This window comes from Microbacterium sp. PRF11 (assembly GCF_031844085.1).
GTDB lineage: Bacteria > Actinomycetota > Actinomycetes > Actinomycetales > Microbacteriaceae > Microbacterium.
The window spans coordinates 394,171-450,414 of sequence record NZ_JAUZUP010000004.1; the positions used below are offsets into that span (position 1 = coordinate 394,171).

The 56,244-nt window shown below is 70.4% G+C and carries 56 protein-coding genes, 2 tRNA genes and 1 pseudogene (2 of these 59 cut by a window edge); 38 read left to right on the plus strand and 21 right to left on the minus strand.

Going from position 1 to position 56,244, the window contains the following annotated elements:
- The 3 genes from Q9R20_RS13360 to Q9R20_RS13370 all read right to left on the minus strand — a co-directional run.
- Positions 1-201 carry the start of an SOS response-associated peptidase gene (locus tag Q9R20_RS13360; protein ID WP_311249783.1) on the minus strand. It extends 510 nt beyond the left edge of the window, so the window shows 201 of its 711 coding nt (coding positions 1-201); it begins with the start codon at positions 199-201; the stop codon falls past the left edge of the window.
- A gap of 90 nt (positions 202-291) precedes the next feature.
- On the minus strand, positions 292-1,323 hold the full coding sequence (locus tag Q9R20_RS13365; RefSeq protein WP_311249784.1) for a phosphatase domain-containing protein: 1,032 nt from the start codon (positions 1,321-1,323) through the stop codon (positions 292-294).
- Between the two features lie 5 nt (positions 1,324-1,328).
- Positions 1,329-2,009 (minus strand): DedA family protein, encoded by a 681-nt coding sequence (locus Q9R20_RS13370; protein WP_311249785.1) that lies wholly within the window; start codon positions 2,007-2,009, stop codon positions 1,329-1,331.
- A gap of 42 nt (positions 2,010-2,051) precedes the next feature.
- On the opposite strand from Q9R20_RS13370, the gene Q9R20_RS13375 reads away from it, so the two are divergent.
- From Q9R20_RS13375 to holA, 5 genes and pseudogenes are all read left to right on the plus strand, one after another.
- A complete protein-coding gene (locus tag Q9R20_RS13375) occupies positions 2,052-3,290 on the plus strand; it encodes an anthranilate synthase component I family protein (RefSeq protein ID WP_311249786.1) in 1,239 nt (412 codons plus the stop codon).
- A 65-nt stretch (positions 3,291-3,355) separates the two neighbouring features.
- The gene (gene leuS / locus Q9R20_RS13380; RefSeq protein ID WP_311249787.1) at positions 3,356-5,929 is read left to right on the plus strand and encodes a leucine--tRNA ligase; all 2,574 of its coding nucleotides are present in this window, start codon (positions 3,356-3,358) and stop codon (positions 5,927-5,929) included.
- 181 nt (positions 5,930-6,110) lie between these two features.
- Positions 6,111-6,746 carry a ComEA family DNA-binding protein gene (locus Q9R20_RS13385; RefSeq protein ID WP_311249788.1) on the plus strand — a complete coding sequence of 212 codons (636 nt, stop codon included), beginning with the start codon at positions 6,111-6,113 and terminating at the stop codon, positions 6,744-6,746.
- Positions 6,747-7,450: 704 nt separating this feature from the next.
- Positions 7,451-8,476 (plus strand): annotated as a pseudogene (locus Q9R20_RS15985) (ComEC/Rec2 family competence protein); the annotation flags it as partial.
- Positions 8,477-9,143: 667 nt separating this feature from the next.
- Positions 9,144-10,181 (plus strand): DNA polymerase III subunit delta, encoded by a 1,038-nt coding sequence (gene holA / locus Q9R20_RS13400; protein ID WP_311249791.1) that lies wholly within the window; start codon positions 9,144-9,146, stop codon positions 10,179-10,181.
- A 15-nt stretch (positions 10,182-10,196) separates the two neighbouring features.
- On the opposite strand, the gene Q9R20_RS13405 is transcribed toward holA, so the two are convergent.
- The 5 genes from Q9R20_RS13405 to Q9R20_RS13425 form a co-directional block, all read right to left on the minus strand.
- Positions 10,197-10,379, minus strand: coding sequence for a hypothetical protein (locus Q9R20_RS13405; RefSeq protein ID WP_311249792.1), 183 nt, complete (start codon positions 10,377-10,379; stop codon positions 10,197-10,199).
- Between the two features lie 9 nt (positions 10,380-10,388).
- Positions 10,389-11,027, minus strand: a complete 639-nt coding sequence (locus tag Q9R20_RS13410) for an alpha/beta fold hydrolase (protein ID WP_311249793.1) — start codon at positions 11,025-11,027, stop codon at positions 10,389-10,391.
- Between the two features lie 82 nt (positions 11,028-11,109).
- Positions 11,110-11,355: a hypothetical protein gene (locus Q9R20_RS13415; RefSeq protein WP_311249794.1), complete on the minus strand. Its 246-nt coding sequence runs from the start codon at positions 11,353-11,355 to the stop codon at positions 11,110-11,112.
- Positions 11,356-11,482: 127 nt separating this feature from the next.
- Complete coding sequence (gene rpsT / locus Q9R20_RS13420; protein ID WP_295840695.1) at positions 11,483-11,743, minus strand: 30S ribosomal protein S20; 261 nt, start codon at positions 11,741-11,743, stop codon at positions 11,483-11,485.
- Positions 11,744-11,861: 118 nt separating this feature from the next.
- The gene (locus Q9R20_RS13425) at positions 11,862-12,584 is read right to left on the minus strand and encodes an alpha/beta hydrolase (protein ID WP_311249795.1); all 723 of its coding nucleotides are present in this window, start codon (positions 12,582-12,584) and stop codon (positions 11,862-11,864) included.
- Positions 12,585-12,796: 212 nt separating this feature from the next.
- On the opposite strand from Q9R20_RS13425, the gene lepA reads away from it, so the two are divergent.
- The 15 genes from lepA to Q9R20_RS13500 all read left to right on the plus strand — a co-directional run bounded on the left by lepA (position 12,797) and on the right by Q9R20_RS13500 (position 28,259).
- Positions 12,797-14,641 carry a translation elongation factor 4 gene (lepA, locus tag Q9R20_RS13430; RefSeq protein ID WP_311249796.1) on the plus strand — a complete coding sequence of 615 codons (1,845 nt, stop codon included), beginning with the start codon at positions 12,797-12,799 and terminating at the stop codon, positions 14,639-14,641.
- A 25-nt stretch (positions 14,642-14,666) separates the two neighbouring features.
- Positions 14,667-15,311 (plus strand): DUF1990 family protein, encoded by a 645-nt coding sequence (locus tag Q9R20_RS13435; protein ID WP_311249797.1) that lies wholly within the window; start codon positions 14,667-14,669, stop codon positions 15,309-15,311.
- A complete protein-coding gene (hemW, locus tag Q9R20_RS13440) occupies positions 15,311-16,528 on the plus strand; it encodes a radical SAM family heme chaperone HemW (protein ID WP_311249798.1) in 1,218 nt (405 codons plus the stop codon). Before Q9R20_RS13435 ends, hemW begins: the two co-directional genes overlap by 1 nt.
- 158 nt (positions 16,529-16,686) lie before the next feature.
- Entirely contained in the window at positions 16,687-17,727 is a 1,041-nt protein-coding gene (hrcA, locus tag Q9R20_RS13445; RefSeq protein WP_311249799.1) for a heat-inducible transcriptional repressor HrcA, read from the plus strand.
- 50 nt (positions 17,728-17,777) lie between these two features.
- Entirely contained in the window at positions 17,778-18,902 is a 1,125-nt protein-coding gene (gene dnaJ / locus Q9R20_RS13450; RefSeq protein WP_295840707.1) for a molecular chaperone DnaJ, read from the plus strand.
- 2 nt (positions 18,903-18,904) lie between these two features.
- Complete coding sequence (locus tag Q9R20_RS13455) at positions 18,905-19,639, plus strand: 16S rRNA (uracil(1498)-N(3))-methyltransferase (protein WP_311249800.1); 735 nt, start codon at positions 18,905-18,907, stop codon at positions 19,637-19,639.
- A gap of 172 nt (positions 19,640-19,811) precedes the next feature.
- The gene (locus Q9R20_RS13460; RefSeq protein WP_311249801.1) at positions 19,812-20,159 is read left to right on the plus strand and encodes an HIT domain-containing protein; all 348 of its coding nucleotides are present in this window, start codon (positions 19,812-19,814) and stop codon (positions 20,157-20,159) included.
- A gap of 49 nt (positions 20,160-20,208) precedes the next feature.
- Positions 20,209-21,234, plus strand: coding sequence for a PhoH family protein (locus Q9R20_RS13465; protein ID WP_311249853.1), 1,026 nt, complete (start codon positions 20,209-20,211; stop codon positions 21,232-21,234).
- Complete coding sequence (gene ybeY, locus Q9R20_RS13470; RefSeq protein WP_058231539.1) at positions 21,231-21,698, plus strand: rRNA maturation RNase YbeY; 468 nt, start codon at positions 21,231-21,233, stop codon at positions 21,696-21,698. The genes Q9R20_RS13465 and ybeY overlap by 4 nt, the downstream gene beginning before the upstream one ends.
- Positions 21,695-23,005 carry a hemolysin family protein gene (locus Q9R20_RS13475; protein ID WP_311249802.1) on the plus strand — a complete coding sequence of 437 codons (1,311 nt, stop codon included), beginning with the start codon at positions 21,695-21,697 and terminating at the stop codon, positions 23,003-23,005. Before ybeY ends, Q9R20_RS13475 begins: the two co-directional genes overlap by 4 nt.
- Complete coding sequence (gene era, locus Q9R20_RS13480; protein WP_311249803.1) at positions 23,002-23,895, plus strand: GTPase Era; 894 nt, start codon at positions 23,002-23,004, stop codon at positions 23,893-23,895. Before Q9R20_RS13475 ends, era begins: the two co-directional genes overlap by 4 nt.
- A gap of 70 nt (positions 23,896-23,965) precedes the next feature.
- The gene (locus Q9R20_RS13485; RefSeq protein ID WP_311249804.1) at positions 23,966-24,913 is read left to right on the plus strand and encodes an NADP-dependent oxidoreductase; all 948 of its coding nucleotides are present in this window, start codon (positions 23,966-23,968) and stop codon (positions 24,911-24,913) included.
- On the plus strand, positions 24,910-25,503 hold the full coding sequence (locus tag Q9R20_RS13490) for a GNAT family protein (protein WP_311249805.1): 594 nt from the start codon (positions 24,910-24,912) through the stop codon (positions 25,501-25,503). The genes Q9R20_RS13485 and Q9R20_RS13490 overlap by 4 nt, the downstream gene beginning before the upstream one ends.
- A 138-nt stretch (positions 25,504-25,641) precedes the next feature.
- Positions 25,642-27,402 carry a 2-isopropylmalate synthase gene (gene leuA, locus Q9R20_RS13495; protein ID WP_311249806.1) on the plus strand — a complete coding sequence of 587 codons (1,761 nt, stop codon included), beginning with the start codon at positions 25,642-25,644 and terminating at the stop codon, positions 27,400-27,402.
- A 74-nt stretch (positions 27,403-27,476) separates the two neighbouring features.
- Entirely contained in the window at positions 27,477-28,259 is a 783-nt protein-coding gene (locus Q9R20_RS13500) for an MOSC domain-containing protein (protein ID WP_311249807.1), read from the plus strand.
- A 72-nt stretch (positions 28,260-28,331) separates the two neighbouring features.
- On the opposite strand, the gene Q9R20_RS13505 is transcribed toward Q9R20_RS13500, so the two are convergent.
- Positions 28,332-29,030 carry a TRIC cation channel family protein gene (locus Q9R20_RS13505; RefSeq protein WP_311249808.1) on the minus strand — a complete coding sequence of 233 codons (699 nt, stop codon included), beginning with the start codon at positions 29,028-29,030 and terminating at the stop codon, positions 28,332-28,334.
- An 82-nt stretch (positions 29,031-29,112) separates the two neighbouring features.
- Here Q9R20_RS13505 and recO point away from each other — a divergent pair, with 82 nt between their 5' ends.
- From recO to Q9R20_RS13545, 8 genes are all read left to right on the plus strand, one after another.
- Positions 29,113-29,841 (plus strand): DNA repair protein RecO, encoded by a 729-nt coding sequence (gene recO / locus Q9R20_RS13510; protein ID WP_311249809.1) that lies wholly within the window; start codon positions 29,113-29,115, stop codon positions 29,839-29,841.
- The gene (locus tag Q9R20_RS13515) at positions 29,838-30,641 is read left to right on the plus strand and encodes an isoprenyl transferase (protein WP_311249810.1); all 804 of its coding nucleotides are present in this window, start codon (positions 29,838-29,840) and stop codon (positions 30,639-30,641) included. The genes recO and Q9R20_RS13515 overlap by 4 nt, the downstream gene beginning before the upstream one ends.
- 49 nt (positions 30,642-30,690) lie before the next feature.
- Complete coding sequence (locus tag Q9R20_RS13520) at positions 30,691-31,374, plus strand: DsbA family oxidoreductase (protein WP_311249811.1); 684 nt, start codon at positions 30,691-30,693, stop codon at positions 31,372-31,374.
- A gap of 80 nt (positions 31,375-31,454) precedes the next feature.
- A complete protein-coding gene (dusB, locus tag Q9R20_RS13525) occupies positions 31,455-32,621 on the plus strand; it encodes a tRNA dihydrouridine synthase DusB (protein ID WP_311249812.1) in 1,167 nt (388 codons plus the stop codon).
- The gene (locus tag Q9R20_RS13530; protein ID WP_311249813.1) at positions 32,611-33,945 is read left to right on the plus strand and encodes a deoxyguanosinetriphosphate triphosphohydrolase; all 1,335 of its coding nucleotides are present in this window, start codon (positions 32,611-32,613) and stop codon (positions 33,943-33,945) included. Before dusB ends, Q9R20_RS13530 begins: the two co-directional genes overlap by 11 nt.
- Entirely contained in the window at positions 33,945-35,786 is a 1,842-nt protein-coding gene (gene dnaG, locus Q9R20_RS13535; protein ID WP_311249814.1) for a DNA primase, read from the plus strand. Before Q9R20_RS13530 ends, dnaG begins: the two co-directional genes overlap by 1 nt.
- Positions 35,787-35,889: 103 nt before the next feature.
- Entirely contained in the window at positions 35,890-36,657 is a 768-nt protein-coding gene (locus Q9R20_RS13540) for an ATP-binding cassette domain-containing protein (RefSeq protein WP_311249815.1), read from the plus strand.
- Positions 36,658-36,719: 62 nt separating this feature from the next.
- A tRNA-Asn gene (locus Q9R20_RS13545) sits at positions 36,720-36,795 on the plus strand.
- 261 nt (positions 36,796-37,056) lie between these two features.
- On the opposite strand, the gene Q9R20_RS13550 is transcribed toward Q9R20_RS13545, so the two are convergent.
- A complete protein-coding gene (locus tag Q9R20_RS13550) occupies positions 37,057-38,667 on the minus strand; it encodes a protein kinase domain-containing protein (protein WP_311249816.1) in 1,611 nt (536 codons plus the stop codon).
- Positions 38,668-38,942: 275 nt separating this feature from the next.
- Here Q9R20_RS13550 and Q9R20_RS13555 point away from each other — a divergent pair, with 275 nt between their 5' ends.
- Positions 38,943-39,317, plus strand: a complete 375-nt coding sequence (locus Q9R20_RS13555) for a tRNA-dihydrouridine synthase (RefSeq protein ID WP_311249817.1) — start codon at positions 38,943-38,945, stop codon at positions 39,315-39,317.
- Positions 39,317-40,621, plus strand: coding sequence for a glutathionylspermidine synthase family protein (locus tag Q9R20_RS13560; protein WP_311249818.1), 1,305 nt, complete (start codon positions 39,317-39,319; stop codon positions 40,619-40,621). The genes Q9R20_RS13555 and Q9R20_RS13560 overlap by 1 nt, the downstream gene beginning before the upstream one ends.
- 55 nt (positions 40,622-40,676) lie before the next feature.
- Here the strand turns inward: Q9R20_RS13560 and def are convergent, their stop codons facing one another.
- Positions 40,677-41,243 (minus strand): peptide deformylase, encoded by a 567-nt coding sequence (gene def, locus Q9R20_RS13565; RefSeq protein ID WP_311249820.1) that lies wholly within the window; start codon positions 41,241-41,243, stop codon positions 40,677-40,679.
- Positions 41,244-41,284: 41 nt separating this feature from the next.
- On the opposite strand from def, the gene Q9R20_RS13570 reads away from it, so the two are divergent.
- A complete protein-coding gene (locus Q9R20_RS13570) occupies positions 41,285-42,247 on the plus strand; it encodes a DMT family transporter (RefSeq protein ID WP_311249821.1) in 963 nt (320 codons plus the stop codon).
- A gap of 11 nt (positions 42,248-42,258) precedes the next feature.
- A complete protein-coding gene (locus Q9R20_RS13575; protein ID WP_311249822.1) occupies positions 42,259-43,188 on the plus strand; it encodes an isoprenylcysteine carboxylmethyltransferase family protein in 930 nt (309 codons plus the stop codon).
- A 64-nt stretch (positions 43,189-43,252) separates the two neighbouring features.
- On the opposite strand, the gene Q9R20_RS13580 is transcribed toward Q9R20_RS13575, so the two are convergent.
- Genes Q9R20_RS13580 through Q9R20_RS13600 form a run of 6 tightly spaced genes read right to left on the minus strand, consistent with a single transcriptional unit; the run spans position 43,253 to position 46,667 of the window.
- A complete protein-coding gene (locus Q9R20_RS13580) occupies positions 43,253-43,603 on the minus strand; it encodes a hypothetical protein (RefSeq protein WP_311249823.1) in 351 nt (116 codons plus the stop codon).
- Between the two features lie 44 nt (positions 43,604-43,647).
- Complete coding sequence (locus Q9R20_RS13585; RefSeq protein WP_311249824.1) at positions 43,648-44,106, minus strand: hypothetical protein; 459 nt, start codon at positions 44,104-44,106, stop codon at positions 43,648-43,650.
- Positions 44,103-44,402, minus strand: a complete 300-nt coding sequence (locus Q9R20_RS13590) for a hypothetical protein (RefSeq protein ID WP_311249825.1) — start codon at positions 44,400-44,402, stop codon at positions 44,103-44,105. The genes Q9R20_RS13585 and Q9R20_RS13590 overlap by 4 nt, the downstream gene beginning before the upstream one ends.
- Entirely contained in the window at positions 44,402-44,767 is a 366-nt protein-coding gene (locus Q9R20_RS15990; protein ID WP_396653693.1) for a YbaB/EbfC family nucleoid-associated protein, read from the minus strand. The genes Q9R20_RS13590 and Q9R20_RS15990 overlap by 1 nt, the downstream gene beginning before the upstream one ends.
- The gene (locus tag Q9R20_RS13595; RefSeq protein WP_311249826.1) at positions 44,764-46,356 is read right to left on the minus strand and encodes a hypothetical protein; all 1,593 of its coding nucleotides are present in this window, start codon (positions 46,354-46,356) and stop codon (positions 44,764-44,766) included. The genes Q9R20_RS15990 and Q9R20_RS13595 overlap by 4 nt, the downstream gene beginning before the upstream one ends.
- Positions 46,353-46,667 (minus strand): hypothetical protein, encoded by a 315-nt coding sequence (locus tag Q9R20_RS13600; RefSeq protein WP_311249827.1) that lies wholly within the window; start codon positions 46,665-46,667, stop codon positions 46,353-46,355. The genes Q9R20_RS13595 and Q9R20_RS13600 overlap by 4 nt, the downstream gene beginning before the upstream one ends.
- Before the next feature lie 112 nt (positions 46,668-46,779).
- On the opposite strand from Q9R20_RS13600, the gene Q9R20_RS13605 reads away from it, so the two are divergent.
- A tRNA-Ile gene (locus Q9R20_RS13605) sits at positions 46,780-46,853 on the plus strand.
- A gap of 10 nt (positions 46,854-46,863) precedes the next feature.
- Here the strand turns inward: Q9R20_RS13605 and Q9R20_RS13610 are convergent.
- Positions 46,864-48,072, minus strand: a complete 1,209-nt coding sequence (locus Q9R20_RS13610) for a glycosyltransferase (protein WP_311249828.1) — start codon at positions 48,070-48,072, stop codon at positions 46,864-46,866.
- A 40-nt stretch (positions 48,073-48,112) separates the two neighbouring features.
- Between Q9R20_RS13610 and Q9R20_RS13615 the strand changes: the two genes are divergently transcribed.
- The 4 genes from Q9R20_RS13615 (at position 48,113) to Q9R20_RS13630 (ending at position 51,843) form a co-directional block, all read left to right on the plus strand.
- A complete protein-coding gene (locus Q9R20_RS13615) occupies positions 48,113-49,123 on the plus strand; it encodes an NAD(P)-dependent oxidoreductase (protein WP_311249829.1) in 1,011 nt (336 codons plus the stop codon).
- A complete protein-coding gene (locus Q9R20_RS13620) occupies positions 49,116-49,877 on the plus strand; it encodes an MBL fold metallo-hydrolase (RefSeq protein WP_311249830.1) in 762 nt (253 codons plus the stop codon). The genes Q9R20_RS13615 and Q9R20_RS13620 overlap by 8 nt, the downstream gene beginning before the upstream one ends.
- A gap of 17 nt (positions 49,878-49,894) precedes the next feature.
- Entirely contained in the window at positions 49,895-50,878 is a 984-nt protein-coding gene (locus Q9R20_RS13625; protein ID WP_311249831.1) for a 3-oxoacyl-[acyl-carrier-protein] synthase III C-terminal domain-containing protein, read from the plus strand.
- Between the two features lie 98 nt (positions 50,879-50,976).
- Entirely contained in the window at positions 50,977-51,843 is an 867-nt protein-coding gene (locus Q9R20_RS13630) for a zinc-ribbon domain-containing protein (protein WP_311249832.1), read from the plus strand.
- Positions 51,844-51,933: 90 nt separating this feature from the next.
- Here the strand turns inward: Q9R20_RS13630 and Q9R20_RS13635 are convergent, their stop codons facing one another.
- Positions 51,934-52,956: a CNNM domain-containing protein gene (locus Q9R20_RS13635; protein WP_311249833.1), complete on the minus strand. Its 1,023-nt coding sequence runs from the start codon at positions 52,954-52,956 to the stop codon at positions 51,934-51,936.
- A complete protein-coding gene (locus Q9R20_RS13640) occupies positions 52,953-54,347 on the minus strand; it encodes a hemolysin family protein (RefSeq protein ID WP_311249834.1) in 1,395 nt (464 codons plus the stop codon). The genes Q9R20_RS13635 and Q9R20_RS13640 overlap by 4 nt, the downstream gene beginning before the upstream one ends.
- Positions 54,348-54,674: 327 nt before the next feature.
- Here Q9R20_RS13640 and Q9R20_RS13645 point away from each other — a divergent pair, with 327 nt between their 5' ends.
- Positions 54,675-55,016, plus strand: coding sequence for an ATP-dependent DNA ligase (locus Q9R20_RS13645; protein WP_311249835.1), 342 nt, complete (start codon positions 54,675-54,677; stop codon positions 55,014-55,016).
- A 39-nt stretch (positions 55,017-55,055) separates the two neighbouring features.
- On the opposite strand, the gene Q9R20_RS13650 is transcribed toward Q9R20_RS13645, so the two are convergent.
- On the minus strand, positions 55,056-56,244 hold the 3' portion of the coding sequence (locus tag Q9R20_RS13650; protein WP_311249836.1) for a HAMP domain-containing sensor histidine kinase. Its footprint extends 233 nt past the window's final position; only the last 1,189 of its 1,422 coding nucleotides appear in the window; its start codon lies beyond the right edge, outside the window; its stop codon occupies positions 55,056-55,058.

Below are 56,244 nucleotides of genomic sequence, written 5' to 3' on the forward strand. Positions count from 1 at the left end.
CCACCCCGGGACAAGGCCCCAGCGTGCGACCTCGAGCCGGCGGACAGGGGGCTCGCTCTTGATGGAGTCGAGCACGATCCCCACCTGCGACGTGGGCGCGATGTTGTACGAGGGCTTCGGCAGCTCATCGGCTTCGACGTCGACGCGCAGCACCCCCACGAGTTCCGAGGCCACATTGGCTACGACGAATCGACCGCACATGCCTCCACCGTACGCGCCGCCTCCGACATCGGGACGCGCTGCCCGAACCGCGGAACGTGCGCGCGGCGTCGGCCGGCGCGGCATCCGGGGTCAGGTGTCGTCGGAGATGACCCCGACCGCCTGCAGGCGCTCGAGCAAGCCGGCGCCGTCGGACGCCGTCACCCACGGGACCTCGGCGGCCGAGTGGTCGTCGACCACCGTGCGACCACCGGCCAGCACGGCCTCGGCGGGAAGCAGCTTGCGGATCGCCACGGCGGCGACGTTCTGCGGGTGCTCGATCGCGAAGCCGGTGTAGATGGCGTCGTCGTGCTGTCCGTCGTCTCCGACCAGCAACCACTTCACCTGCGGCAGCTCCGCGGCGATGCGGCGGAGGTTGGTCTCTTTGTGGTCGCGTCCGCTGCGGAACCACCGGTCGTGCGTGGGGCCCCAGTCGGTGAGAAGGAACGAGCCCGAGGGGAACAGGTGTCGACGCATGAAGCGCGTGAGCGTGGGGGCGACGTTCCACGCTCCCGTGGAGAGGTAGATGACGGGGGTGCCGGGGTGCTCGCGGGTGAGTCGCTCGAGCATCACTGCCATGCCGGGCACGGGCTGACGAGCGTGCTCGTCGACGACGAACGAGTTCCACGCCGCCAGCAGGGGGCGGGGGAGCGCGGTGACCATGACCGTGTCGTCGATGTCGCTGACCACACCGAACCGCACGTCGGAGCCGACGATGAAGACGCGCACCTCGGTCGGGTCGCTGCCCTCGACGACCATCGTGACGGTCTGCCAGCCGGGAGCGAGGGATGCCGGCAGCTTCGCATCGATCACGCCGCCGCGGTCGGCGGTGACCTCGTGCGGCACGCCGTCGATCATCACCGTGACACGCGCGGACCCCACCGGGACCGCCGCGAAACTGCGCCAGCCGCGCAGGCTCGCGAATTCACCGGTGGAGGTGCGCTTGATCGGCGGGGCGATGAGGACGCGTCCGAGGACGCGCACCCACTCCTCGGTGCCGTATCCGGGGAAACCGGTGACCACCGGCCGCAGACCGCGCGCGCGGGCGCGCCGCTCGCGCCAACGGTGGAACCGGCGCTCGAGTCGGGCGAACCAGAGCGCTTTTACGCGAGGAGAGCGAGACATCGCCCTCAGTCTTTCACGTCGCCGTCCACCGGTTCGAGAGTCTGCGCCTCCTCGGCGAGGTGACGTCGTTCGAGGCGCTCGAGGAGCTTCTTCCCGACGAAGACCAGCACGATGAAGGCGGCGAGGATGCCGACGAAGATGTAGCCCGCGCCGTGGATGCGGTCGGACAGCTCGCGGTACGTGCCCGCCGCCGACGCGGCCACCGTCACGTACAGGCTCGCCCATACGATGCAGGCCGGCGTCGTCCAGGCGAGGAAGCGCCGGTAGCGGTAGCCGCTCATGCCCACCGTGAGCGGCACGAGCGAATGGAGGACGGGGAGGAAGCGCGACAGGAAGATGGCCGGCCCGCCGCGACGGCGGAGGTAGCGGTCCGCGCGGTCCCAGTTGCGCTCGCCGAGCTTTCGGCCGAGGCGCGACGCGCGGATGCGGGGTCCGAAGTACCGCCCGAGCCAGAAGCCGAAACTCTCGCCGAGAAGCGCGCCCACGACGATCGCCGCGGCCAGCACGACGCCCTCGACGGGGGAGGCGACCGCGGTCCCGGCGACGATCACCATCGTGTCGCCCGGGACGATCAGTCCCACGAGCACGCTGGTCTCGAGCATGACCGCGATTCCGGCGATCACGGTGCGCAGCACGGGGTCGACGTTCTGGACGACGTCGAGCAGCCACGTGAGGATCTCGTTCACCTCCGTCAGCCTATTGCCGCCCCGCGGCCCTAGCCTGGGAGCGTGCCGCACTGCGCCTCACCGTTCCCTTTGACCGGGTGGGTCGATCCCGAGGCGGTGTTCCTCCACCTCTTCGCGGACGCTCCCTACGCGTTCTGGCTCGACGCAGGGATCGACGCCGCGACCGGCTGGAGCTGGATGGGCGTCGCACGCCCTGACGACCCGTCCCGGCCGCTCGGGCGGGTCTCGACCGCGTCCCCGGCGGCGAATGAGACGTCCGGTCCCTTCCGCGGCGGCTGGGTCGGGTGGCGCACCTACGAAGGCGCCGACCTGTGGCTGCGCACCGACGCCTTCCTCGCGTTCGACCACTCCGCACGGCGGATCTTCGCGTTCGGCGACCCGGCACTCGCCGCGGGCGCGGCCGGCGCGCCGTCCGCTCGGGCGGTCGCGGGGGTGCAGCCGCATGTGACGGCATCCGCTCGGGTCACCCCCGAACGCTACGCGGAGCAGATCGAGGGGTGCCGCGAGCGGATCCGCGAGGGCGACGCCTACCAGCTGTGCCTCACGACCCGCTTCCGCGTCGAGGGCGCGGTCGACCCGGTCGCGGTGTTCCGGCGTCTGCGCCGCAGCTCGAGCTCGCACCACGGCGGTCTCGTGCGCGCCGGAGACATCGCGCTCGTGAGCGCCTCGCCCGAGCGGTTCCTCGAGGTGCGCGCGGGGAGCGTGCACACGCACCCGATCAAGGGCACCCGCCCGCGTGCGGCGGATCCGGCCGCCGACCGGGCGCTCGCCGAGGAGCTGCGGACGGATGCCAAGGAGCGCGCCGAGAACGTCATGATCGTCGACCTGATGCGCAACGACCTCACCCGGGTGTGCGCCCCGTCGTCGGTCGGCGTCGACCGGCTTCTCGAGGTGGAGGCCTACCCGCACGTCCATCAACTGGTCAGCGAGATCTCCGGCCGTCTCCTGCCCGGGACATCGCTCGGCGAGCTGCTGGAGGCGACCTTTCCCGCGGGGAGCATGACGGGCGCGCCGAAGCAGTCCGCGAGAGCGATCCTGGCCGATCTCGAGGGCGCCCCGCGCGGGGTGTACTCCGGTGCCTTCGGCTGGATCGGCGATGACGGGGACGCCGATCTCGCCATGGTCATCCGCAGCGTCGTCGTCGAACCGGATGCCGCCTGGGTCGGCGCCGGCGGAGGCATCACGTGGCGCTCGGTCGCGGCATCCGAGGTGGCCGAGGTGGGCATCAAGGCGCGCGCGCCGCTCGCCGCCCTCGGCGCCCGGGTACCGCCCGGGTGGTGACGACGGGTCCGATAGCCTGGGAGTTGGTCCTCGTGGCCTCCCGACCTTCACGATTGGCTTCACCCGTGTCTCAGAACTCCGCAGCAGACCCCCGCGAGGGGGGCTTCGACACCCACGCCATCCAGGCGAAGTGGCAGCAGGCTTGGGCCGAGAAAGACCCGTTCCGCGCCGGTGGCGACGACGACACGCGTCCGCGCAAGTACGTGCTCGCGATGTTCCCGTACCCCTCGGGCGACCTGCACATGGGGCACGCCGAGAACTACCTCTACTCCGACATCGTGGCGCGGTTCTGGCGCCACCGCGGCTACAACGTGCTCAACCCCATCGGGTGGGACTCGTTCGGTCTGCCCGCCGAGAACGCCGCGATCAAGCGCGGCGCCGACCCCGTCGAGTGGACCTACGCGAACATCGCCCAGCAGAAGGCGAGCCTGAAGGACTACGGCGTCTCGTTCGACTGGAGCCGGGTGCTGCACACGAGCGACCCCGAGTACTACCGCTGGAACCAGTGGCTGTTCCAGAAGCTGTACGAGAAGGGTCTGGCGTACCGCAAGGATGCGCTCGTCAACTGGGACCCGGTCGATCAGACCGTGCTCGCCAACGAGCAGGTGCTGCCCGACGGCACGAGCGAGCGCAGCGGCGCCGTCGTGGTGAAGAAGAAGCTCACGCAGTGGTTCCTGCGCATCACCGATTACGCCGACCGCCTGCTCGACGACCTGAACCAGCTCGAGGGCTTCTGGCCCTCGAAGGTCATCCAGATGCAGCGCAACTGGATCGGCCGGTCCGTCGGCGCCGACATCACGTTCGAGATCGAGGGCCGCGACGAAACGATCACGGTCTTCTCCACCCGCCCCGACACGCTGCACGGAGCGACGTTCTTCGTCGTGGCGCCGGAGTCCGACCTGGCGGCCGAGCTCGCGGCATCCGCAGACCAGGGCGTGCGCGAGACGTTCGAGGCCTACCTCGCCCAGGTGCAGCGCGCGACCGACATCGAGCGTCAGGCGACCGACCGGCCGAAGACCGGCGTGTTCCTCGGCCACTACGCGATCAACCCGATCAACGGCGAGAAGCTGCCGATCTGGGCCGCCGACTACGTGCTGGCCGACTACGGTCACGGTGCGGTCATGGCCGTGCCCGCGCACGACCAGCGCGACCTCGACTTCGCCCGTGCGTTCGACCTGCCCGTCAAGGTCGTCGTCGACACGAACGCCCCCATCACCGGTGCGATCCCCGTCATCGAGCTCGACGACGAGGGCGTGCCGATCGACCCGCTCGGCGAGATCGACGACCTCGACCCGGTCAAGACCGGCATCGCGCTGACCGGTGACGGTCGCATGATGAACTCCGGCTCGCTCAACGGGCTGTCCAAGCGCCACGCGATCGCCCGCATGATCGAGGAGCTCGAGGCCAAGGGCGTCGGCCGTGCCGCGAAGACCTATCGCCTGCGCGACTGGCTCATCTCACGCCAGCGCTACTGGGGCACCCCCATCCCCATGCTGCACGGCGAGGACGGCTCGATCACCCCCGTGCCCGCCGAGCAGCTGCCGGTGACGCTGCCCTCCGTCGAGGGGCTCGACCTCAAGCCGAAGGGCACCTCGCCCCTGGGCGCAGCGACCGAGTGGGTGCAGGTCACCGATCCCGAGACGGGCCAGACGCTGCTGCGCGACCCCGACACGATGGACACCTTCGTCGACAGCTCTTGGTACTACCTGCGGTTCCTGTCGCCGAACAGCGACACCGAGGCGTTCTCGGCGCGTGAGGCGAACAAGTGGGGCCCGGTCGACTTCTACATCGGCGGCGTCGAGCACGCCATCCTGCACCTGCTGTACGCGCGCTTCATCACCAAGGCGCTGTTCGACATGGGCCTGGTGGAGTTCACCGAGCCGTTCTCGAGCCTCATCAACCAGGGCATGGTCATCCTCGACGGCGCGAAGATGTCGAAGAGCAAGGGCAACCTGGTGCTGTTCCAGGAGGAGCTCGACGCCCACGGCGCCGACGCGCTGCGCGTCGCGCTCGCCTTCGCGGGTCCCGTGGAGGACGATAAGGACTGGAACGACGTCTCGACCACGGGGGCGGCGAAGTTCCTCGCCCGCGCTCTGCGCATCGCGCACGACGTCGACAGCGAGACCGACGTCGTCTGGGCCGAGGGCGATCAGGCGCTGCGCCGCGTGACGCACCGTCTGCTGGCCGAGGCGCCCAACCTCATCGAGCAGACGAAGTTCAACGTCGTCGTCGCCCGTCTGATGGAGCTCGTCAACGCCACGCGCAAGGCGATCGACGGAAAGGCCGGCGCGAGCGATCCCGCCGTCCGCGAGGCGGCCGAGGTCATCGCGATGACCCTCGACCTGTTCGCCCCGCACACGGCCGAAGAGATGTGGCAGACGCTCGGGTACACCGGCTTCGTCGGTCTCGTCACCTGGCGCCAGGCCGACCCGATGCTGCTCGTCGAGGACTCCGTGACCGCGGTCGTACAGATCGACGGCAAGGTGCGCGGCACGCTCGAGGTGTCGGCCAAGATCGGCGCCGACCAGCTCGAGGCGCTCGCCCGCGACGACGAGAAGGTCCGCCGCGCCCTCGGCGACCGCGAGATCGTCCGCGCGGTGGTCCGTCCGCCGAAGGTGGTCAGCTTCTCGACGAAGTAGTCCGTCGTCCCGGATGCCACGTCCTCGCCGCTCTTTCGAGCGATGGGGCGTGGGATCCGGCGTTCTGCCGTCTGCGATAGAGCTAAGCACCTCTCCTCCCCATCGGGCCGACCTCGTGGAGTGTCCACGGAACGGACGATGGCCCCCGCGCGCGGGGTGACCGCCGCCCTACGGTGAGCCGATGACCGCCCCGCCCGTCGACCCCGAGGAGCCCGAGCGGCCCGCCACGCCGGACGCGCGACGACGGATCGGCGTCGGCGCGATCCTGGTGATCGTCCTGCTCGCGTTCGCCGCCGTGGTCGTCATCGGCATGCTTCGCGGCGCGACCGGGACGCAGATCGTCACCGCGTCTACGACGCCGTCCGGCACCGTCCTCGCGCCCGCGACGGCCGGGGTGTACGTCCACGTCGCCGGCGCCGTTCGCGAGGTGGGCTTGTACCGCCTCGACGTGGGCGACCGCGTCGCCGACGCCATCGCGCTCGCCGGCGGCTTCGCCGACGACGCGGACCGCGCCGGGGTCAACCTCGCCCGGGCCGTCACCGACGGTGAGCAGATCGTCGTACCCGTTCTCGGCGCGACCCCGGATGCCGTCGCCCCTGGCGCCGCCGCGAACGGTGCGGCCGGCGGGCTCATCGACCTCAACTCCGCCACGGCGGATCAGCTCGACACCCTGCCACGGGTGGGCCCTGCGATGGCCGAGCGCATCATCTCGTGGCGCGAGCAGAACGGACGGTTCACGAGCGTCGACGACCTGCTGTCGGTTCCCGGTATCGGCGACAAGATGCTGGCCGCCATCCGAGAGCTGGTCCGGGTATGACCGGCAGGCGGGCCCTCCAGCGTCGCGCCCTGCGCGCTGTGGCGGTGGCGCTCTCGACCTGGTTGACCGCGGGGGTGGCGACGGGCCTCCCCGACGCGAAACCCCTCGCCGTCGCGATGGGCGTCGCGACGCTCGTGGGTGTGGTCGTCTCCTGGCGCCGCCTCGCGCCCGTCCTCGCCGTGCTCGTAGTCGCCTGCGCGTGCGCGGCGGCCACCGCGGCATCGGTGGCATCGGTGGCTCCCGTGCGTGACGAACTCGCCGGTCTGCAGGTCGAGGGCGGACGCCACCTCGAGATCGAAGCCATCGTCACCGGCCGCGTCGACGCGCAGTCGGACGGCGGCGCCCGATTCGACGCGCTCGTCTCCACCGTGCGGGCGGGGTCCGTCCACCTCGGCGGCACCGTGCCGGCGCGCATCATGGTCCCCGCCGATCTGACGGCCGCTCTGGCCTCCGTGGGCCCGGGCAGCGAGCTGCGTCTAGCAGCGCGCGCGATCCCCGCCGATCCCGCGGAACGCGCCGCGCTCGTCGCCCGAGTGAGCGACGTCGTCGAGGCGCGTGCGCCCGGAGGGATCTGGGGCTGGTTCGAACACCTGAGACGCGGCCTCGTCGCCTCGACGCACGGCCTCCCTCAACCGGGTGCAGGGCTCGTCCCCGGGCTCGCCGTCGGCGACACCTCGATGCTCGACACCGCGACCGAGGAGGCCATGAACGCCTCGTCACTGTCCCACCTCACGGCCGTCTCGGGCGCCAACTGCGCGATCGTCGTGGCCGCGGCCTTCGCCCTCCTCGCCGCGTGCGGGGCACCGCGCGGCGTCCGCATCGTCGGCGCCGTGATCGTCCTGGCGGCGTTCGTGATCCTCGTCACCCCCGAACCGAGCGTCATCCGCGCGGCGGTGATGGCGACGATCGCCCTCCTCGCCCTGGCACTCGGCCGTCCCGCCGTGGGTGTGGCGGTGCTCGCGCTCGCCGCGACCGTCCTGCTCGTCATCGATCCGTGGCTCGCCCGCTCGATCGGTTTCGCCCTCTCGGCCGCGGCGACGGGCGCTCTACTGCTCCTGGCGCGGCCCCTGGCCGCCGGTCTCGAGCGATGGATGCCGCGTTCCCTCGCCCTGGCGATCGCCGTGCCCACGTCGGCCCAGCTCGCCTGCGGCCCGCTCATCGTGCTCATCGACCCGCACGTCCCGCTCCTCGGCGTGGCCGCGAACATGCTCGCCGACCCGGCGGCCGCGCCCGCGACGATCGCGGGCGCGCTCGCCTGCATCGCGCCGGTCCCGTGGCTGCGCGACGGCCTCACCGGGCTCGCTTGGGTCCCCGCGGCGTGGATCGCCGCCGTCGCCCACGCCGCCTCCGGCATCGCGCAGCAGAACCTCCCGTGGCCCGACGGCATCCTCGGCGCGGGCCTGCTCGCCCTCGTCGGGGCGGCGATCGCCGTCCATGTGATCGCACCTCGCCGGCTGCCCCGACTCACGGCCGGCTCGACCCTTGTCGTCGCCCTGGTCACCGGGCTCGTCTTCGGGCAGACGACGGTGCGCACGGTGGCCGGTCCCCTCACCGTGCCGGCGGACTGGCAGGTGGCGATGTGCGACGTGGGGCAGGGCGACGCGACGCTGTGGCGCTCGGGGACGGCCACCGCGCTCGTCGACACGGGGGAGGACCCGGAACCGATCACGGCCTGTCTGCAGACCTTCGGTGTCGACCGCATCGATCTGCTTCTGCTCACCCACTTCGACCGCGACCACGTCGGTGGGGCACCCGCACTGATCGGGCGGGTCTCCACGGTCCTGCACGGACCGGTGGGCGAATCCTCCGATCAGAGACTCCTCGACGCGTTCGCCTCCGCGGGTGCTTCCGTGACGGCCGCCACCCTCGGCATGACCGGCGAAATCGGGACCACGCACTGGCAGGCGCTCGGTCCCGCACCGAAGGCGCAGCCCGGCAACGACGCGAGCATCGCCCTCGACGTCGCCGGCCCCGGCTTTCCTCGGACCGTGCTGCTCGGCGACCTGGGCGAGGACGCCCAGCAGGCGCTCCTCCGACGCGTCGACGTCCCGACCGTCGACGTGGTCAAGGTCTCGCATCATGGCAGCGCCGACCAGGACCCCGAGCTCTACCGTCGCCTGCGCCCGAGCGTGGCGCTCATCGGCGTCGGTGCCGAAAACCGGTACGGGCATCCGAAGCCGTCCCTGATGGCGTTGCTGACGTCGCTCGGCACCACCATCGGCCGCACCGACCAGGAGGGCGCACTCGCCGTGTGGTCGACCGACGACGCGCTGTCGTTGTGGCGCGAGCGCGGAGCGGCGTCGTCGTCCCCGGATGCCACCCTCCCGCCGTCACCGACAGCCTCGGCCCCGTCCCACCGGCGCCGGCCGTGTCGGAGGCGGTCGGTAGGCTGGGGGAGTGACCCCCGCTCCGCGACGCTCGGCCCCGGCGAAGGCCAAAACGGCCATCCCGCAGGTGTCGTGGCGCACCCCGCAACCGGCCCCGATCGTGCTCGTGTCGGGTCCCGAAGAGGTGTGCGCCGAGCGCGCCATCGCCGGCATCCGGGCGATGCTGAAGAGCGAAGACCCAAGTCTCGAGGTCACCGACATCCGTGCCGACGACTACGCCGCGGGCACGCTCCTGGCGGTCACCTCGCCGTCACTGTTCGGCGAGCCCCGCCTCGTACGCGTGAGCGGCGTCGAGAAATGCAGCGACACGTTCCTCACCGAGGCCGTCTCCTACCTCTCCCAGACGCAGGACGGCGCGACCGTCGTCCTGCGCCACACGGGCGCGAGCGTGCGCGGCAAGAAGCTGCTCGACGGAATCCGTGCGGGGCAGGGCGGGGGGATCGAGATCGCGTGTCCCGCCGTGAAGCGAGACTCCGACCGTTTCGACTTCGCCGCGGGCGAGTTCAAAGCGGCGCAGAAGCGCATCGCTCCCGTCGCTCTCCGGTCTCTCGTCTCGGCTTTCGCCGACGACCTCACCGAGCTCGCCGCCGCCTGCCAGCAGCTCATCGCCGACGTCCCGGGCGACATCGACGAGCGCACCGTCGAGCGGTACTACGGGGGGCGCGTCGAAACCTCCGCCTTCACGGTCGCCGACACCGCGATCGCCGGACAGTACGGCCCCGCGCTGCTCGCTCTGCGTCACGCCCTGGCATCCGGAGCCGACCCCGTACCGCTGGTGGCCGCCGTGGCCATGAAGCTGCGCACCATGGCGCGGGTCGCGGGCACCCGCGAATCCTCCTCGGCGCTCGCCCAGCGGCTGGGGATGAAGGACTGGCAGGTCGACCGAGCCCGCCGCGACCTCGTCGGGTGGACCGGACACACGCTCGGCATGGCGATCCACGCGACGGCGCGCGCCGACGCCGAGGTCAAGGGCGCCTCCCGCGACGCGGTGTTCGCTCTGGAGCGCATGATCACCGTCATCGCGACGCGCGCGCCCTACGGCGGCTGACCCGCGCCCGCAGCGTCAGCTCTCGGCGCTCAGTCGCGCGGCGAGGACGTCGAAGAGCCGACGACGCCAGGCCAGGCTCGACCACCCGTGGTCGGCGCCGTCGACGACGGTGAGGGAGCCGCCGGGAAGGAGCTCGGCGTACCGCCGTCCGTACGAGAGCGGGACGACCTCGTCGGCGGAACCGTGCACCACATCCACCGGACCCGGCTAGGCGCGAGCGGGCTCGTAGACGTCGAGACCGTCGCGTACGTCGTCGACGATCGCCGGGCCCACGGCCATCCCCTGGAGGTCGACGAAGCCGTTCTCGCGGAGCTCGGACAGCGGCGAGCCCACCACGCGGTCGTGCACAGTCATGTCGTCGACCACGACCCCCGCGGGCGACCACAGCGACAGCGACGCGACGCTTTGGGACTCGAGCGCGGCCGCGAGAGCGGACTCCACCGCCCCGAGGCTGTGCCCGACGACATGCACGCGGCCGCCCTCGGCCGAGTCGCGGATCATCGCCCGCACCTGCTCGACCTCGTCGCGCACCGTGATGTCGAAGAAGTCGCCGTCGCTGACGCCCTGGCCGAGCCGGTCATACGAGCGCACCACGACGCCGCGCTCCACGAGATGGCGCGCCGCCTGCACGAACAACTGGCGCGACCCGGTCGACGTGCTGCTGAACCCGTGGACGAGGAGCACCCGCGTCGCGTCGCGGCGAGGGGAGCCATCGTCCCACTGCCACCCGCGCAGCGTCAGACCGCGATGCACAAGCGTCACGGCCGAGACGCGCGCATCGACGGCGGGGCGGACGGCGTCGAGATCACGGGACGAGGGGGACGGGACACTGATCGGATCCGGCATCCTCCGATTGTCGTCCGAGCACGGCTGCCGCCGCGCAGAGCCGACCGGGGCGCCGGATGACTCTACAATCCGTCCTCGCGCGTCAAGCGCGCGCGAGGTGACGGGCCAGGAACGTCGCCGCCCTCAGCGTGAGCCGCGGTTCGGCGCGGCGCAGGTCACGCACCACGACCACCTCGTCGTGCTCGGGCGAGGCCACCGCGGCCGCCCACCTCATCGCCGTCTCGGGCGGCTGGCCTCCCTCGGGGACCTCCCCGCCGAACAGCTCCACGAGCCGGTGCCGGGGATCCTCCCGGTCGCCGAAGATCTTAGCCGCGCGTTCGCTCTGCATGCTGCACCTCCGGCATCCACGCTAGAAAGGACCTGCACCGCCGCGCATCCGCCGGAGGGATGAGATCGCCCGGGAACGACGAAGCCCGCCCCGCGATGCGGGACGGGCTGTCGAGAGGTGTTGCGGCTCAGAGAGCGGCGACCGACTTCGCGATGGCCGACTTGCGGTTCGCGGCCTGGTTCGCGTGGATGACGCCCTTGCTCACGGCCTTGTCGAGCTTCTTGGTCGCGGTGAGGAGGGCCTTCTCGGCGGCCTCCTTGTCACCGGCCAGGATGGCCTCGCGGGTGCGACGCACGTGCGTGCGGAGCTCGCTCTTGACGGCCTTGTTGCGCTCGCGCGCCTTCTCGTTGGTCTTGTTGCGCTTGATCTGCGACTTGATGTTCGCCACGTCGACGGTCTTTCGTTTGAGTGAGTGTTGGAAGTGCCGGTCAAGCGGTAGAGGGACGCTGCACCGGCGATCGTGGAGGTCGGGAAAAACCCCACACGCAAGCCAAGGGTTGAGTCTATCAGGTCGGCGTCTCGATCGTGGTGAGCGCCACCTCCAGCAGCGCGTTGAAGACGCGCGGCCGCATCGCCGTGACGAGGTGCGTCGTCCGCGGCACCACGACGAGCTCCGCGTGCGGGGCGAGCGCGAGGAAGAGCCTTTCGTTCATCCGGAGCTGGTCCCACTGCCCGTTCACGAACCACAGCGGCACCTTTATCCGGCGCAGCGACGTCAGCAGGTCGAGCGTCGACAGCGACGCCAACGCCGTGTCCTGGGCGTCGAAGGCGTAGCCACCGGCTCCGAAGTCATGTCGCGTCTCGGGTGGGAGCGTGCGATCGAGCACGCGATTGGTCAGGCCGAGACCGCGATCGGGCAGGCCGTCGAAGCGCCGCGTGAGGAAGCGGTACGCCGCCAACCCGACCCCGCGGGGGATCGACGTGCAGGATGCCGCCACGAACGCCGCGACCGGCGGCGGTTCCTCCCGCCCGACGTACTCGAGCGAGAGCAGTCCGCCCATCGAATGTCCGACGAGGAGCACGGGGCCGCGGTCCGCGGCATCCTGGACCGCCCGGTCGATCGTGGCGAACGCCTCGTCGAGCGTGAACTCCTCGCCCCGGCGCGTGCCGTGACCGGGAAGGTCCACCGCCGTCGCCGGGTTCCCGCGCGCCCGCAGGTACTCGACCTGCGCACGCCACATGCTCGCCGACGTGCGGATGCCGTGCACGAGCACGACCTGGACCGCCATGGCATCCATGTTAGAAGCGCCGATCACCGGGGGTCCGGCGGTCTGCTCTCCGTCCAGGTCACGTGACCTCGTCGAGGCCGCACGACGTGGCGTGTGACCTCGCCGAGGCCACGTGATCTCGCGCCGCTCCGGCTGCGATCGAGCCCCGGATGCCGGAACCCCGAGCATCCGCGGACGGCGATGTCGGCGCACCCCCGTAGAATCGACGGAACATGTCACCGCGCGCCCTGAAGCCCCTCGAGCCGTCTGCCACCCCGCCGGAGCAGATCCGCAACTTCTGCATCATCGCCCACATCGACCACGGTAAGTCGACGCTGGCCGATCGCATGCTGCAGATCACCGGCGTCGTCAGCGACCGCGACATGCGGGCGCAGTACCTCGACCGCATGGACATCGAGCGAGAGCGCGGCATCACGATCAAGTCGCAGGCCGTGCGGATGCCGTGGTCCACCGCCGACGGCACATTCGCGCTCAACATGATCGACACCCCCGGCCACGTCGACTTCACGTACGAGGTCAGCCGCTCGCTCGCCGCGTGCGAGGGCGCGATCCTCCTGGTCGACGCCGCTCAGGGCATCGAGGCCCAGACGCTCGCCAACCTCTACCTGGCGCTCGAGAACGATCTGACGATCATCCCGGTGCTCAACAAGATCGACCTGCCCGCGGCCGACCCCGACAAGTACGCGGCCGAGCTCGCCGGCCTCATCGGCGGCGACCCCGCCGACGTGCTGCGCGTCAGCGGAAAGACGGGCATGGGGGTCGAAGACCTGCTCGACCTCATCGTCGAGAAGATCCCCGCCCCGGTCGGCAAGGCCGACGCCCCGGCGCGCGCGATGATCTTCGACTCCGTCTACGACGCCTACCGCGGGGTCGTCACCTACGTGCGCATGATCGACGGCTCGCTGCAGCCGCGCGAGCGTCTGCAGATGATGTCGACGGGCGCGACGCACGAAGCCCTCGAGATCGGTGTGTCGAGCCCCGAGCCCGTGCCCACCAAGGGTCTCGGCGTCGGCGAGGTCGGCTACCTCATCACGGGCGTGAAAGACGTGCGTCAGTCCAAGGTCGGCGACACGATCACGACGCACCGCAAGCCCGCCACCGACGCCCTTCCCGGCTACACCGACCCGAAGCCCATGGTTTTCTCGGGCATCTACCCGATCGACGGCAGCGACTACGCCGAGCTCCGAGAAGCGCTCGACAAGCTCAAGCTCTCCGACGCCTCGCTGCAGTACGAGCCCGAGACCTCGGTCGCCCTCGGCTTCGGCTTCCGATGCGGCTTCCTCGGGCTCCTGCACCTCGAGATCATCACCGAGCGCCTCTCGCGCGAGTTCGGTCTCGACCTCATCACCACGGCGCCGTCGGTCACCTACGAGGTCACCACCGACACGGGCGACACCGTCTCGGTCACCAACCCCAGCGAGTACCCGGACGGGCGCGTCGCCTCGGTGTCGGAGCCGATCGTCAAGGTCGGCATCCTGCTGCCGAAGGATTACGTGGGCACGGTCATGGAGCTCTGCCAGTCGCGCCGCGGCACCCTGCTCGGCATGGAGTACCTCAGCGAAGACCGCGTCGAGCTGCGCTACCACATGCCGCTCGGTGAGATCGTGTTCGACTTCTTCGACCACCTCAAGTCCCGCACGCAGGGCTACGCGAGCCTCGACTACGAACCCGCCGGCTCGCAGACCGCTGACCTGGTCAAGGTCGACATCCTGCTGCAGGGCGACAAGGTCGACGCGTTCAGCTCGATCGTGCACCGCGAGAAGGCGTACGCCTATGGCACGCTGATGGCCGAGCGCCTGCGCAAACTCATCCCGCGCCAGCAGTTCGAGGTGCCCATCCAGGCCGCGATCGGCGCCCGCATCATCGCGCGCGAGACCATCCGCGCCATCCGCAAAGACGTGCTGGCCAAGTGCTACGGCGGTGACATCACCCGCAAGCGCAAGCTCCTCGAGAAGCAGAAGGAGGGCAAGAAGCGCATGAAGATGGTGGGCCGCGTCGAGGTCCCGCAGGAGGCGTTCATCGCCGCCCTGTCCGGAGACGTCGAGACCAAGAAGTAACGCACCACACCGAGAGGGGTGAACCATGCGCCGGCAGAACTTCACCGACGACACGGTCGACTACGCGGCGGTCGGCGCAACCCAGGCGCCCGACCTGATGCAGTACCCGCCGCAGAACTCCCTCCCCGCCGAAGATGCCTGGCGCATCGGCAGCGGCGAGGACCGCTTCGCCGCGGCCGGGGAGCTCCTGCTGTCGTGGGCGCCCCTGCGCGCGGGCGAGCTGAGCATCACCGACGTCCGCCCGGCCTCGAACGCGGGCTACTCGGGCGTCGGGTTCGACGCCGAGGGCACCCCGGTCGCCCCCAGTCGCCTCGAGGCCGATCAGCGCTTCGCCGCCGACGGCACCCCGTTCGTCAGCCCGGGCGCGAGCGTGCACCTGCACGGCAAGGTCCACGGCCACCGCGCCGACGCCGAGCTCCGCGTGATCTCGGTCTTCGAGGAGCCCCGCCGGGTCGGCTTCATCCTCGGCACCGTCGGGCACTCCATCGTCAGCGGTGAGGAGCTGTTCTCCCTCGAGTGGCGCGAGAACGACGAGGTCTGGTTCGTCGTCCGCGCGTTCGACCGCCCCACGGCTCCGACGTACCGCCTGTTCCCGGGCCGCGTGCGCCGTCGCCGCCGCGCGCTTTTCACGCGGTACCTGCGCGCGATCTCGCCGCTGTACTCGTCCTGATGGGCGGACCGCTTCCGCTCGGAGACCCCGCCCCGGCCGACGGCCGTCTCCCCGACGACCTCGACATCGATCCCGCCGCCGACTTCGGCGTGTATCTGCACGTGCCGTTCTGCCGCGTGCGGTGCGGGTACTGCGACTTCAACACCTACACCGCGAGCGAGCTGCGCGGCGCCCGGCAGGACGACTTCGCCGACACGCTCGCCGGCGAGGTGCGTCTGGCCGCAGAGGTGATGGATGCCGCCGGCGCCCGGCGGGCGGCATCCACCGTCTTCTTCGGGGGAGGGACGCCCACGCTCCTGCCGCCCGGAGATCTGGCGCGCATGCTGAATGCGGTGCGTGAGCAGTTCGGGATCGCGGACGGAGCCGAGGTCACCGTCGAGGCGAACCCCGACACCGTTGACGCCACCGTCACCCGAACGCTCGCCGAGGCCGGCGTCACCCGCCTGTCGATCGGCATGCAATCCGCGCGTCCGCACGTGCTCGCGGCCCTCGACCGCACGCACGATCCGCGCAACGTCGCCACGGCGGTGGCGGCGGCGCGCGAGGCGGGTCTCGACGTGTCGGTCGATCTCATCTACGGGGCACCGGGAGAGTCTCTCGACGATTGGCGTGCGTCGCTCGAGACGGCGATCGCCCTGCACCCCGACCACGTCTCGGCGTACGCGCTCATCGTGGAAGACGGCACGAAGCTCGCGCGGCAGATCCGCTCCGGCGCGGTCGCCGAGCCGTCCGACGACCTGCAGGCCGACATGTACGAGCTGGCCGACGAGCTGCTCGGCGCGGCCGGCTACGACTGGTACGAGGTGTCGAACTGGTCGCGGGGGGTCTCGCACCGCTCGCGCCACAACCTGGCGTACTGGCGGGGCACGGACTGGTGGGGCTTCGGTCCCGGCGCCCACAGCCACGTCGCGGGTCTGCGCTGGTGGAACGTGAAGCACCCGGCCGCGTACGCGCAGCGTCTGGTGGCGGGGGAGTCGCCCGCCGCCGCGCGCGAACGTCCGGACGAGACGGCGCGACGCCTCGAATCCGTGCTGCTGCGCAGTCGCATCCGCGAGGGGCTCGCGGTGTCGGAGATCCTCGGCGAGGGGCGCAGGGCCGTGGCATCCCTCATCGCCGACGGGCTCATCGAGGGCGCGGATGCCGTGCGGGGGCGCATCGTGCTGACGTTGCGCGGTCGCCTGCTGGCGGATGCCGTGGTGCGGGCGCTCACGGTCTGACCGCTGTCGTCGGCCCGCGCCGTGGATCCCCGGGCGCCATGACGGCCGCGGAGGCAGTTCAGGCGTGACACCCGTCCGCGTGCCCCCGGCGCAGTATCGGAGCGATCCCGTAGAATTGGCACTCAACTGAGTCGAGTGCCAGGCGGAAGGAGCAGATCATGGTGTCGGAACGCGGACTCCAGGTGCTCCGCGCGATCGTGCAGGACTACGTCGACACGCGCGAGCCGGTCGGGAGCAAGGCCATCGTCGAGCGTCACGCGTTCGGGGTGTCGGCCGCGACGATCCGCAACGACATGGCACTGCTCGAAGACGAAGACCTCATCGTCGCGCCTCACACCTCGTCGGGGCGCGTCCCAACCGACAAGGGCTACCGCGTCTTCGTCGACCACCTGGCCGAACTGCGACCGCTCTCCGGTGCGCAGCGCAGCGCCATCACCTCCTTCCTCGACGAAGCGGGCGACCTCGACGACCTGCTCGCGCGCACGGTGCGCGCGCTCACGCAGCTCACCGGCCAGGTCGCGATCGTGCAGTACCCCTCGTTCGCGCGCGCCAACCTGTCCCACGTCGAGCTCGTCGCCCTCGGCGGTCCGCGGGTGCTCGTGGTCCTCGTCACCGACACCGGCCGCGTCTCGCAGCGCATCGCGCTCGTCGTGGCCGAGCCCACCGAGAACGACATCGCGCACCTGCGCGCGCGGGTCGGTTCCCTTCTCGTCGGACGCCGCGTCGCCGACTGCGTGCAGCAGGTGACCACGACGCTCGCCGACGGCCCCCGCCCCGGCAACACCCTCGACGCCATCGCCGACGCCGTCCTCCGCGTCGTCGGAGAGGAGCTCGAGGAGTTCCGGCAGGACCGTCTGGTCATGGCCGGCGCGGCGACGCTCGCGAAGCGCGAGTCGGACTTCCGCGGCAGCATCTACCCGCTCCTCGAGGCCATCGAAGAGCAGGTGACGCTGCTGCGGCTGATGAGCGAGATGGTCGCCGATGAGCAGGGACTGTCGGCGAGCATCGGTCGCGAGAACGAACCGTTCGGCCTCGTCGAGGCATCCGTCCTGGCGAGCCGGTACGACGGCTCGGCCGGCGGCGCCCGGGTGGGCCTGCTCGGCCCGACCCGCATGGACTACTCCTCCAACCTCGCGGCGGTCCGCGCCGTCGCGCACTATCTGACCCGGATGCTCGAAGACGACGACAGCGCGCGCTGACGAGCTCCCTCCCCGAGAACGACCCCGCGACAGCGGGCAGGAAGGCGATTGTGGCTGACCACTACGAGGTCCTGGGCGTCGAGCGCGACGCCAGCCCCGAAGACATCAAGAAGGCGTACCGCCGCCTTGCGCGTCAACTGCACCCGGATGTCAACCCGGGTGAGGACGCCTCCGAGCGCTTCAAGCTGGTGACCCACGCCTACGACGTGCTGAGCGACCCCGAGCAGCGTCGTCGCTACGACATGGGCGGCGACCAGAGCCCGTTCGGCGGCGGGGGAGCGGGCGGCTTCGGCGGCTTCAGCGACATCTTCGAGACGTTCTTCGGGGGCGCGCAGGGCGGCGGCGGCGGACGCGGGCCCCGGCCCCGCTCACGTCGCGAGCGGGGGCAGGACGCCCTCGTGCGCGTCACTCTGCAGCTCGGTGACGTCGTCTTCGGCACCCACCGCGACCTCGAGGTCGACACCGCCGTGCTGTGCGAGACGTGTCAGGGCGCCTGCACGCAGCCGGGCACCAGCGAGGTCACGTGCGACATCTGCCACGGCTCCGGTCACGTGCAGCGCACGGTCCGCAGCCTTCTCGGCAACGTCGTGACGAGCGCGCCGTGCACGGTGTGCCAGGGGCACGGCACGACCATCCCCTATCCCTGCGGCACCTGCCAGGGCCAGGGTCGCGTGCGCGCCCGCCGCACCGTGTCGGTCGACATCCCCGCCGGCGTCGAGTCGGGTCTGCGCCTGCAGCTGCCCGGATCGGGCGAGGTCGGACCCGCGGGCGGTCCCAACGGCGACCTGTACCTCGAGATCACCGTCGAGGCGCACGACGCCTTCAGCCGCGAGGGTGACGACCTCGTCGCGACCCTCGAGGTCTCGATGCCGGATGCCATCCTGGGTGCCAACACCACGATCGAGTCCCTCGACGGCAGCGTCGACCTCGAGGTGCGCCCGGGCGTGCAGTCCGGAGACGTGCTCACGATCAAGGGCCGCGGGATCACGCCCCTGCGCGGCAGCCAGCGCGGCGACCTGAAGGTCGGCGTTCACGTCGTCACGCCGACGCGGCTCGATCACAAGGAGCGCGCGCTCATCGAGGAGTTCGCCAAGCGCACGAAGGCCCCCAAGCCGCGCCTGGCCGAACATCAGCAGGGCATGTTCAGCAAGTTCCGCGACCGCTTCCGGCACTGATCGTGGCGCTGCACTTCGTCGCCGACGAGGCGGCATCCGCTCGACCCGGCGACGTCGTGACACTGACCGGGGCCGAGGCGCACCACGCCTCGGCTGTCCGACGGGTGCGCGTCGATGAGGCCGTGACGCTCGGCGACGGTCGCGGGGTGTGGCTCTCCGGTGTGGTGACCGACGCCACCCCCAAGCACGTCGACGTCCGGATCACCGAGCGTGACGAGCGCCCCGCGCCCTCGCCGCGTTTCGTGCTGGTGCAGGCTCTCGCCAAGGGGGACCGCGACGAGCTCGCCGTGCAGGCCGCGACCGAGCTGGGCGTCGACGCGATCGTCCCCTGGCAGGCGGCGCGCAGCGTCTCGCGCTGGGATGCCAAGGCCGAGAAGGGGCTCGCGCGCTGGCGCACGATCGTCCGCGAGGCGGCGAAGCAGGCCCACCGTCCGTGGATCCCCGAGGTGGAGGGGGTCGCCCGCACGAGCGACCTCGTGACCCTCGCGGGCAGCGCGCTGGTGCTGGTGCTGGAGCCGTCGGCATCCACTCGTCTCACCGAGGTGGCCGCGGAGGCGTCCGACGGACGCGACGTCGTGCTGATCGTCGGACCCGAGGGCGGGATCGCGCCCGAGGAGCTCTCGGCACTGCAGGACGCCGGCGCGCGTCTCGTCCGACTCGGCGACACGGTGCTGCGCACCTCGACCGCGGGGGCGGCCGCGCTCTCGGTGCTGTCGGCGGCGCACGGTCGGTGGTGACCCCGGCCTCGACGTCGGTCTTCTCCGGTTCGGGGCGGATTCCGCAGATTCGGGGCGTGATCTCTGCGCCCCGAAAACGGAATCCGCCCCGAACGGTTGAGAGCCCGTCGCGCGCGTGCGTCGGCGGAACCGCCGAGCCCCGGTGTCGGAGGCCGTCACTAGACTGGATGCCATGAGCGAACCGTCGATCTTCACGCGCATCCTGCAGGGCGATATCCCCGCCGAGATCGTCGCCGAGACCGAGAACGCCTTCGCGATCCGCGACATCGCTCCGCAGGCACCGGTGCACCTGCTCGTCATCCCCAAGACGCAGCAGTACCGCAACGTGGTCGAGCTGGCCGCGGGCGACCCCGACCTGCTCACCGAGGTCATCGGTCTCGCCAACTCGGTCGCGGCCGAGCATGCCGACGGCGACTTCCGCCTCATCTTCAACACCGGCGAAGGCGCCGGTCAAACCGTCTTCCACGTGCACGCCCACGTCCTCGCGGGTGGCCTGAACGAAAAGAGCCTGGGTGGCTGATTCCCCCGAAGAAACCGTCTCCGACCGCATCGAGGTCGACGGCGTCGCCATGGTGCAGCTCCTCGGTCCGCAGGATCGCCTCCTGCGCGTGGTCGAGAAGGAGCACCCCGACGTCGACGTGCACGTGCGCGGCAACGAGATCACCCTCTCGGGTGCGCCCGGCGCCGTGCGCGCGGCCCGCGGCCTGGTCGATGAACTGCTGTCGATGACGCGCTCGGGTCAGGGACTCGACCCGTCCGACGTGTCGAGCTCCAACCGCATGCTGCGCTCAGACGGCGGTCCCCGGCCCTCCGAGGTCATGGGCGAGGCAATCCTGTCGTCGCGCGGCAAGACCATCCGCCCCAAGACCGCGGGCCAGAAGGAGTACGTCGACGCGATCGACGAGAACACGATCGTGTTCGGCATCGGTCCCGCCGGTACCGGCAAGACGTACCTCGCCATGGCCAAAGCCGTGCAGGCGCTGCAGCGCAAGGAGGTCAACCGCATCATCCTCACGCGCCCGGCCGTCGAGGCGGGGGAGCGGCTCGGATTCCTCCCCGGCACGCTCACCGACAAGATCGACCCGTACCTGCGCCCGCTCTACGACGCGCTCAACGAGATGATGGACCCCGACATCGTCCCCAAGCTCATGGCGACGGGCACCATCGAGGTCGCGCCGCTGGCGTACATGCGCGGCCGCACGCTCAACGACTCCTTCGTCGTGCTCGACGAGGCGCAGAACACCACGCCGGAGCAGATGAAGATGTTCCTCACGCGCTTGGGCTTCGGCACGCGCATGGTGGTCACCGGCGACATCACGCAGGTCGACCTCCCGCAGGGCGCCTCGGGACTTCGGCTCGTCACCCGGGTGCTCGACGACATCGACGACATCCACTTCGCGCGTCTCACCAGCGACGACGTCGTGCGTCACAACCTCGTGGGCCGCATCGTCGACGCGTACAGCGAGTACGACGAGAAGCGCCTGGCTGCTCGCCGCGAACGCGACGAGGCGTCCGAATTCGCCAACCGTGCGGAGCGACGCGGCCCCGGTGCCGCCGGTCCCCGTGATCACCTCCCGAGACGAAACCGCTCATGACGATCGAGATCAACAACGAGTCCGACCACCAGATCGACGAGCAGGTCCTGCTGCGTCTGATGGAGTACAACCTCGCGGAGCTGCACGTCAGCGCCGACGCCGACGTGGCCATCGTGCTGGTCGACGAGGGCGCCATGGAGTCCCTGCACGTGCAGTGGATGGACGAGCCCGGTCCCACCGACGTGCTCAGCTTCCCGATGGACGAGCTGCGTCCCGGTTCCGAAGACGCCCCGACGCCGGCAGGACTGCTCGGCGACATCGTGCTGTGCCCGGCGGTCGCCGAGACCCAGGCCGTCGCCGCGAAGCACTCCACGCAAGACGAACTGATCCTCCTCACGACCCACGGTCTGCTCCACCTGCTCGGCTTCGACCACGCCGAGCCCGATGAGGAGCGCGAGATGTTCGGTCTGCAGCGCGAGCTCATCGCCGGCTTCCAGGCCGTCGAGCGCCAGCGCCGCGCATGACCGAGGCCCTCCTCCTCGTCGCCGCCTTCCTCCTCGTCGCCTTTGGCGGCCTGATGGCGGCGTTCGAGGCGGCCCTAGGCGTCACCTCGCGTGCCGACCTGATCGAGCTCGGCGCGAGCGGGCGCAACGGGCGCGCCCTGAGTCGCATCGGCGACGATACGAACGCCCACGTCACCGCGGTGTCGTTCATCCGGGTGCTGGCCGAGACGACCGCGGCGGTCCTCGTCGCCGCGGCGTTCATGCTCATCTTCGACAACATCCTGCTGGCGGTGCTCGCCGCGGCCGTCCTCATGACGGGCATCTCGTTCGTCGCCGTCGGGGCCAGCCCCCGCTCCGTGGGCCGTCAGCACGCCCGCGGGCTCCTGCGGGGCGGCGCGCCGATCATCCGCGGCATGCGCGTCCTGCTCGGCCCCCTCGCGCACGGCCTGGTGGCGGTCGGCAACCGGGTCACGCCGGGGGTGACGCACTCGACGTCGTTCGCGTCCGAGGAGCAGCTGCTCAGCATCATCGACGAGGCCGCCGAGAACGAGCTCATCGAAGAAGACGACCGCGAGCTCATCCACTCGGTCTTCGATTTCACCGACCGGTACGTCCGCGAGGTCATGGTCCCGCGCACCGACATGGTGACGGTGGATGCCGCGGCCACCTCCCGTGAAGCCCTCGCCCTCTTCTTGGAGAAGGGCGTCTCCCGTATCCCGCTCGCCGACGACGAGGCCGACGACGTCGTGGGTGTGCTGTACCTGAAGGACCTCGTACAGTTCGGCTTCCGCGACGAGGCCGGGTGGCGCGACGCGCCCATCCGCCGGATCGCGCGCCCGGCCGTGTTCGTCCCCGAGTCGATGAAGGCCGAGACGCTGCTGCAGCAGATGAAGACAGACGCCGTGCATGTCTGCCTCGTCGTCGACGAGTACGGCGGGGTCGCGGGCCTCGTGACCCTGGAAGACCTGATCGAGGAGCTCGTTGGCGATATCGCCGACGAGTACGACGCCCCCTCCACCGAGATCGTGGAGCTTCCCGACGGCCGCTACCGCGTCAACGCGCGCCTCGGCCTCGACGAGGTGGGCGACCTGTTCGGTCTCGAGCTCGACGACGAGGATGTGGATTCGATCGGCGGCCTCCTGGGCAAGGCTCTGGGGCGCATCCCTCAGCCCGGTGCCACGGCCGAGCACTCCGGTCTCGTGATGACGGGCGGGGCCTCGCGCGGGCGTAATCGCGGCATCGCGACGGTGATCGTGGAGCGGGCTGAGACCATGGACGATCAAGACGCCGAGGCCGACGCCTCGCCGCGTGAGAGGAACGACAGATGACCGACACCCGATCCGGCTTCGTGACCTTCGTGGGCCGGCCGAACGTCGGCAAGTCCACGCTGACCAACGCCCTCGTGGGCGAGAAGGTCGCCATCACGAGCGACAAGCCGCAGACCACGCGCCGCGCGATCCGCGGCATCGTCAACCGTCCCGGCGGTCAGCTCGTGGTCGTCGACACCCCCGGCATCCATCGCCCGCGCACTCTGCTCGGCCAGCGGCTCAACGACCTCGTCGAGCAGGTACTCGGCGACGTCGACGTGATCGCGTTCTGCGCACCGGCCACCGAGAAGGTCGGCCCCGGCGACCGCCGCATCGCCGAATCGCTGTCGGGCTACCCGCGTGCCAAGAAGGTGGCTCTGGTCACCAAGACCGACGCCGCGACGCGCGATCAGATCACGGAGCGTCTCGTCGAGGTCGACTCCCTGCGCGAGGACTGGGCCGCCGTCATCCCCCTCTCGGCCGTCACGAACGACCAGCTCGATGTGCTGAGCGACGAGCTCCTCGCCCTCATGCCCGTCGGGCCGGCCCTCTACGAAGACGACGTCGTGACCGACGAGGCCCTCGAGGACCGCATCGCCGAGATCATCCGCGAGGCCGCCCTCCACGGTGTCCGCGATGAGCTGCCCCACTCCATCGCCGTGACGGTCGACGACGTCGCCCCTCGCGAAGACAGCGACCTGACCGACGTCTGGGCGAACATCGTCGTCGAGCGCGACAGCCAGAAGGCGATCATCATCGGCAAGAAGGGCTCGCGTCTCGCCGAGGTGGGCGCCCGCGCCCGCGCCGGCATCGAGCCGCTCGTCGGCGGCCGCGTGTTCCTGTCGCTGCACGTGCGGGTGGCCAAGGAATGGCAGCGCGACCCGAAGCAGCTCGGTCGCCTCGGCTTCTGACCAGCCCCCTCCGAACCTCCCGCGGCGGGGCTACGCTCGACGCCGACGACCCGTGATGAAAGGCGTGACCATGGCGATGAGGTGGACGGCTCCGGCCCCGGGCCCGATCGACACGTGGAGCTTCGACGAGGTCGACGTCGTCCCTCCCGGCCCGGGCGAGGTGACCGTCCGCATCCACGCGGCCGGCATCAACCCCGCCGACGCCAAGCACGTCGCCGCCGCCCGTCCCGGCGCCGAGTTCCCGGTGCCGATCGGATACGAGCTCTCCGGTGAGGTCACCGCCGTCGGCCCCGACGCCCTCGGCGGCTCGGGCGAACTGCACGTCGGCGACGAGGTCGTGGCGTTCCGGGTGCAGGGTGCCTACGCGACCGAGCTCACGGTGCCCGCTCGCGATGTCTTCGCCAAGCCCGCGAACCTGACGCACCCCGAGGCGGCGAACCTCCTGCTCGCCGGCACCACCGCCGCCGAGATGATCCAGGTCACCCGCGTCGCCGAGGGCGACACCGTCCTGCTGCACGCCGCGTCCGGCGCGGTGGGCGTCAGCCTGCTGCAGCAGGCACGCGAGCTCGGCGTCCGCGTGATCGGGACGGTGGGCCCGGATGCCGCGGACTCGGCCGAGCGCGTCCGTCGCTACGGCGGCATCCCCGTGGCGTACGGCGAGGGCTTGCGCGAGCGCGTCGAGGAGGCCGCCGAGGGCGCGCCCGTGGCTGCCGCGTGGGATGCCGTCGGCACCGACGAGGCGTTCGACGTCTCCCTCGCGCTGGTCGCGGACCGCCACCGCATCGTCACGATCGTGGACCCCGAGCGCGCGAAGAAGGACGGCGTGCTGTGGATCGCGGGGTCGCGCCCGGAGAGCGCCCGTTTCCGGGACATCGCGCGTGCCCGCGTGCTCGAGCTGGCGGCATCCGGTGCCCTGGAGGTGCCCGTCACGCGCACGTACCCGCTCGCCGACGCGATCGAGGCGGTGCGCTTCGTCATGAACGGCCACCCCGGCGGCAAGGTCGCGCTGCTGCCGTGAGCGCATCGCCGTTCTCGCTGCCCCCGGCTCCGGAGTCGCTCGAGGTGATCGGCGAGCGGGTGCGTCTCCGCCCGTTCGAGGAGCGCGATCTCGAGGCCATGGCCGCGTACCGGGGAGACGCGGAGGTGTGCCGGTTCCTCCCGTTCGAGCCGCAGACGCCCGAGGACATCCGCGGTCGCATCGGCTACCTGTTCGGCCGGACGACGCTGCAGGGGGAGCGCGGGGGGATCATCCTCGTGATCGAGCACGAGGGCGACGTGATCGGCGACCTCGTCCTGTTCCATCTCGATCCCGAGGCCGGATCCGCGGAGATCGGGTGGGTCCTGAGTCCCGCGGCATCCGGTCGAGGACTCGCCACCGAGGCGGTGCGCGCCCTCATCGACACCGCATTCGAGGTCTACGGCCTGCGCCGACTCGTCGCGCAGATCGACGCCGCGAACACCCGATCAGCGGCGCTCGCGGAGCGGCTCGGCCTGCGTCGCGAGGCGTACTTCGTCGAGAACGCGTGGTTCAAGGGGCGGTGGAGCGATCTGCTCGTCTACGCCGTCCTCGACCGCGAGTGGACCGCGGCCGGACGGACCGCTTCGTGAGGGACTGCTACCATCGCAGAATGCGCTTCGGTGGCCTGCTTCTTCTTAGCTGCCGCGACGAGTCCTCGATCTAAGGGCCTTCCTCGTCGCGGAGATCGTCGTCGGCCCCACCGAACGAATCTAAAGAAGCGACACATCATGAAGAACACCCAGAAGCCCACCTCCGCTCCGGTGCACAAGTACCGTCCCTTCCACGAACAGATCCGGGTCGACCTGCCCGATCGCACGTGGCCGTCGAAGCGCATCGAGGTCGCGCCGCGCTGGTGCGCCGTCGACCTGCGCGACGGCAACCAGGCCCTCATCGACCCGATGAGCCCCGAGCGCAAGCGCGTCATGTTCGACCTGCTCGTGAAGATGGGTTACAAGGAGATCGAGGTCGGCTTCCCCAGCGCCAGCCAGACCGACTTCGACTTCGTCCGTCAGCTGATCGACGAGAACCTCATCCCCGACGACGTCACGATCCAGGTGCTGACCCAGGCGCGAGAGCACCTGATCGCCCGCACGTACGAGGCCATCGCCGGAGCGAAGCAGGCGATCGTGCACCTGTACAACTCGACGAGCGTGCTGCAGCGCGAGGTCGTGTTCCGGACCGACGAGCAGGGCATCGTCGACATCGCCCTCGAGGGCGCCCGCCTGTGCAAGAAGTACGAGGCGACCATTCCGCAGACCGAGGTCTACTACGAGTACTCGCCCGAGAGCTACACCGGCACCGAGCTCGAGTTCGCCCTGCGCATCTGCAACGAGGTGCTGGAGGTCTTCCAGCCGACGCCCGAGCGCAAGGTCATCCTGAACCTCCCCGCGACCGTCGAGATGGCGACGCCGAACGTCTACGCCGACTCGATCGAGTGGATGTCGCGTCACCTCAACCACCGCGAGAACGTCATCCTGTCGCTGCACCCGCACAACGACCGCGGCACGGCCGTCGCCGCCGCGGAGCTGGGCTACATGGCCGGAGCCGATCGCATCGAGGGCTGCCTGTTCGGTAACGGCGAGCGCACCGGCAACGTCGACCTCGTCGCCCTGGGCATCAACCTGCTGACGCAGGGCATCGACCCGCAAATCGACTTCAGCGACATCGACCAGGTCAAGCGCACGGTCGAGTACTGCAATCAGCTGCCCGTCCCCGAGCGCAGTCCCTGGGCCGGCGACCTGGTCTTCACCGCCTTCAGCGGATCGCACCAGGATGCCATCAAGAAGGGCTTCGAGGCGATGGAGGCCCGCGCTCAGGCCGAGGGCAAGAGCGTCGACGATATCGAGTGGGCGGTCCCGTACCTGCCCATCGACCCGAAGGACCTGGGCCGCTCGTACGAGGCCGTCATCCGCGTCAACTCGCAGTCGGGCAAGGGCGGGGTCGCCTACCTGTTGAAGGCGGACCACGCGATCGACCTGCCGCGCAAGCTCCAGATCGAGTTCTCGGGTGTCGTGCAGGCCCGCACCGACGCCGAGGGCGGAGAGGTCTCGAGCGCCCAGATCTGGGACATCTTCACCGACGAGTACCTGCCGTCGAAGGACGACGACCAGCGCTGGGGACGGTTCGAGCTGCTGTCGACCCGCTCGTCGAGCGACATGTCGGGCGACGTGCACCTCGACGTGTCGTTGCGCGACGGTGAGCAGACGCACCCGGCGTCGGCTGTCGGCAACGGCCCGGTGGCGGCGTTCCTCGAGATCGTGCGTTCGCAGGGCTTCGAGGTCACGCTGTACGACTACGTCGAGCACGCCCTCAGCTCGGGCGGCGACGCGCAGGCCGCGGCTTACGTCGAGCTGCAGGTCGACGACCAGCGGCTATGGGGCGTCGGCATCGACGGCGACATCTCGACGGCGTCGCTCAAGGCGATCGTCTCGGGCGTGAACCGCGCGATCCGCACCCGCCAGACCAGCGGCGAGCTCGCCGGCGTCTGATTCCGCCCGAAGCGCCGTCGACTCCGCATCGACGGCGCTTCGGCGTTCCATCGGGCGGATGCCAGGATGAGACCGTGATCCGCGTCGACGCCCTCTACCGCTACCCCGTCAAGGGCTTCACGCCCGAGAAACGCGACAGCCTCGTCATCCAGGCCGACGGCCGGGTGCAGGGCGACCGCTCGCTCGTGTTCCGCTTCGCCGACGCGCTCGAGCCCGAGGACGCCACCTACCCGAAGAGCCGCGGACTGGCGCTGATGACGTTCCCGTCGCTCGCGCGGGTCGTCCTGACCTTCGACGATGAGGCGCAGACCCTCCGACTGCGAGTCGACGACATCGACATCGAGGCCGATCTCAGCGAGAGCGGTCGCGCCCGGCTGTCCGAGGCGGTCACCGCATACCTGCGTACGACGAGCGATGCGAAGCTGCTCGAGGCCGACGGCATCCTGCCCCTCGGCCTTCTCGGAGATGGCCGCACGGCGCGCTTCCAGGACCGCCCCCGCGGTTTCGTCTCTCTGCACGGTGCCGCCTCGGTCGGGGCCCTGGATGCCACGGTCCCCGCGCCCGTGGACGATCGGCGCTTCCGCTCGAACATCGTCGTCGACGGCGCGGCGCCCTGGGCCGAGCTCGACTGGCGCGATCGCGTTCGCATCGGCGAGGTTGTGTTCGAGGTGCAGAAGCCGATCGAGCGGTGCGCCGCGATCACCGCGAACCCCGACACGGGTGTCCGCGACGCGCGCCTGCTCCGCGCGCTCACGACGGAGTTCGGTCAGGACGAACCGACCCTCGGCATCCTGTTGCTCCCCGTCGCCGGCGGCGGCACGATCCGCATCGGCGACGAGGTCGTTCTCCCCGCGTGAGTCGCCACATTTTGTCGCTTCGGGCGCGCAGGAAGCGACAAAACCTGGCGACTCACGCGGGGGGACGCCAGGTCACTCGGGCGCGTCGGTGCGGATGATCGGGATGCCGGTGGTCTCGACCGCGACCTTGCGGCGGTAGAGCTTGCGCTGCTCGGGGAGCGAGAGGTCGAAGACGACCGCCAGCACCCGGATGATCGTCGTCACGACGATGCCGATGACGGCCGCGATGGGCAGCGGGACGCCAAAGGCGGCGGTCGTCGCGAGCACGACGCAGCCACCGCCCGCAGCGACGGCGTAGAGCGAGCCGACGTGCATGATGGCGACGGGCAGACCCATGAGCACGTCGCGCAGCACGCTGCCACCCGCCGCCGCGAGCACCCCAACGAAGACCGCCGGCACCGCCGGCATGCCGAGCGCGAGCGCCTTCGACGTGCCGAAGGCGCCGAACATGCCGATGACCACCGCGTCGAGCATGACGATCGCGCGGTTCAGGCGCTGGAAGATCCCCGACAGCAGCATGCCGACGATCGAGGCGAGCGTCGCGGTGATCAGGTACCAGTTGCTCTGCAGCGTCGCGGGGGTGAGCCCCAGCAACAGATCGCGGATGAGACCGCCGCCCATGCCGAGCAGGATGCCGATGATCGCCACGCCGAGCAGGTCGAGCCGCCGCTGCCCCTGGAAGCCGGAGGCGAACAGAGCTCCCTGCACGCCGCCGAGGGCGACGGCGGTGAGATCCGCCCACAGCGGGATGACGAAGACCGGCGCGTTCACGGCATCCATTCTCCCGCGACGCGGGGCCCGGGCCAGGCGCGCCGCGCAGGCTCCTCCCGGGATCCCGGCCCGATAATGGACTGTGCCCACCTACCGCGACGAAGTCGTGGTCCTGCGTACCCACAAGCTCGGGGAGGCGGACCGCATCGTCACCCTCCTCAGCCGCCGCAACGGGAAGATCCGCGCGGTGGCGAAGGGCGTGCGCCGCACCTCCTCGCGCTTCGGGTCTCGGCTCGAGCCGTTCATGGTGGCTGACGTGCAGCTGTACAAAGGCCGTAACCTCGACATCGTTCAGCAGGCCGAGTCGCTCGGGTCCTACGGCGCCGACATCGCCGTGCACTACGACCGCTACACCACCGCCAGCGCGATGGTCGAGACGGCCGATCGGCTGAACGAGGCCGAGGCGACGCCGCAGCAGTACCTCTTGCTGGTCGGCGGCCTGCGCTCGCTCGCGCGCGGCGACCACGCCGCGCGGAGCGTGCTCGACTCGTATCTGCTGCGCGCGATGGCGCTGTCGGGCTGGGCGCCGGGCCTGGGGGAGTGCGCCCGGTGCGGCACCGTCGGCGATCACGACTACTTCCTCGCGCAACTCGGCGGCGTGGTGTGCTCCGCGTGCGCGCCGGCCGGTTCGCCGCGCGTCGCGCGCGACACCGTCGACCTGCTCCGGGCGCTGATCGCCGGAGAGTGGGAGGTCGTGGATGCCGCCCCCGAGCGCACCACCGCCGCCGCGTCGGGACTGGTCGCCACCTACGCGCAGTTCCATCTGGAGCGCGGCATCCGTTCTCTCTCGCACCTGGAGTCGCGTCGATGACACCGAAGCCGTTCACCCACCGCGATGCGGTGCCGTACCGTCCGCTCGACTGGACCGGGGAGTACCCCCCGGCCTACCCGAGAGGTGCGGTCCCCGAGCACGTCGCGATCGTGATGGACGGCAACGGCCGCTGGGCGAACCGCCAGGGCCTCACTCGCGTCGAGGGGCACCGGGCGGGCGAGGCCGCGCTGCTGGACGTGGTCGCGGGGGCCATCCAGGCCGGGGTGAAGCACCTGTCGGTGTACGCCTTCTCGACCGAGAACTGGTCGCGCTCGCCCGACGAGGTGCGCTTCCTCATGGGCTTCAACCGCGAGGTGCTGCACCGCCGCCGCGACCAGCTGAACGAGTGGGGCGTGCGCATCCGCTGGTCGGGACGCAAGCCGCGCCTCTGGGGCTCGGTCATCAAGGAGCTCCAGCACGCCGAGCGGCTGACCGAGGGAAATTCGACCCTGACCCTCACCATGTGCGTGAATTACGGCGGTCGCGTCGAGATCGTGGATGCCATGCGCCGCATCGGCGACGATATCGCCGCCGGGAGACTCAAGCCGTCGGCGGTCACCGAGAAGCTCATCCGGAAGAACCTGTACCAGCCCGATATGCCCGACGTCGACCTGTTCGTGCGCTCGAGCGGCGAGCAGCGCACCTCGAACTTCCTCCTGTGGGAGTCCGCCTACGCCGAGATGGTGTTCCTCGACACGCTGTGGCCGGACTTCCGCCGGACGCACCTGTGGGACGCCATCGGCCTCTACCTGTCCCGCGATCGACGGTTCGGCGGAGCCGTGGACGCACCGACGGCGTGACGGATGCCGCTCGGGGAATAGATCCGCGCCACGAAGGGTTTCAGGCGACATGACGGATGCCATCAAGATCGACGTGTGGAGCGACATCGCCTGCCCCTGGTGCTACATCGGCAAGCGGAACCTCGAGAACGGCCTGGCCGCGACGGCTGACGACGACGACGCCCCGGTCGTCGAGATCGAGTACCACTCGTTCGAGCTCTCGCCCGACACCCCCGAGGATTTCGACGGGGGAGAGGTCGACTACCTCTCGCAGCACAAGGGCATCTCGCCCGAGTCGGCGCGAGAGATGCTCGACCGGGTCACGGGCGTCGCCGCGGAGGCCGGTTTGGCCTACCGCTTCGACATCCTCAAGCACACCAACACCGTCAAGGCGCACGAGCTGCTGCACTTCGCCAAGGAGAACGGCCGGCAGCTGGAGCTGGCCGAGTTGCTCATGTCCGCGTACTTCCTCGAGGGGCGGCATGTCGGACGCGACGACGACCTGGTGCAGCTCGCGATCGAGGCCGGTCTCGACGGGGATGCCGCGCGCGAGGCGCTCGCCTCGCAGCGATACCGGCCCGCCGTGCGTGCCGACCAGGCACAGGCGCAGGAGTACGGCATCCAGGGTGTGCCCTTCTTCGTCATCGACGGCAAGTACGGCGTGAGCGGAGCACAGCCCGTCGAGGCGTTCTCGCAGATCGCCCGCCAGGTCTGGGGCGAGCGTCGCGAGGCATCCGCGACCGCCGACGCCTGACCCTCCTCCACAGCGGTGCCCGTTCCCGGTCTCGTCCGGGGCGGGCACCGCTGTCGTGAACCGTCTGGGAGAATGAGACAGTGAATACGGCAACGGCTCCGACGCGGACGCTCCGCATCGGCAACATCGAACTCGACGCCCCCGTCGTGCTCGCTCCCATGGCCGGCATCACGAACACGGCGTTCCGGCGTCTGTGTCGCGAATACGGTGCCGGTCTCTACGTGAGCGAGATGATCACGACCCGCGCCCTGGTGGAGCGCAACGACACCACGATGCGCCTCATCCGCCATCACGAGTCCGAGACGCCGCGCTCGATCCAGCTCTACGGCGTCGACCCGGCGACGGTCGAAGCAGCCGTGCGCATCATCGTCGACGAAGACCACGCCGACCACATCGACCTCAACTTCGGTTGCCCCGTACCCAAGGTCACGCGACGGGGCGGGGGAGCAGCACTGCCGTGGAAGACGTCGCTGTTCCGCGAGATCGTCGAACGCGCCGTCGTCGCGGCCGGCGACAAGCCGCTGACGGTCAAGATGCGCAAGGGCATCGACGCCGATCACCTCACCTACCTCGAGGCCGGTCGTATCGCGGAGGGCGCCGGAGTGGCATCCATCGCCCTGCACGCCCGGACGGCGTCCGAGTTCTACTCCGGCCACGCCGACTGGGCCGCGATCACGAAACTGAAAGAGACCGTCACGGGCGTCCCCGTGCTCGGCAACGGTGACATCTGGTCCGCCGACGACGCGGTGCGCATGATGGACGAGACCGGCTGCGACGGAGTGGTGGTAGGACGAGGGTGCCTCGGCCGTCCCTGGCTGTTCGGCGATCTCGCGCGCGCCCTCGGCGGTCCCGGCGCCGCTCACGGCGAGCCGGTCGACGCCACCCTCGGCTTCGTCGCGAAAGCCTTCCGACGTCACGCCGAGCTGCTCGTCGAGTTCTTCGAAGACGAAGGACGCGGCTGCCGCGACATCCGCAAGCACGTCGCCTGGTACTTCAAGGGCTACCCCGTCGGCGGCGAGCTCCGGGCGAGCCTGGCGACCGCCTCGACGCTCGACGAGATCGACGAACTGCTGGCCACGATGGAGCTCGACGCGCCCTACCCTGGCGCCGCTGCCGAAGGACAGCGCGGGCGAGCGGGGACCCCGAAGCGCCCCGCCCTCCCCGACGGGTGGCTGACCTCGCGCGAGATCGGCGTCGACGCCGGTCGCGCACTCGCCGACGCGGAGCTGCACCACAGTGGCGGCTGAGGTGGCGGTCACCGCCGCCCGTCCGCTCGGCTATGCCGATGACGACGCCGCCCGGTTCCACGTCGAGAAGCACCGGTCGCAGCGCGACGACTTCGCGCGCGATCGCGCACGGGTCCTGCACTCCGCGGCCCTGCGTCGCCTCGCCGCCAAGACCCAGGTGCTGAGCCCCGCCAGCCCCGCGGACTTCGCACGCAATCGCCTCACGCACTCGCTCGAGGTCGCGCAGGTGGGTCGCGAGCTCGCCACCGCCCTTCAGCTCTCGCCCGACGTCGTCGACACCGCCTGCCTCAGCCACGACCTCGGTCACCCGCCGTTCGGGCACAACGGCGAGCGGGCGCTCAACGAGTGGGCGGAAGACATCGGGGGGTTCGAAGGCAACGCGCAGACGCTGCGCATCCTCACCCGCCTGGAGCCGAAGGTGTTCGGGGCCGACGGTGAGCCCTACGGCCTGAACCTCACCCGGGCGAGCCTCGACGCCACGTGCAAATACCCGTGGACCGTCGATGAGCCCGTTCCCGATCCGGGCGGCCGGCTCAAATTCGGCGTCTACCCCGACGACGAGCCGGTGTTCCACTGGATGCGCGGGGGTGCCCCCGCCCGGCAGCGCTGCATCGAGGCCGAGGTCATGGACCTCTCCGACGACATCGCCTACTCGGTGCACGACTTCGAGGACGCGGTGGTCAACCGCTACGTCGACCCGGCGCGCCTCGCGTTGCGGGTCGGTCGCGAAGGACTGCTCGACGCGATCCAACGGTGGGTCGGCTACGACTTCGTCCGCGACGACCTCGACGCCGGACTCGAGCGGCTCATGGCCATGCCCGAGTGGATCCCCTCCTTCGACGGCACCCGTCCCGCTCTCGCCCGGCTGAAGAACCTCACGTCCGACCTGATCGGACGCTTCGCCCGCGCCGCCACCTCCGCCACCCGCGAGGCGTATCCCGCCGACGAGCTCACCCGCTACCGCGCGCACGTCGTGGTCCCCGCCGAGGTCGAGGTCGAGATGGCGGTGCTCAAGGGCATCATCGGCGCGACCGTGGTCTCGATCGACGGGCGGAAGGTGCTCTACCGCGAGCAGCGCCACGTGCTCAAGCGCCTGGCATCCGCCCTGTGGGAGAACCCCGGCGCGCTCGACGCGCTGCACGCCCCCGACTTCGCCGACGCCGTCGACGACACCGCGCGTCGTCGGGTCGTGGTCGACCAGGTCGCGAGCCTGACCGATCAGCTCGCGATCGCCTGGCACGGCAGATTGGTCGGAGAGGTGGATGCCGCCGAGCTCGGCGTCTGGGCTCCTGGGGCCCGTGCGGCCCGCGGAGCGGATGCCTGATGGCGGGACGCATCCGTCAGGCCGACGTCGACGAGGTGAAAGCCCGCGTCAACATCGCCGACATAATCGGCGAACGCGTCGCCCTCAAGCCCGCCGGCGTCGGTTCGATGAAGGGGCTGTGCCCGTTCCACGATGAGCGCAGCCCGAGCTTCAACGTGCGCCCGCAGGTGGGCTACTACCACTGCTTCGGCTGCGGCGAGTCGGGCGACGTCTATTCGTTCCTGCGGGCGATGGACCACGTGTCGTTCACCGAAGCTGTCGAACGCATGGCAGCGCGCGTCGGCTACACGCTGCACTACGAAGACGGCGGCGCCGCCCCCGAGACGACGGGCCGCTCGCGCCTGTACGCCGCCAACGCCGCGGCCGCCGAGTTCTTCCGCGCACAGCTGATGACCCCCGAGGCCGAGACCGGTCGCCGCTTCCTCGGCGACCGCGGCTTCGACGCGGGGGCGGCGGCGCACTTCGGCGTCGGGTACGCCCCGAAGGGGTGGTCGAACCTGCTCGACCATCTGCAGGCGCAGAAGTTCTCGCGCGACGAGCTCGTGCAGGCCGGGCTGGTGTCGCAGGGACAGCGGGGTGTGTACGACCGCTTCCGGGGCCGGCTCGTGTGGCCCATCCGCGACGTCACCGGCCAGGTGATCGGCTTCGGCGCGCGCAAGCTCTTCGACGACGACCAGGGCCCCAAGTACTTGAACACCCCCGAGACGCCGCTGTACAAGAAGACGCAGGTGCTCTACGGACTCGATCTCGCCAAGCGTGACATCTCGCGGTCCCATCGCGTGGTCGTGGTCGAGGGATACACCGATGTGATGGCGTGCCACCTCGCCGGGGTGACCACCGCCATCGCCTCATGCGGCACCGCCTTCGGCAGCGAGCACATCACCGTTCTGCGGCGGGTCATGGGCGATGACAGCGCCTCGGGCGAGGTCGTGTTCACCTTCGACCCCGACGCCGCGGGACAGAAGGCGGCGCTGCGCGCCTTCGCCGACGAGAAGCGCTTCGCGGCGCAGACCTACGTCGCCGTCGCGCCCGAGGGGCTCGACCCCTGCGACCTCCGCCTGCAACGCGGCGACGGCGCGGTGCGGGCGCTCATGGATTCCAAAGCGCCCATGTTCGAGTTCGTCATCGATCAGCGGCTGACGGACTTCGACCTCGCCACCGTCGAGGGCCGCGCCGGTGCCCTTCGCGCGGCGGCACCGATCGTCGCCGACATCCGTGACCCCGCCCTCCGTCCCGGATACGTACGCGTGCTCGCCCGCCGACTCGGTCTCGACATCCCCGAGGTGCAGTCCGCCGTGGAGCGGGCCGCGCGCGGGGCCGATCGAGCCGACAAGCGCGAAGCGGAGCGCCAGCCCGACGCGGCGCCCGTCGCGGTGTCGGTCACGCTGTCCTCCCTGCCGAACACGCGCGACGTGGCGTTGGAGCGGGGGGCGATGATGGCCTTCCTGCAGTACGGCCACCGCATCGAGCCCGATCTGTTCCTTCGCGCACTGCAGACGCCGTTCGGCCACCCGGCTCTCGAGGCCGTGCGGTCGGCGCTGGCATCCACCGACCTGTCCCAGGCGGGCTGGGCCGTGACCGCGGTGGAGTCCGTGCGCGAGCCGTTCCGCTCGCTCGCCGCCGAACTGTTGACGGCCGAGTTCCCCGCCCGCACCGAGGAGGGGGCCGTCGCGTCGGCGAACGACCTCGCGCGAGGACTGCTCGTGCGCGAGCTCGAGCGAGAGAAGAGCGAGCTGCTGCGCGGCATCCAGCGCGTCCCCGCCGATTCCGAGGAGGGGCGGCGCCTCCGCCTGCGCCTTCGCGAACTCGATGCCGACCGCCAGCGCCTGATCGCGTCCTGACGAACCATCGCGCCTGCGCGAAGTGGATGCCGACCGGTTCTTCCACGGGACGTTGCGGGCGCCGTGCTGGCATCGCGGCCCTTGGTTGGGGGAGGATGAGGGAATGCCCTCCGACACCGACGTCGCCATCCGCGCGGACGATCTGTCCCTGGCCCGCCACGGGGTGCGCGTCATCGACGGCATCACCTTCACCCTCGACGCCGCCCGCACGCTCGTCGTCCGCGGCGCGACGGGGGCGGGGAAGACGTCCCTGGCCTCCCTGCTGGCGGGGCACCCCGACGACGGCCTGACGGTCGTCGGGGGAGAGGCGCGCATCCACGGCATCTCCGCGCGCCGGCCGGGTCGAGCGCGGCGCGAGTGGGTGTTCCACACCGGGTACCTGCCGCAGGGGGCGGGCGCGTCCCTGCCGTCGCGCTTCACCGTGCAGGACGTCATCGCGGAACCGATCACGAGTCGCGACCGCAAGGTCAACACGCGCGCCCTCGCCGTGCGGGTGGCGACGCTCCTCGACGAGATGGAGCTGCCGCTGGGCACCGCACCGAAGTACCCGTACGAGCTCAGCGCCGGCATGCGCCAGCGCGTGGCGCTCGCGCGCGCGCTGGTGCTCGAGCCGCGGCTCTTCGTCGCCGACGACCTCTACGCCAACCTCGACGTCGAGGTGCGCGCGGCCGCTCGGGCGGCGATCACCCGTCGCCGCGACGATCGCGCGATGGCCTCGCTCATCGTGACGAACGACGCCGATGCGCCGCGGGACCTGGATGCCGATGTGCTGGTGCTGCACGCCGGCCACGCCGTGGGGCTCGGGCACGGCGATCAAGCGGTGCAGTGGACCCCGGACGGCACGCCCGAGCGACGTCTTTCGGCGGGCTGATTTTTCCGGCGGGCTCGCGTGCTGTTAGTATCGTGGGGTTGCCCGCCGCAAGGTGAGCATGATCCTCGGTAGCTCAATTGGCAGAGCAATCGGCTGTTAACCGATAGGTTCTTGGTTCGAGTCCAAGCCGGGGAGCCACAGAAGGCCCGACGCATCGCGTCGGGCCTTCGTCGTGTCATAGGTGCGCGTCCGGCGCGTCGATCACGCGGGATCGTCGAGCCCCTCGGTGCGGTGCTCCTCCTGCTCCGCGGGGTTGTGCTCCATGTCAGGAACGATCGACGTATCGTCGCGGTCGGTCTTCTGGGCGGCGGGGTCGGGCACGGGGAGTCGGTCGGGATCGCTTATGCGCTCGAGTCGATCACTGCCGGGTTCCGACGTCACGCCCGTTGACAGCGCATCTCAGCCCGCAGGGGCATCGACGAGACGACCGTTGCCTTTGCCGTTGCCCGGTCCTTTCGTGCCGCTGTTGCCCGGTCCTGGAGAGCCTGGGCCAGGAGGGCCGGCGGTCACAGTCCCCTGCGGGGTGGGCGTGGGGTCCGCAGTGGGGGCGGGGGAGCCCGCGGGTGCCGTGGTCTGTGGCGCGGGCACATCGACGCTCGGGGCGCCGGAGTCGGTCGCCCCCGACCCGGTTCCTCCCGGTGCATCCACCACCGGCTGGACCGGAGCGGGCTGCGTGGGAGAGGGAGAACTCGGGGCGGACGAGCGCGGCGGGGAGCCGGCATCCGTCTTCACGACGGGAGCGACCGCGACGGATCGGTCCTCGGCCACCACGGACCCGGGGGTCGACGACGGCAGCGGCGTCGCGGTCGGCGCGGGCGTCGCGACGCGATCGGTGGTGGTCCCGGACGGGTCGCCGAGCGAGAAGGCCATCAGGTGGCCCCCCACGATGAGGGCGGCGCTGGCCGCGGCTCCCGCCCACAGCAGCGCCCGCCGCCGCGCGCGCCGCGGACGCGAGGTCGGGACCATCGTCTCGGCGGTGCCGACGGCGGCGGAGACGGGAGGAGCCGTGACGGAGCGGTCGCCGTCCAGCTCGCCGGGTACTCGCGTCGAGCCGGAAGCGGGAAAACCCGGAGCTGCGGACGCGGCGACGGGGGCGGTCAGCAGGGCCGTGGGCATCGCCCACGAGGGAGCAGCCGAAGGCACTGCGGCGACGTCCGCGTCGGAATCCTGCGCCAAGACCTCCGCCCGTTCGACGACGCTGGCGGCGCTGGGTCGCTCCGCCGGGTCGAAGGCGGTCATCGAGGTCAGCAACGTGCGCCACTTCGGGCTGAGGGCTCGAGGGATGTCGGGATGGCGAGCGAGCCGCGCGAGGAGCGTCTCCTGCAGGGTGCCGCCGCCGAACGGGTGCAGACGCGTCAGCGCCTCGATGGCGAGGAGGCCGAGCGCATAGACGTCGGATGCCGCCTGCGGAACCTCACCGCGAACCTGCTCCGGCGCGAGGTACGCAGCCGTTCCGATGATCGTGCCGGGGGTGGTCAGGCGCGTCGCGCCGATCAGCCGTGCGACCCCGAAGTCGGCAAGCACCGCCTCCACGTCACGGCCGCCGCCTCGCACCGGCCGCAGCAGCACGTTGGACGGCTTGACGTCGCGGTGGACGATTCCCGCGTCGTGGACGACGGAGAGGGCACTCGCGAGGTCGGAGACGATGCCCGCCACCTCGGACGACGTCAGAGGGCCGCTCTCGATCCGGCGCTGGAGCGAAGGCCCGTCGATGAGTTCCATGACGAGGTAGACGTGGTCCGCCCCCGTGAGGCGCGCGTCGTACAGGGTGACCAGAGAGGGGTGGTCGAGGGCTGCGAGGGCCTGCGCCTCCGAGGCGCGACGGAGGGGCTCCGGTTCGTCGCTGGCGTCGGCGAAGAAGATCTTGATGGCGACGTCGCGCGCGAGAACCTCGTCGCGCGCACGGAACACCCGCCCCATCCCGCCGGCGCCGATCCTCTCCCGGAGGACGTAGCGTCCGCCGAGGATGTCGCCCGCATGGGGCATCGAGAGGTCGGGCGAGTGACTCATCGGTTCCTTCGGGCAGGACCGCCTGTCGGCGAGGGAGAGGATGCCGGGACGCATCCGTCGTGACGGACACTAAGCCCGGCGATTCCGACACGGCCGGGGGTGGCGGTGCCTCTCGCGGACGCGCATAATGGTCGCCCTCCCGCACGGCAGCGCTCTCGCTGCTCCGTCCACGGGTCGACCTTCCGCGCGGGACCGGCTCGGTCGCATTCTCCGATCCCCGGCATATGAGAGCATCGGCGAGGACCCCCCGAGCCGTATCCCGTCAGGAGTTCCCCATGCAGCCCGTCGTGCGCCGCCGCGCCTCGCGTTCCGTGACCGTCGGCGTGGTCGCCGCCCTCGCCGCGACCCTGACCGGCTGCGGGCAGGGCACGAACGTGTCGGAGGACTACGCGCAGATCTGCCGTGACAACGCGACCGAGAAACGCCTGCCGGACGACGATTGCAACAACCACGGCGGGGGAGCGCACTGGTACTTCCTGCCGATCGGTACGGGAGGACGCACGGTCCCGGCCGTCGGACAGCCGACCAGCGGCGGCGTCGACACCCTCCCCTCGGGTAAGACGGCCGCCAAGGGCATCTCCGCCGACGGCGCGAGCGTCTCGCGCGGTGGCTTCGGCGGTTCCGGGTCCGACGGGAGCCACGGCAGCTGATGCGTCGTGTCGAGCTCGCTCCGCGTCCGGACTGGGAGCGCACCATCAAGCAGTCCGGCCTGATCTACTCGCGCTCCGTGCGCGACGACGGCACCGCGGTCGACTACTGGAACGACGGCGCCGCATACGTCTTCACCCTCCCCGAGGTCGAGGAGCTCGAGAGGCAGACCGAAGAACTGCACCGCATGAGCCTCGAGGCGGCGAAGTATCTGGCATCCGGCGAACTCGGCCACCTGGGCCTCACCCCGAAAGCCTTCGACCTCGCCCGATGGTCGTTGGAGAAGAACGAACCCGACGTCTACGCACGATTCGACCTCGCCTACGCCGGCGACGGTACTCCCGCGAAGATGCTGGAGTACAACGGCGACACCCCGACCGGCCTCATCGAGGCCTCGGTCACGCAGTGGTTCTGGTTGCAGGACCGCATCGCGAGCGGAACGCTCCCCGCCGGCACCGACCAGTGGAACGGCCTGCACGAGGCACTGGTGGAGCGCTGGCGCGTCCTCCTGCACCGCTCGCTCTCCGAGGGGGAGGGCGGGCGCCTCTTCGTCGCCCATTCGGATGCCGACATCCACGGCGAGGACTGGGACACGGTGGCCTACATGCGCGACCTCGCCGGCGAGGCGGGCTGGGAGCACACGGGCATCGAGATGAAAGACATCGGCTGGCATCACGGCGCGCGGCAGTTCGTGGGCGTCCCCGAGCCGTGGGGGTCGGCGCGCAGTATCGCGGCGCTGCCCGGCGACACCCCGGGCACGCAGTACCCGGTGATCCGCAACCTCTTCAAGCTCTACCCGTGGGAGGACCTCGTCTCGGGCGAGGACCGCGTCGTCGGCGACCAGGAATTCGGGGCGCTGCTCATCGCCGGACGCGGCCTGTTCGGCCACTGGTACGAGCCCGCGTGGAAGATGTTCCTCTCGAACAAGCTCCTGCTCGTGGCGCTGTGGCGCCTGTTCCCGGGTCACCCGAACCTGCTGCCCGCCTACGCCGACGGACCGAACGGCATGACCGACTACGTCGTCAAACCGGTCTTCGGCCGCGAGGGCGACGGCATCCGCGTCCATCGCGCTGACGGGACCGTGACCTCGAACGGGAACGAGTACCGCCGCGAGGGTCTCGGACGCGAGCGCGTGTGGCAGCAGTACCACGAGCTGCCCGACTTCCCGGGGGCGAATGGGAGCAACCATCCGGTTCTCGGCTCCTGGGTGATCGACGGCGAGGCGTACGGGGTCGGCATCCGCGAATCGGACGGTCCGATCACCGACTACTACTGCCGCTTCGCGTCGAACGTCATCGAGGTCTGACCGCCACGGTCGATGCGCCAACGAGGAACTTGCGTGTTCCCGCCGAGGGCACCCGTCAGGCGTCGATGTCGTCGACTCCCGGCATCCACGAGGCACCGGGCTTCCCCCATTTGCGCTTCTTGGCGATCTTCGCCGCGATCCGGCTGTCGTCGTCGTCGAGGCGATCGATGTAGAGGATGCCGTCCAGATGATCGAACTCGTGCTGCAGGATGCGGGCGCGCCAGCCCGTCACCTCGATGCGCACCGCGTCCCCGTCGAGGTCGGTCCCCGTCAGCAGCGCCGCCTCGGAGCGGCGCAGCGGGAAGCGCTCGCCCGGGAACGACAGGCACCCCTCGCTCTCTTCGTCGGGGTCGGGGTAGCCCGGCTCGAGCGGGCGGATCCACAGTTCGGGGTTGATGACCACGCCTCGCCACGGCTGACCCTCGTCGTCTTCGTAGGTGTAGGTGAAGATGCGCAGACCCACCCCCACCTGGGGCGCTGCGAGACCGACGCCGGGTGCGGCGTCCATCGTCTCGAACATGTCGGCGACGAGCTGGCGCACCTCGTCGGTGATCTCGTCGACACGGGCGGCGGGAGCGTGCAGCACGGGGTCGCCCATGATGCGAATCGGGAGTACGGCCACGTCACCAGCCTATCCAGCGGGCGGGCGGCTATCGTCGAGGGGTGATCCCGCTCGATGCCACCCTCAGCGACGGAATCGACCAGCTCGTCGGCGTGTTCCGCGATCCCCGTATCCTCCTCGGCATCCCCTTGGCGCTTATGGGCGCGGTGTTCATGTCGTTCGGGGCGCAGTACCAGCACCGCGGCGTCCAGAAGGTGGAGCGCCTGTCGGGCAAGACCACCGGCGGCCTGTCCCGCAAGCAGCTCACCTCCCTGCTGACCCGTCCCTCGTGGGTGACCGGCACCCTGATGCTCGGTCTGGCGATCGTCTGTCAGCTGGCCGCCCTGTCGGTGGCCCCGCTGATCCTCGTGCAGCCGCTCGGCGCGATCGCCCTCGTCATCACGACGGTGCTCAACGCACGGGTGTCCCGGCACAAGCCCACGCGACAGTCGCTCATCGCCATCGCCGCGTGCGTGGGCGGCATCTTCATCTTCGTCACGATCGCGGCGTTCTTCGCCACCGAGCACGTCATCACCGAGCGCGAGCTGCTCATCATCCTCGGCATCCTCGCCGTGGTGGTCCTCGTGTTCGGCGCGCTGTGGGTGCTCGTGCGTCGCCGCGCGCAGGCACTGTTCTACATCATGGCCGCCGGCGTCATCTACGGCTTCGTCGCGACCCTGGCGAAGGTCGTCATCAGCCGGGCGCAGGCGGGGAACTTCGAGTGGCTCACGCTGCTCTGCCTGGTCGCCCTGCTGGCGGCGGTGGCCGTCGGCGCGTACTTCGTGCAGACGGCCTATTCGGTGGGCCCGCCGGACCTCGTGATCGCCGGACTCACCGTCATCGACCCGATCGTCGCCGTCCTCATCGGCCTGCTCGTGCTGGGGGAGGCCTCTACCGCACCCGCATGGGCGCTCATCGGATTCGTCATCGCCGGGGCCATCGCCACGTGGGGCGTCATCCAGCTGACCCGACACCACCCGCAGATCACCGCGGACGGCAAACCCAAGCAGCCGCGGGTCCACTGATCGGCCGGCCGATGGCCGCACCCGGCGCTGAACGCCTCGCACGCGCATACTTCGCGCTGCAGGCCGCGGGAAGCGTCGTATGGTGGATCCTCGTCTTCGCCACGACGCCGATCCGCGAGGCGACGCTGGGTGGGCTCGACCCGGCCCTGGTGGCCGCACTCGACGTCCCGCTGTTCGTCGCCGCCTCCGCTCTCGCCGCAGCGCTCCCGCTCCGCATTGCGAGAGGCTCCGCGACGGTGGCCACGGTGTGGACGCTGATCGTCACGGTGCTGCTCGGGCTCTACGCCACCCTGTCGACGCAGGCCGGGGCGGGCGTGATCATCATGATCGCCGCGAGCGGAGGATCGATCGGCGCGTGGTGCTTCCTGACGTGGGGGCGCGTACCGACCGCGTGGCTCCTCGTGGGGCCTTTCGCCTTCCGCCGCGCACGTCGGCGCCGCACCCCGACGGCGCACATCGTGGCGACGGCCGGGCAGATCGTGGTGTTCTGGGGCCTGTTCCTCGTCGTGCTGCCGGCCGTCATCCGCACGCTGGAGCTGCGGTGGCGGGTGGCGCTCGACCTCCCCGCTGGGATCGTCGTCGCGGGCGCCGCGCTCGTGGTGGCCGCCAGCGCCCTCGGGGTGTGGTCGGCGGCGGCGCTCACGGTGGAGGGCGACGGCACTCCGCTGCCCTCGGCGATGCCCAACCGTCTGGTGGTCGCCGGCCCCTACCGGCTCGTGCGCAATCCCATGGCCGTGGCCGGGATCGCGCAGGGCGTGGGGGTCGGGATGCTGCTGTCGTCGTGGATGGTCGTGGCCTACGCCCTCATCGGTTCGCTGATCTGGAACTACGCCATCCGCCCGCACGAGGAAGCCGACCTCGCCTCCGCCTTCGGCGACGACTACCGCGCCTACGCCCGCCGGGTGCGCTGCTGGCTGCCCCGCCTCCGCGCGCCGCGCTGAGCGGCCGGTTCGGCGCACCGCGTCTTCGACGATTCCCGGATGCCGAACCGTGGCGCATGCGGAATCAGAAGACGCCCAAGAGGGGGAACGGGATGAAGCTGAAGGCGAAACGGCCGATGGTCACCACGATGATCGCGGCCGCCACGTATCCCGTGATGAGCCCCATCATCGCGGGGGCTTGCCCGACCCCCGACCCCTTGGCTGAGACGAGCCCGAGGTGACCCAGTACCAGAGCGCCGACCACGAACGGGAAAGCGACGAAGAACGCGAGGATGCCGATGAATGGCAGGGGCACGAGCAGCGCGTTGACCAGGGCGACGGGGCCGACGATCACGGCAGCCACGGCGGTGCCGTTGGAGGGCCGCAGAGGCGCGGGCGTCAACGGCGGCTGCGGGAGAGAGGTGGGCGTCGACACGCGGTGACCTCGATTGTCAGGGATTCGTGGGCCGGGCGTCCTGCTCACTGCTTCGCCAGCTGCTCGAGCTTCGTCCCCGAGAGGGACAGGGAACGTCCGCGCACCGCGTCGCCGATCCCCAGCTCCTCGGCGGCCGTCGCCATCGACACGTCGATGCCCTGCGCATCCTGGGCGTAGAAGCCGGCGGCCCCGACACGCATGGTTTCCGCGCCTCGAGCCATCACTCCGAGAATCGGTCCCAGTGTCTGCGCAGACACGGTCAGACCGGGCTCGATGACACTGTCGTCGAGCGTCACGGTGACGGTCAGGTCACCGGAGAAGGAGTCCTGGTACGACACCTCTGCTGCTGTGACGCCGAGATCCCCACCCTTCAACTGCGCAGCCAGCTGGGCAGCTCGCTCATCCTGGGTGGGCCCGCCCGCCGAGAAGCAGCCGGCCAGGGTGAGGACGACCGCCCCGACGGCGAGCGCGATGGTCGTGCGCGCCAGCGGACGCCGCATCATGCCCCCAGGGCCCGCGCACCCGCGAGATCACAGGTGTCATAGACGTCGGCCAACTTTCGGACCACACCGGCGTTTCTCATCAACCGTTCCCTCCGAGTATCCACTTCGGACAGGGCCCGCTCACTGGAGACGATCGCAGCCTCCGAGGCCTCGCCGCTCGTCGACGCACGAAGAGACTCGATCGATCTCCTCAGATCTGCCGACGTCTCGGCGAGCTCCGCCGCCTGCGCTTCGAAGCGCGAGGCCTGGTCCAGCAGAGGACCCAGCCGGATGTCGAGACGATGGACCATCATCATCACCGTTCCGTGGCGCGGGAGGTGCGCAGTTCGGAGACCAGAGGTGCAGTCTCCCCGAGGAGGACGGCAGCGCGATCCGCAGCGGCCTCGCGCGCAGCCGCTTGCGCGGTCGCGATGGTCCGGGTGAGGACGGTGTCGAGACCGGGTCCGAGGTCAGCGCCGGGAGCGATTCGAACACGAGTGATCGCACCCTCCGCCGTGGCGGTGACCTCGCACTCGTTACGGGGGCTCCGCGATGTCACCGATATGGTCCTTAGTTCGCGGAGTCCGTCATCGAGGCCGACACGAGCGTCCCGTGCGGCAGCCACTTGGGCGTCGAGCCGAGCGAGCACCGCCTCGACGCGTGTGTCGATGTCATCGATCATGATTGTTCTCCTGTCCGCGCCACATAGACCTCATCGACCGCGCCATTGAGGAAACTCCAGTCGTTTCTGAAAGCCCCTCCGTCATCGATGTAGCTCCGAAGATCGTCGGTGTAGTTGCGTGCGTTATGCGTTTGACCCGGACTCATCGACCCGCCGGGATCATCCAGAGCGACCCAGTCCACGTTGGCAGGGAGACGAGGCGTCAGGGCGACCGCTGGTCCCGCCGGCCCGTTGACCACCTGTGGGTGGTGGTTCAGCGGCGTCTGTAGATCGAGCTTCGCCACCGGGTCCGAGACGTGCTCCACCTGCATGACCGGGATGTCATCGGGAATGTCGAACCCATCGATCGGAGAGCCGTTGGTGATCACCCCGATCGTGTTGTACGGCACCGAGTCATCCGCGGCGAGGTTGCCTGCCATGATCCCACCCTGGCTGAAGCCCGACCAGACCACGTCGGACCCGGGCGGCACGCCGGCGTCCTGCATCGCCTGCATCACAGCGCGCTCGTACTGCGTGCGCAGCACAGGATTGTCCATGGTCATGAGGGCGATATTGCTGTCGAGGTCATTCATCGGTCCGGCATCGCGGAACGTGTCGGCCCATTCGCCTCCCATGAGTCCCTTCAGGATGCCCCAGTCCTGCGTGGAGGGCAGATTGACGAGGGCATAAGTCGACCCGTCAGGACGGCGAACTGTCGTCACGCTGATCGCCGTTTGGCGATCCTTGCCCAGGCCGTCGATCAACTCGTTGTTCTCGAGGAGATCAGCTGGCGAGGTTATCTCACTGCGATTCATCAGATCGGTGTAGGACTGACTGTCCGCGGCGTCCTCCGGATACAGCTCACGCACCTGCGGGTCGGAACGGAGCATGTCGCCCAACCCCGTGGCGAGCAGGTAACTGAGAGGTCCGCCGATCGCCATGGAGATCCCCGGAAGCATCCGTCCGAGCAGATCCTGCACAACGGCCATACCGCGCTCGACGATCGGCGCAAGCTCCTCGAGCAGGCGCCCGAGCTGCCCCAGCGCGAGGAGCAACTGCTCGATCAGATCCCGTGCCAACACGACGACATCCCACGCCGCATCTGCGAACTCGCGGATGGCGTCGAGCTTGTCGAAGGGGTTCAGAGTGAAGCTCGTCAACGAGTCGGACAGGCGCACGAGGGCGTTGAGCAAGCCGCAGATCGCGTCGCGGCAGGCGGTCACGAGCGTCGATGCGAGGGCCAAGGCGGATGACGCAGCTCCCGCCCAGTCCTGCACATCCGTCAGGACCCGGGAGACGTCTTCGTACCGCTGGCGCAGGGCCCGAACCGTCCGACCGTCGAGGTCGTGGAGAGCCCGCGCGGCGGATGCGAGATCGAATGTGACTTCGGTCACCGACGACTCGACCGCGCGCCACTCGGACGACCGCAGGGCGATGGCGCCCGGATCTCCCTGCAGCTCATCCATCCACTGCGGCAGCGGCTGCACGTACGTGATCAGCCACCCCGCGAACCCGGGGATTCCGTCGCACCCGCCACCTGACGAGCGCGACGCACCCGCGGCCCACGACTCGCTGCGCAACTGCGCGGCGACGGCGGCTGCACCGCTCACGACTCGAACTCCTGCATCGCGGCGATCGCCTGCTCTTCGACGTCATCGAACGAGTCGCGTGCGACTTGGACGCCCTTCTGCATCGTCGCGATGAGCTCCTGTGCGCTCGACAGAAGCTGTGCGGTCGTGCTCGCGAGACCGTTCGCAGCCCCGACCACGATTCCCGACGCGAGAACGCCGAACGCTGCGCCCGGCAGCTGTGCTCCGGCGGCGGACGCCGCGGCATCCAGGGCATCACTCGCGCGGCCCAGTCTGGACGCTTGGTCCGCCAGGACATCGGTATCGATGATGATGTGCGTTCTTCCCGCCACGGGGCCCCCGCTCGTGTCAGCTTGCCAACACCATAACGAAACCCCTCCCGGTGCCGCAGAGCGAGGCGCGCGACATGTGGATAACCGGATGCCGGTAGGCTCGTCATCGCTGGGGGCGGTGGCCAAGCTGGTCAAGGCAGCGGGCTCATAACCCGACGATCGTGGGTTCAAGTCCCACCCGCCCTACGACGACCGCCTACCGTGCCGACCTGGCGGCGCTCATCGCCGATTCGTAGACCGCGATCACCGGGTCGGCCCGCTGCTCGACCTGAGCGCGCCCGCGGATCATGGCCGCGCTGGCGGTGGCGATGGCTCGGGGGTCTCGCTGGAGTCCCGCCACGAGGGCGGTGATCCCCTCGGCATCCGGTGTGTCGGCGAGGAAGCCACCGCCTGGCGGTAGGACCTCGCGGAGATCCGGATCGCAGAACAGCACGGGAAGACCGGATGCCGCTGCTTCGAGCATCACCATCGGCTGGTTGTCGAAGTCGTACGAGGTCGACACCAGCACGTGGCTCGCCCTCATGGCATCGAGCACCTCGTGCTGAGACACCGACCCGTGCAGGACCAGTGGGGCGCCCATTCGCTCGATCGAGCGTCGCGAGAGGCCGTCGCCGTAGACGTCCACCGAGACATCGCGTGCGAAGGAGCGCGCTGCGTCGGCGATCACGGCGGGACGTTTCTCCGGCGACAATCGCCCGACCCACAGCAGACGGAGGGTGCTCCCGGGGGCGAGTCGTCGCTCGACGGGCGCGCCGATGCGGTCGAGCACACTCTGCTCGAGCCCGTTCGGTACGACCGAGACGGGCGCCTCGACCCCCTGCTGGGTGAGCTTGCGGGCGAAATGCGTCGACGGGACGATCACGTGGTCGCTCGCGCGCGACTGAGCGAGCATGAGCCGCCACATGCTCCTCGCCGCCGGGGTGGCGGTGTAGGGGGAGTCGGCGCGCACCCGCAAGCCGCGATGACTGATCTGGCGGGAGTGCAGGGCAGCCAGGAGGGGAACGGTGACCCGAGGGAGGGGGAGGACACTCGCCGTGTACACATCGACGCGGCCGTGCATGGTGTGAACGACCGGCAACCCCAGATCATGAGCCGCGCGCACTCCCGCAAGGGCGGCGAACATCTCCGAATGCGTGTGCACCACGTCGATGCGCCGCTCCGCCAGCTCCCGCCGCAGCAGCGCCGCTGCAACACGCGGTGGCCAGGTGAACGGGTAGCCGTCGGGCCGGAACGCGCGGGAGATGGGCAGGGCGACGATCGACGGGTCCTCGCTCGGCTGAGCCAGCGGACAGAACACCGTCACTTCGAGACCAGCTCGGGTGAGCACTTCCCGGAGCGACTTGACCGCGGTCTGCACGCCACCGAGCGTGGGCAGGTAGTAGTCGGTCACCAGGGCGATCCGCATGTCCCGAAGCATACGGGTCCACGGCCCTAGAATCGGGCGGATGGGGGCAGGAGAGACGAAGGGCGGCACGCCTGGCGTCGCGCCCCGTGGACAGACGGCGCTGGTCACCGGCGCGAGCGGCTTCCTCGGCGGGTACGTCGTGCGCGATTTGCGCGCCCACGGCTACGACGTGATCGCCTCTGGTCGGAACGCCACCGCTCTGCCCGCGGGGGAGACGCTCATCGGCGACCTCGACGACCTCGCGCGGGCGGACGTCGGCCGCCCGGTGGACGTGGTCGTGCACTGTGCGGCGCTGTCCTCGCCGTGGGGACGCTGGGCCGAGTTCGAGCACGCCAACGTGACCGGTACCGAGCGGGTGCTGGAGTTCGCCCGCCGCGCCGGATCGCGCCGACTCGTGCACATCTCCTCCCCGGGGATCTATGCCGCCCCTCGTGACCGGGTCGGCATCCGGGAGCACGACGTCGATCCGCGGCATCCGATGAACGGCTACATCCGCTCGAAGCTGGAGGCCGAGGCCCTGCTGCAGGACGCCTCCGCCGAGGATGCACGGCCGGAAATCGTCATCCTGCGCCCCAGGGGGATCATCGGTCGCGGCGACCCCAGCCTCGTCCCTAGGATCCTGCGTGTTCGCGAGCGGTTCGGCATCCCCCTGATGCGCGGCGGACGAGGACTCGTCGATCTCACCGCGGTCGAGAACGTCGCCCTGGCGGTGCGGCTCGCGGCCGAGGCGCCCGACGTGCACGGCCAGGCGTTCAACATCACGAACGGGGATCCCCGTCCGTTCCGGGCCGTGCTCGAGCAGTTGCTCGAGGGGCTGGGGCTCGAACCGCGGTACCGGCGGGTACCGACAGCAATCGCTTACGGGGCCGCGGCGCTCCTCGAGGCCGTGTGCGGGATACTCCCCGGACATCCCGAGCCGCCCGTCACGCGGTACACCGTCACGACGATCGCCCATTCGCAGACCCTCGACATCTCACGTGCACGCGATCTGCTCGGCTACCGGCCCGAGGTCTCGCTCGACGAGAGCCTGGCAGGTTACGCCCGTGTCTGAGCTCCGCTACTTCGCCTGCGGCGAGACCTCACACGACATGGGCCGGTTGCTGCGCGGTGCCCTTCGGGAGCGTCGAGTCTTCCCGGCCGGAGCGTTCCTGTACCGCTCCGGTACGCGACGGGTGCTCTTCGACACCGGCTACGCGCCCGAACCGTGGCGCGCCGGACTCGGCGGATGGGTGTACCGGAGGGCGCTTCCGCCTCGCGTGGGAGCGGGTGACACGATCGCCGAACAGCTCGACCCCGCCACGATCACGCACGTCGTCCTCTCTCACCTGCACCCGGACCATATCGGCGGCGTCCGGTTCTTCCCGAACGCCGCCTTCGTCCTCAGCGACGGGGCGCGCCGCACCCTCGAGCGACCGCGACTGCGCGACGGGCTGCTGCGCGAACTGCTGCCGCCATGGTTCCGCGAGGCGACGGTGCTGCCCTCGCCCGCGTTCTCGTCCGGTCCGCACGGACTCCGCACCGCGGACCTCTTCGGTGACGGGTCCTATCTCCTCGTCGATCTACCGGGTCACACCCGAGGTCATCTCGGCGCCCTCATCGAGAACGAGGTGCTGCTCGCCGGAGACGCCGCCTGGGGGCGCGACCTGCTCGGTGCGGAGCGGCGCATCCGCCCCCTGCCGCGACTCGTCAGTCACGACATGACCCGGCAGCGCGAGACGGCGCAGATGCTCCTGGCCGCGGAGCAGCACGGGCTACGACTGCTTTTCAGCCATGACCGCCATCCGACCGGGCAGAACCTGCTATGACCACGAGGAGGACGGAGATGCTGCCGCATCGATCCAACGGCCAGAAGAGTCAGCTCCGGCCGTGCCGGCTGGCGGGATGGGGAACGTACCTTCCGGATCGGGTGGTCACGTTCGGAGAGCAGACGCGCTTCCGCATTCCCGACGGCATGTCGCAGCTCGACATGCTCGCCGCGGCCGCCGAGGAGGCCCTCCGGCGAGCCGAGCTCGATGCCGACGACATCGACTGCGTCATCGCGGCCTGCGCGGCAGGCGTGCAGCCGATCCCCTGCACGGCGGCTCTCGTCATGGAGCGCGTCGCCCCGCACGCCGGCGCCGCCGCCTTCGACGTCAACTCGACCTGCACGAGCTTCATCACGGCAGTGGATATCGCGTCCCGGTACCTCGCCGCCGGCGACCACGACCGGGTGCTCATCGTCTCCGGCGACGTCGGGACCCGCTTCCTCGACGCCGGCCAACGCGAGAGCTTCGAACTCTTCTCGGACGCCGCCGCCGCGGTCGTACTGACGCGGGAAGCCGTCGAAGTGAGCCACGTCGCCGCGCCCGGAGTCCTCGGCAGCCTGCAGCAGACGTGGCCTGAGCACGCGCACGATACCGAGCTCCGTGGCGGGCTCTCGCTGCACCCGGCCCAGTCATACGCCGACGGCAACCCTGCTGATTACGTCTTCGCCATGGACGGGCGGCGCGCACTGCTGGGCATGTTGGCTGTGCTGCCTGACTTCTTCGCCCGGTTCTTCGACCAGGTCGGCCTCGGTCTCGAGGAAATCGACCTCGTCGTGCCACATCAGGCGAGCAGGGCGCTCAGCATCGCGATGCGTCGGATCGGCATCCCCAAGAATGCGTACGTCGACCGCGTCGCGGAGTTCGGCAACATGGTGTCCTCGTCGGTTCCGTTCATGCTGGCGACCAGTCTCGACGAGGGCCGGATCGGGCCCGGGGACACCGTCCTGCTGTGCGGCACCGCCGCGGGCTTGACCGCGAACGCTCTCGCGCTCCGGCTCTGACGAGCCGCAGGGGTCGATGGGTCGATCTCGCCCGGCCCCGGGGCCCCCTTCGCGTAGTCGGGGCGGCGATGTCGGACGTCGCAGCTAGCCTCCCTCCCGTGGTGGAGAGAGTGCAGTCCTGGTGGGCCCGACGGCAATGGTCGAAAGGGCTCGACGTGCCCTACCCGATCGGCGCCTATCGCGAAGCATGGGCGGCCTATCCCGCCCTGGTACGGCAGTACCACCCCGACCTCAACGCGGGGATCGCCCTGAGCCAGGTGCCGCCTGCGGCCGAGGTGCTCCTGCTCTGGCAGTGCGACGCCGGTCATCGTTTCGCAGCAACGCCCAGCGAGCAACGATTGCGCCCCGGTCGTGAGCGCCGCCGGAGCGCGTGGTGCCCCGAATGCAGTGAGCAGGCCAGCCCCAGACGCACGGTCGCGCTCCCCATGCGCGACTCGGTGACGGAGCCCGCCGTCACCGCCACCGCCGTCCTGCGGCAACGGAAGCGGCCGGTCACCCCGCCCATCTGCGAGAAGACGCCCGCGGTGCCGGTGGGCACGGCATTCTTCTCGACGTGCGCTCCCGCGCCCGCCTCCGCCGTGGAGGACCGCGTCCGCGCCGATGTGGACGATCGCCTGACCCTGGACCACCGTGCGAACGCCGTCCGCGTGGCCAGACCCTTTTTCCAGCACGTGGAGGTGTGGCCGGATCTCGTGTTCCCCGAGCTGCGCATCGCGGTGGAGTACGACTCGATCGGACGACACGGTCTCGAGCACGTCGGGAAGCGCGAAGCGGCCGACCGTCGAAAGGACCGCGCACTGCGATCGGCGGGCTGGGAGGTCGTCCGCTTGCGTGCCGGCCGGCTCGAGCTCCTGGGCCCGCACGATCTGCGGCTCGCGACCTGGAACGATCGCGCGCTGGACCGGCTGATCGAGACGTTCCGCGGCATCCGGGGTCCGCTGCTCGTGGACGCGTACCTCCGCTGATGCCCGCCCCGCGTCCGAACGAGGAACGCCCGCCGCCGCGGAGTGTTCTCCGAGAGCGGCGAGCGTTCCCGGCTCACGCGGTGGCGGACCTCAGCGCACGACCTCCGCCACCTCGGCGGGCCCGGGCAAGATCTCGCGCAGCAGGTCGTCGAGCGTGACCACGCCGAGCAGGCGTTCGCCGTCGACGACCGTGGCCAGCTGCACCCGGCCGCGGCGCATCCGCGCGAGGGCGTCGTAGGCCGAGGCTGACGGCTCGAGCACCAGCGGCTCTCGGGCGATGTCGAGCGCCGGAGTGGCCGGGTCGACGGTCAACGTGTCCCGCACGTGCGCGACACGCGACGCAGCACCGGCGCCCACGAGGATGCGCAGGTGCGTCGACGAGGCGGCGACGGCCTGGATGTCGGCGACCGTGGCATCCATCGCCACCGCGGTGGGGGAGCGGTCGGTGCGCACGATGTCGCCGACGGTGATCGTGCTCAGGGCGATGACCTGGTTGATCGGTTCCGAGTACTGCTGTTCGAGCGTGCCCGCCTGACGGGAGTGCGCGACGAGCTCTCGGATGGTGTCGACGTCCTGACCGCCCGCCGCGGCCTTCTCGACGGGCTCGACACCCGATGCCTTCACCAGGCGGTTGGCGATGTGGTTGATCCACAGCAGGAACGGGCGCAGCGGCCAAGTGAGCGCGCGGGCCAGGATGCCGGTGGCCTTCGCCGCGGTCTCGGGATGCGCGATGGCCCAGGACTTGGGCGCCATCTCGCCGATCACGAGGTGGAGGAACGTCACCACGATGAGCGCCAGCATGAACGCGATGATGTCGGCGAGGACGTAGGGCAGACCCCAGGCCTCGAACACCGGCGCGAGGGCGTAATCGATCGCGGGCTTGGTGATCGCACCGAGCAGGAACGTGCACGCCGTGATGCCGAGCTGGGCGAAGGCGAGCATGACGGTCAGCTCGTTGACGCCGCGCAGCGCGGCGCGAGCGGACGCGCTGGTCGCGGCCTCCTCCTCGAGGCGGTGGCGTCGCGCAGCGAGGAGGGCGAACTCGACGATGACGAAGAACGCGCTCGCGATGATGAGCCCCGTGGTGACGAGGGCGACGACCCAGCCGTTCATCGGGCCACCTCCTCGTCGCGGGTCTCGACCGGGTCGGCATCGCGGTCGTTCTCGTGCAGCTGGACGCGCACCTGCGAGGGCACGTGCCGGTCGACCTCGACGACCTCGACGACGAGCCAGCGGTCGATCTCGATGCCCTGAACGGTCTCGGAGGCGCGCTCCGGCAGATCGATGCGGACGACCTCGCCCACGGCGGGCAGGTCGCCGTTCGTCTCGATGACGAGACCGGCGACCGTCTCGGCGTCGGTCTCGGCGAGATCGTGGCCGAGGAGGCGTTCGAGCTCGTCGAGGTGCAGGTCGCCGGGAACCGTCCACGCGTCGTCGCCCACCGCTGCCGCCTCGGCGACGATCGCGTCGTGCTCGTCGGAGAGCTCGCCGATGACCTCCTCGGTCAGGTCCTCGACGGTCAGGATGCCGTCGAAGTTGCCGTACTCGTCGACGACGCAGGCGAGCTCGTTGCGCGAGCGACGCATGCGCTCGAGCGCGACAGGCAGCAGCATCGAGGTCGGGATGACGACGGCGGCACGCATGACGGACGCCACGGGCGCGTCGTCGCCGGGCTGTTCGCGCAGGATGTCGATGAGCTCGACCACGCCGACCGGGGAGTCCTCGTCGCCGATCACCGGGTACCGGGTGTGCCCGGATGCCATGAGCGCACGCACCTCGCCGACGGTGGTGTCGGGGGTGACCGAGTCGGTCTGCGAGCGGGGCACCATAGCGTGCTCGACGTCGCGCTGCGGGAAGTCGAGGATGCGGTCGATGATCATCGACAGGTCGTCGGGCAGGTCGCCGCTCGCGCGGGACTCCTCGATGATCGCCTCGAGGTCGCGAGCGGTCGCGCTCTCGTCGACGTCCTCGAGGGGCTCGATGCGCAGCAGACGCAGCAGCGCGTTGGCGGCCACGTCGAACACGGTGATGAGCCAGCCGAACAGCAGCAGGTAGATGCGCGTGGGAACGGCGAGTGCACGGGCCAGCGGCTCAGGGCTCGCGATGGCGAGGTTCTTCGGATACAGCTCGCCGAAGATCATCGTCACGATGGTCGCCAGCAGCAGCGCGGCCACGGTGCCGATGAGCACCGACACGGCCGGCTCGATGCCGACGCCGCCGAGCAGGGTGCCCAACGACTGGCCGATGAGCGGTTCGGCGACGTAGCCGATGAGCAGCCCCGTGACGGTGATGCCCAGCTGCGCACCTGACAGCATGAACGAGGTGCGCTTGGTGATCGCCAGGACCCGCTTGGCCTGCGCGTCGCCCTTCTCGGCCAGTGCCGCCATGCGCGAGCGGTCGACCGACATGTACGCGAACTCCTGCGCGACGAAGAAGCCGCAGGCGACGATGATCGCCAGAGTGATGATGATCCCCAACAGAAGGGTCAGGGTCGCAGCCAGCATCAGATCTCACCCCCTCTCCGGAAGAGGGGGCTCGAAGATCGGCCCTCCTGGTCGGTGGAGGTGCGGTGATGGCTCACGGGTTTTCTCTCTCGTGGGTCGGATGATCGCAGATACCTTCGACTCTATCGATCGGCCCGCGGCGCACCCTGAGCATTCGCCGCGACATCGACGGCGAGCACACCCGCTCGGTCGCCGATATATCGGCGTGCATGTACCGAAAGAGCCCCGAGGGTGAAATACTGAGGGTCCCCGCATTGCCCCGCTTCCCGGCGAGGTCCCGCCCTTGCAACAACAGGTACGCTTCGGCGTGCCGGAAAAGGACCCGCCGTGGGACGCCTCATCTACCGCGATCGCGCATCGTTCGACATCGACGACCGCATCCTCGCTCACCTTCGCCTCGTCGTGATGAACAAGCTCCGACGCAACGAGGGCTTCATGCTGCAGTTGCCCGTGAACGAGGGGGTCCGGCAGGCGAGCCTGTGGATCCACGCCTCGAACGCCCTCGTCATGCAGTTCTACGGCGGCCGGGAGCCGGTGATCGACCGCGAACTCGTCGACCAGATGATGCACGACGCCAGCGGTGCCGACGGCCTCACCCTCACCGCCGCGGGCATCGCGCCGGCACCGGCTCCGACGCGTCAACCGGTCGGCCATCGCCCCACGCGTTGAGCGCGATCGGCTGCTGACCTCCGAGTCGCTGCGAAGGCGTCAGACCGTCGGCAGCGATATGTCGAAGCGCGCGCCCGCATCGGAGCGGACATTCCGCACCTCTCCGCCGTGGGCGCGCGCGATTCCGCGTGCGATCGGCAGGCCCAGTCCGACGCCGCCGGAGGTCTCGCGTCCCTGGTCCAAGCGCACGAGACGGTCGAAGATGCGCTCCGCCTCGGCGGGGGGAACACCCGGACCGTCGTCGACGACGGTGATCACCGCCTGCCCGCCCTCGGTGTGGAGCGACAGGGCCACCGTCCCCGTCCCGCCGGTGGCACGCGCGGCGTTCTCGACCAGGTTCGACAGCACCTGCGCGAGACGGCCGACATCGACGCGCGCGCGCACCGCGGCATCCGGGATCTCCGCCCAGATGCGCAGGGACGGATGCACGAGCGGGGCGCGATGCGCCTCGGCCTCGACCAGCGTCCGCAGGTCGACCTCGGCCCGGTCGAGCTCGAGCCCCCGGTCGACACGCGCCATCGTCAGCAGGTCGTCGACGAGGCGGGATGCCCGCGTCGCCTCCCGCACGACGTGCGCCGCGAGCAGGTCGCGCTCGGGGCCGTCGAGATCGGCGCGCACGAGCGTGTCGGCGGCGGCCCGGATGCCGGCGACCGGCGTGCGCAATTCGTGCGCCGCGTCGGAGAGGAACGCCCGCAGTCGCGCCTCGGCGTCGCGCGCCGCCTGCTCGGCGCCGACGACGTCGTCGAGCATGTCGTCGAGCGCGGTGGCGACCCGTCCGATCTCGGTGTCGGGTCGGGTCGGGCGTAGGCGCCTCTCGCGCTCTCCGGAACCGATCGCCCTCGCGACACGCGAGACCTGGTCGAGAGGTCGGAGGCTCCGCCGGACGACCAGCGTGACCGCCCCGGCGGCGAGCACGAGGACGCCGATCGAGGACACCGCCATGATGCCCCGCACCTGCGCGAGCGTTTCACCGACGCCGACGGCCGACGCCGTCAGGGTGAGCGTCGACCCGTCGCTGAGGGTGGAGCGCAGCGTCACGAGCTGGTCGTCGCCGGAGACGTCGGACGCGACGACCTGTACGCCGCTGGACGACGCCGAGGGCGGCGCCGACCGCTCTCCCGGTCCGACGCCCGGCCCGCCGGGTCCCGGTGGAGCGTCGCGCAGCTGATCGGGACTGGGACCCGCGACGACCGAATCGCCGCCCGCGCCGTCGATCCGCACGGCGAGT

What these genes read in the sequence shown, in the direction of transcription:
- Q9R20_RS13520 (WP_311249811.1), top strand. Translation starts at nt 30,691, where the DNA reads ATGACGGATGCCATCAAGATCGACGTGTGGAGCGACATCGCCTGCCCC.
- Q9R20_RS13550 (WP_311249816.1), bottom strand. Translation starts at nt 38,667, where the DNA reads ATGAGTCACTCGCCCGACCTCTCGATGCCCCATGCGGGCGACATCCTC.
- Q9R20_RS13555 (WP_311249817.1), top strand. Translation starts at nt 38,943, where the DNA reads ATGCAGCCCGTCGTGCGCCGCCGCGCCTCGCGTTCCGTGACCGTCGGC.
- dnaG (WP_311249814.1), top strand. Translation starts at nt 33,945, where the DNA reads ATGGCGGGACGCATCCGTCAGGCCGACGTCGACGAGGTGAAAGCCCGC.
- Q9R20_RS13460 (WP_311249801.1), top strand. Translation starts at nt 19,812, where the DNA reads ATGAGCGAACCGTCGATCTTCACGCGCATCCTGCAGGGCGATATCCCC.
- hrcA (WP_311249799.1), top strand. Translation starts at nt 16,687, where the DNA reads ATGGTGTCGGAACGCGGACTCCAGGTGCTCCGCGCGATCGTGCAGGAC.
- leuA (WP_311249806.1), top strand. Translation starts at nt 25,642, where the DNA reads ATGAAGAACACCCAGAAGCCCACCTCCGCTCCGGTGCACAAGTACCGT.
- Q9R20_RS13475 (WP_311249802.1), top strand. Translation starts at nt 21,695, where the DNA reads ATGACCGAGGCCCTCCTCCTCGTCGCCGCCTTCCTCCTCGTCGCCTTT.
- Q9R20_RS13410 (WP_311249793.1), bottom strand. Translation starts at nt 11,027, where the DNA reads ATGCCGGATCCGATCAGTGTCCCGTCCCCCTCGTCCCGTGATCTCGAC.
- Q9R20_RS13575 (WP_311249822.1), top strand. Translation starts at nt 42,259, where the DNA reads ATGGCCGCACCCGGCGCTGAACGCCTCGCACGCGCATACTTCGCGCTG.
- Q9R20_RS13585 (WP_311249824.1), bottom strand. Translation starts at nt 44,106, where the DNA reads ATGATGCGGCGTCCGCTGGCGCGCACGACCATCGCGCTCGCCGTCGGG.
- Q9R20_RS13465 (WP_311249853.1), top strand. Translation starts at nt 20,209, where the DNA reads ATGGTGCAGCTCCTCGGTCCGCAGGATCGCCTCCTGCGCGTGGTCGAG.
- Q9R20_RS13515 (WP_311249810.1), top strand. Translation starts at nt 29,838, where the DNA reads ATGACACCGAAGCCGTTCACCCACCGCGATGCGGTGCCGTACCGTCCG.
- Q9R20_RS13590 (WP_311249825.1), bottom strand. Translation starts at nt 44,402, where the DNA reads ATGATGATGGTCCATCGTCTCGACATCCGGCTGGGTCCTCTGCTGGAC.
- ybeY (WP_058231539.1), top strand. Translation starts at nt 21,231, where the DNA reads ATGACGATCGAGATCAACAACGAGTCCGACCACCAGATCGACGAGCAG.
- Q9R20_RS15990 (WP_396653693.1), bottom strand. Translation starts at nt 44,767, where the DNA reads ATGATCGATGACATCGACACACGCGTCGAGGCGGTGCTCGCTCGGCTC.
- Q9R20_RS13435 (WP_311249797.1), top strand. Translation starts at nt 14,667, where the DNA reads ATGCGCCGGCAGAACTTCACCGACGACACGGTCGACTACGCGGCGGTC.
- Q9R20_RS13540 (WP_311249815.1), top strand. Translation starts at nt 35,890, where the DNA reads ATGCCCTCCGACACCGACGTCGCCATCCGCGCGGACGATCTGTCCCTG.
- Q9R20_RS13365 (WP_311249784.1), bottom strand. Translation starts at nt 1,323, where the DNA reads ATGTCTCGCTCTCCTCGCGTAAAAGCGCTCTGGTTCGCCCGACTCGAG.
- Q9R20_RS13635 (WP_311249833.1), bottom strand. Translation starts at nt 52,956, where the DNA reads ATGAACGGCTGGGTCGTCGCCCTCGTCACCACGGGGCTCATCATCGCG.
- Q9R20_RS13640 (WP_311249834.1), bottom strand. Translation starts at nt 54,347, where the DNA reads ATGCTGGCTGCGACCCTGACCCTTCTGTTGGGGATCATCATCACTCTG.
- Q9R20_RS13415 (WP_311249794.1), bottom strand. Translation starts at nt 11,355, where the DNA reads ATGCAGAGCGAACGCGCGGCTAAGATCTTCGGCGACCGGGAGGATCCC.
- hemW (WP_311249798.1), top strand. Translation starts at nt 15,311, where the DNA reads ATGGGCGGACCGCTTCCGCTCGGAGACCCCGCCCCGGCCGACGGCCGT.
- Q9R20_RS13610 (WP_311249828.1), bottom strand. Translation starts at nt 48,072, where the DNA reads ATGCGGATCGCCCTGGTGACCGACTACTACCTGCCCACGCTCGGTGGC.
- Q9R20_RS13485 (WP_311249804.1), top strand. Translation starts at nt 23,966, where the DNA reads ATGGCGATGAGGTGGACGGCTCCGGCCCCGGGCCCGATCGACACGTGG.
- era (WP_311249803.1), top strand. Translation starts at nt 23,002, where the DNA reads ATGACCGACACCCGATCCGGCTTCGTGACCTTCGTGGGCCGGCCGAAC.
- Q9R20_RS13625 (WP_311249831.1), top strand. Translation starts at nt 49,895, where the DNA reads ATGCTGCCGCATCGATCCAACGGCCAGAAGAGTCAGCTCCGGCCGTGC.
- Q9R20_RS13425 (WP_311249795.1), bottom strand. Translation starts at nt 12,584, where the DNA reads ATGGCGGTCCAGGTCGTGCTCGTGCACGGCATCCGCACGTCGGCGAGC.
- Q9R20_RS13615 (WP_311249829.1), top strand. Translation starts at nt 48,113, where the DNA reads ATGGGGGCAGGAGAGACGAAGGGCGGCACGCCTGGCGTCGCGCCCCGT.
- Q9R20_RS13385 (WP_311249788.1), top strand. Translation starts at nt 6,111, where the DNA reads ATGACCGCCCCGCCCGTCGACCCCGAGGAGCCCGAGCGGCCCGCCACG.
- Q9R20_RS13560 (WP_311249818.1), top strand. Translation starts at nt 39,317, where the DNA reads ATGCGTCGTGTCGAGCTCGCTCCGCGTCCGGACTGGGAGCGCACCATC.
- lepA (WP_311249796.1), top strand. Translation starts at nt 12,797, where the DNA reads ATGTCACCGCGCGCCCTGAAGCCCCTCGAGCCGTCTGCCACCCCGCCG.